This is a genomic window from Pseudomonas sp. TWI929 (genome assembly GCF_039673335.1).
Classification (GTDB): Bacteria; Pseudomonadota; Gammaproteobacteria; order Pseudomonadales; family Pseudomonadaceae; genus Aquipseudomonas.
The window spans coordinates 1-57494 of sequence record NZ_JBDJLK010000004.1 but is presented as its reverse complement, the minus strand read 5'-3'; the positions used below and the strand labels follow the sequence as shown (position 1 = coordinate 57494).

At 60.6% G+C, this 57494-nt stretch carries 47 protein-coding genes and 3 pseudogenes (1 of these 50 running past the window's edge); 15 read left to right on the top strand and 35 right to left on the bottom strand.

Going from position 1 to position 57494, the window contains the following annotated elements; all coding sequences use genetic code 11:
• Positions 1-207 carry the 3' portion of a cold-shock protein gene (locus tag ABE456_RS03370; protein WP_003250656.1) on the top strand. It extends 6 nt beyond the left edge of the window, so the window shows 207 of its 213 coding nt (coding positions 7-213); the start codon falls outside the window, past its left edge; the stop codon is at positions 205-207.
• A 268-nt stretch (positions 208-475) separates the two neighbouring features.
• Here ABE456_RS03370 and ABE456_RS03365 read toward each other — a convergent pair whose 3' ends face one another.
• Complete coding sequence (locus ABE456_RS03365) at positions 476-796, bottom strand: I78 family peptidase inhibitor (RefSeq protein WP_346642699.1); 321 nt, start codon at positions 794-796, stop codon at positions 476-478.
• Positions 797-1055: 259 nt separating this feature from the next.
• On the opposite strand from ABE456_RS03365, the gene ABE456_RS03360 reads away from it, so the two are divergent.
• Positions 1056-1268, top strand: a complete 213-nt coding sequence (locus ABE456_RS03360; RefSeq protein WP_346642698.1) for a hypothetical protein — start codon at positions 1056-1058, stop codon at positions 1266-1268.
• On the opposite strand, the gene ABE456_RS03355 is transcribed toward ABE456_RS03360, so the two are convergent.
• From ABE456_RS03355 to ABE456_RS03325, 7 genes are all read right to left on the bottom strand, one after another.
• A complete protein-coding gene (locus tag ABE456_RS03355) occupies positions 1240-2208 on the bottom strand; it encodes a nucleoside hydrolase (protein WP_346642697.1) in 969 nt (322 codons plus the stop codon). The two genes, ABE456_RS03360 and ABE456_RS03355, sit on opposite strands and share 29 nt — an antisense overlap.
• A gap of 199 nt (positions 2209-2407) precedes the next feature.
• Positions 2408-2806: a D-ribose pyranase gene (gene rbsD / locus ABE456_RS03350; RefSeq protein ID WP_346642696.1), complete on the bottom strand. Its 399-nt coding sequence runs from the start codon at positions 2804-2806 to the stop codon at positions 2408-2410.
• On the bottom strand, positions 2803-3711 hold the full coding sequence (gene rbsK / locus ABE456_RS03345) for a ribokinase (RefSeq protein WP_346642695.1): 909 nt from the start codon (positions 3709-3711) through the stop codon (positions 2803-2805). Before rbsK ends, rbsD begins: the two co-directional genes overlap by 4 nt.
• A gap of 15 nt (positions 3712-3726) precedes the next feature.
• On the bottom strand, positions 3727-4749 hold the full coding sequence (locus tag ABE456_RS03340) for a LacI family DNA-binding transcriptional regulator (RefSeq protein ID WP_346642694.1): 1023 nt from the start codon (positions 4747-4749) through the stop codon (positions 3727-3729).
• A gap of 4 nt (positions 4750-4753) precedes the next feature.
• Positions 4754-5749, bottom strand: a complete 996-nt coding sequence (locus ABE456_RS03335) for an ABC transporter permease (RefSeq protein ID WP_346642693.1) — start codon at positions 5747-5749, stop codon at positions 4754-4756.
• Positions 5746-7299, bottom strand: coding sequence for a sugar ABC transporter ATP-binding protein (locus tag ABE456_RS03330; protein ID WP_346642692.1), 1554 nt, complete (start codon positions 7297-7299; stop codon positions 5746-5748). The genes ABE456_RS03335 and ABE456_RS03330 overlap by 4 nt, the downstream gene beginning before the upstream one ends.
• A 21-nt stretch (positions 7300-7320) precedes the next feature.
• Positions 7321-8277, bottom strand: coding sequence for a sugar ABC transporter substrate-binding protein (locus ABE456_RS03325; protein WP_346642691.1), 957 nt, complete (start codon positions 8275-8277; stop codon positions 7321-7323).
• Between the two features lie 400 nt (positions 8278-8677).
• Here ABE456_RS03325 and ABE456_RS03320 point away from each other — a divergent pair, with 400 nt between their 5' ends.
• Positions 8678-9766 carry an asparaginase gene (locus ABE456_RS03320; protein ID WP_346642690.1) on the top strand — a complete coding sequence of 363 codons (1089 nt, stop codon included), beginning with the start codon at positions 8678-8680 and terminating at the stop codon, positions 9764-9766.
• A gap of 123 nt (positions 9767-9889) precedes the next feature.
• On the opposite strand, the gene ABE456_RS03315 is transcribed toward ABE456_RS03320, so the two are convergent.
• Together ABE456_RS03315 and ABE456_RS03310 are read right to left on the bottom strand one after the other, a co-directional pair.
• Positions 9890-10660, bottom strand: a complete 771-nt coding sequence (locus ABE456_RS03315; protein WP_346642689.1) for an SDR family oxidoreductase — start codon at positions 10658-10660, stop codon at positions 9890-9892.
• Positions 10661-10737: 77 nt separating this feature from the next.
• Complete coding sequence (locus ABE456_RS03310) at positions 10738-11574, bottom strand: transporter substrate-binding domain-containing protein (protein WP_346642688.1); 837 nt, start codon at positions 11572-11574, stop codon at positions 10738-10740.
• Between the two features lie 338 nt (positions 11575-11912).
• Between ABE456_RS03310 and ABE456_RS03305 the strand changes: the two genes are divergently transcribed.
• Both ABE456_RS03305 and gabP read left to right on the top strand, forming a co-directional pair.
• Complete coding sequence (locus ABE456_RS03305; protein ID WP_346642687.1) at positions 11913-12419, top strand: heme-degrading domain-containing protein; 507 nt, start codon at positions 11913-11915, stop codon at positions 12417-12419.
• 115 nt (positions 12420-12534) lie between these two features.
• Positions 12535-13932 carry a GABA permease gene (gene gabP / locus ABE456_RS03300; protein WP_346642686.1) on the top strand — a complete coding sequence of 466 codons (1398 nt, stop codon included), beginning with the start codon at positions 12535-12537 and terminating at the stop codon, positions 13930-13932.
• A 125-nt stretch (positions 13933-14057) separates the two neighbouring features.
• Here gabP and ABE456_RS03295 read toward each other — a convergent pair whose 3' ends face one another.
• Genes ABE456_RS03295 through ABE456_RS03285 form a run of 3 tightly spaced genes read right to left on the bottom strand, consistent with a single transcriptional unit; the run spans position 14058 to position 19681 of the window.
• Positions 14058-17204, bottom strand: a complete 3147-nt coding sequence (locus tag ABE456_RS03295; RefSeq protein WP_346642685.1) for a CusA/CzcA family heavy metal efflux RND transporter — start codon at positions 17202-17204, stop codon at positions 14058-14060.
• A gap of 16 nt (positions 17205-17220) precedes the next feature.
• Positions 17221-18435 (bottom strand): efflux RND transporter periplasmic adaptor subunit, encoded by a 1215-nt coding sequence (locus tag ABE456_RS03290; protein WP_346642684.1) that lies wholly within the window; start codon positions 18433-18435, stop codon positions 17221-17223.
• On the bottom strand, positions 18428-19681 hold the full coding sequence (locus ABE456_RS03285) for a TolC family protein (RefSeq protein WP_346642683.1): 1254 nt from the start codon (positions 19679-19681) through the stop codon (positions 18428-18430). Before ABE456_RS03285 ends, ABE456_RS03290 begins: the two co-directional genes overlap by 8 nt.
• A 234-nt stretch (positions 19682-19915) precedes the next feature.
• Between ABE456_RS03285 and aroQ the strand changes: the two genes are divergently transcribed.
• Entirely contained in the window at positions 19916-20365 is a 450-nt protein-coding gene (gene aroQ / locus ABE456_RS03280; RefSeq protein ID WP_346642682.1) for a type II 3-dehydroquinate dehydratase, read from the top strand.
• Positions 20362-21210 (top strand): shikimate dehydrogenase, encoded by an 849-nt coding sequence (locus ABE456_RS03275; protein ID WP_346642681.1) that lies wholly within the window; start codon positions 20362-20364, stop codon positions 21208-21210. The genes aroQ and ABE456_RS03275 overlap by 4 nt, the downstream gene beginning before the upstream one ends.
• Before the next feature lie 117 nt (positions 21211-21327).
• On the opposite strand, the gene ABE456_RS03270 is transcribed toward ABE456_RS03275, so the two are convergent.
• The 3 genes from ABE456_RS03270 to ABE456_RS03260 are packed head-to-tail and all read right to left on the bottom strand — an operon-like array spanning position 21328 to position 22405.
• The gene (locus ABE456_RS03270; RefSeq protein ID WP_346642680.1) at positions 21328-21864 is read right to left on the bottom strand and encodes a thioredoxin family protein; all 537 of its coding nucleotides are present in this window, start codon (positions 21862-21864) and stop codon (positions 21328-21330) included.
• The gene (locus ABE456_RS03265) at positions 21854-22129 is read right to left on the bottom strand and encodes a DUF2790 domain-containing protein (RefSeq protein ID WP_346642679.1); all 276 of its coding nucleotides are present in this window, start codon (positions 22127-22129) and stop codon (positions 21854-21856) included. The genes ABE456_RS03270 and ABE456_RS03265 overlap by 11 nt, the downstream gene beginning before the upstream one ends.
• A gap of 60 nt (positions 22130-22189) precedes the next feature.
• Positions 22190-22405, bottom strand: coding sequence for a hypothetical protein (locus ABE456_RS03260; protein WP_346642678.1), 216 nt, complete (start codon positions 22403-22405; stop codon positions 22190-22192).
• A gap of 66 nt (positions 22406-22471) precedes the next feature.
• Between ABE456_RS03260 and ABE456_RS03255 the strand changes: the two genes are divergently transcribed.
• Positions 22472-23197 carry a tellurite resistance TerB family protein gene (locus ABE456_RS03255; RefSeq protein WP_346642677.1) on the top strand — a complete coding sequence of 242 codons (726 nt, stop codon included), beginning with the start codon at positions 22472-22474 and terminating at the stop codon, positions 23195-23197.
• Between the two features lie 298 nt (positions 23198-23495).
• Here ABE456_RS03255 and ABE456_RS03250 read toward each other — a convergent pair whose 3' ends face one another.
• Both ABE456_RS03250 and ABE456_RS03245 read right to left on the bottom strand, forming a co-directional pair.
• Positions 23496-23822, bottom strand: coding sequence for a multidrug efflux SMR transporter (locus tag ABE456_RS03250; protein ID WP_346642676.1), 327 nt, complete (start codon positions 23820-23822; stop codon positions 23496-23498).
• 77 nt (positions 23823-23899) lie between these two features.
• Complete coding sequence (locus tag ABE456_RS03245; protein ID WP_346642675.1) at positions 23900-24901, bottom strand: SLAC1 anion channel family protein; 1002 nt, start codon at positions 24899-24901, stop codon at positions 23900-23902.
• A 115-nt stretch (positions 24902-25016) separates the two neighbouring features.
• Between ABE456_RS03245 and ABE456_RS03240 the strand changes: the two genes are divergently transcribed.
• Both ABE456_RS03240 and ABE456_RS03235 read left to right on the top strand, forming a co-directional pair.
• Complete coding sequence (locus ABE456_RS03240) at positions 25017-25976, top strand: DJ-1/PfpI family protein (protein ID WP_346642674.1); 960 nt, start codon at positions 25017-25019, stop codon at positions 25974-25976.
• Between the two features lie 449 nt (positions 25977-26425).
• Positions 26426-27082, top strand: a pseudogene (locus ABE456_RS03235) (transposase); the annotation flags it as partial.
• 570 nt (positions 27083-27652) lie between these two features.
• Here ABE456_RS03235 and ABE456_RS03230 read toward each other — a convergent pair.
• The 6 genes and pseudogenes from ABE456_RS03230 to ABE456_RS03205 all read right to left on the bottom strand — a co-directional run bounded on the left by ABE456_RS03230 (position 27653) and on the right by ABE456_RS03205 (position 33896).
• A complete protein-coding gene (locus ABE456_RS03230) occupies positions 27653-28258 on the bottom strand; it encodes a TetR family transcriptional regulator (RefSeq protein WP_346642673.1) in 606 nt (201 codons plus the stop codon).
• A gap of 155 nt (positions 28259-28413) precedes the next feature.
• Positions 28414-29622, bottom strand: coding sequence for an MFS transporter (locus ABE456_RS03225; protein WP_346642672.1), 1209 nt, complete (start codon positions 29620-29622; stop codon positions 28414-28416).
• 498 nt (positions 29623-30120) lie between these two features.
• Positions 30121-30525 (bottom strand): annotated as a pseudogene (locus ABE456_RS03220) (tyrosine-type recombinase/integrase); the annotation flags it as partial.
• A gap of 98 nt (positions 30526-30623) precedes the next feature.
• The gene (locus ABE456_RS03215) at positions 30624-31745 is read right to left on the bottom strand and encodes a P1 family peptidase (RefSeq protein ID WP_346642790.1); all 1122 of its coding nucleotides are present in this window, start codon (positions 31743-31745) and stop codon (positions 30624-30626) included.
• An 85-nt stretch (positions 31746-31830) separates the two neighbouring features.
• Positions 31831-32940, bottom strand: coding sequence for a polyamine ABC transporter substrate-binding protein (locus tag ABE456_RS03210; protein WP_346642671.1), 1110 nt, complete (start codon positions 32938-32940; stop codon positions 31831-31833).
• Positions 32941-33080: 140 nt separating this feature from the next.
• The gene (locus tag ABE456_RS03205) at positions 33081-33896 is read right to left on the bottom strand and encodes a carbon-nitrogen hydrolase family protein (protein ID WP_346642670.1); all 816 of its coding nucleotides are present in this window, start codon (positions 33894-33896) and stop codon (positions 33081-33083) included.
• A 134-nt stretch (positions 33897-34030) separates the two neighbouring features.
• Here ABE456_RS03205 and ABE456_RS03200 point away from each other — a divergent pair, with 134 nt between their 5' ends.
• A complete protein-coding gene (locus tag ABE456_RS03200) occupies positions 34031-34816 on the top strand; it encodes a LuxR C-terminal-related transcriptional regulator (protein ID WP_346642669.1) in 786 nt (261 codons plus the stop codon).
• A gap of 191 nt (positions 34817-35007) precedes the next feature.
• On the opposite strand, the gene ABE456_RS03195 is transcribed toward ABE456_RS03200, so the two are convergent.
• The 4 genes and pseudogenes from ABE456_RS03195 to ABE456_RS03180 all read right to left on the bottom strand — a co-directional run bounded on the left by ABE456_RS03195 (position 35008) and on the right by ABE456_RS03180 (position 37902).
• Positions 35008-35445 carry an NUDIX domain-containing protein gene (locus ABE456_RS03195; RefSeq protein WP_346642668.1) on the bottom strand — a complete coding sequence of 146 codons (438 nt, stop codon included), beginning with the start codon at positions 35443-35445 and terminating at the stop codon, positions 35008-35010.
• A gap of 88 nt (positions 35446-35533) precedes the next feature.
• Complete coding sequence (locus ABE456_RS03190) at positions 35534-37006, bottom strand: HAMP domain-containing sensor histidine kinase (RefSeq protein WP_346642667.1); 1473 nt, start codon at positions 37004-37006, stop codon at positions 35534-35536.
• Positions 37007-37232: 226 nt separating this feature from the next.
• Positions 37233-37538 (bottom strand): annotated as a pseudogene (locus tag ABE456_RS03185) (GNAT family N-acetyltransferase); the annotation flags it as partial.
• 46 nt (positions 37539-37584) lie between these two features.
• Positions 37585-37902 (bottom strand): hypothetical protein, encoded by a 318-nt coding sequence (locus ABE456_RS03180; RefSeq protein WP_346642666.1) that lies wholly within the window; start codon positions 37900-37902, stop codon positions 37585-37587.
• Positions 37903-38171: 269 nt separating this feature from the next.
• Between ABE456_RS03180 and ABE456_RS03175 the strand changes: the two genes are divergently transcribed.
• The gene (locus tag ABE456_RS03175) at positions 38172-38636 is read left to right on the top strand and encodes a hemerythrin domain-containing protein (protein ID WP_346642665.1); all 465 of its coding nucleotides are present in this window, start codon (positions 38172-38174) and stop codon (positions 38634-38636) included.
• 234 nt (positions 38637-38870) lie between these two features.
• On the opposite strand, the gene mnxG is transcribed toward ABE456_RS03175, so the two are convergent.
• The gene (mnxG, locus tag ABE456_RS03170; protein ID WP_346642664.1) at positions 38871-44693 is read right to left on the bottom strand and encodes a manganese-oxidizing multicopper oxidase MnxG; all 5823 of its coding nucleotides are present in this window, start codon (positions 44691-44693) and stop codon (positions 38871-38873) included.
• A 672-nt stretch (positions 44694-45365) separates the two neighbouring features.
• On the opposite strand from mnxG, the gene ABE456_RS03165 reads away from it, so the two are divergent.
• The 3 genes from ABE456_RS03165 (at position 45366) to ABE456_RS03155 (ending at position 50323) form a co-directional block, all read left to right on the top strand.
• Positions 45366-46757: a hypothetical protein gene (locus ABE456_RS03165; RefSeq protein WP_346642663.1), complete on the top strand. Its 1392-nt coding sequence runs from the start codon at positions 45366-45368 to the stop codon at positions 46755-46757.
• Positions 46758-46792: 35 nt separating this feature from the next.
• Positions 46793-49084 (top strand): Ig-like domain-containing protein, encoded by a 2292-nt coding sequence (locus ABE456_RS03160; protein ID WP_346642662.1) that lies wholly within the window; start codon positions 46793-46795, stop codon positions 49082-49084.
• Positions 49085-49573: 489 nt separating this feature from the next.
• Positions 49574-50323, top strand: coding sequence for an alpha/beta hydrolase (locus ABE456_RS03155; RefSeq protein WP_346642661.1), 750 nt, complete (start codon positions 49574-49576; stop codon positions 50321-50323).
• 115 nt (positions 50324-50438) lie between these two features.
• On the opposite strand, the gene ABE456_RS03150 is transcribed toward ABE456_RS03155, so the two are convergent.
• The 6 genes from ABE456_RS03150 to ABE456_RS03125 form a co-directional block, all read right to left on the bottom strand.
• Positions 50439-51059, bottom strand: a complete 621-nt coding sequence (locus tag ABE456_RS03150; protein WP_346642660.1) for a tyrosine-type recombinase/integrase — start codon at positions 51057-51059, stop codon at positions 50439-50441.
• A 260-nt stretch (positions 51060-51319) separates the two neighbouring features.
• Positions 51320-51850, bottom strand: a complete 531-nt coding sequence (locus tag ABE456_RS03145; RefSeq protein ID WP_346642659.1) for a hypothetical protein — start codon at positions 51848-51850, stop codon at positions 51320-51322.
• 254 nt (positions 51851-52104) lie between these two features.
• Positions 52105-52773, bottom strand: a complete 669-nt coding sequence (locus ABE456_RS03140; RefSeq protein WP_346642658.1) for a DUF3313 domain-containing protein — start codon at positions 52771-52773, stop codon at positions 52105-52107.
• A gap of 44 nt (positions 52774-52817) precedes the next feature.
• Positions 52818-54116: an OmpP1/FadL family transporter gene (locus tag ABE456_RS03135; RefSeq protein ID WP_346642657.1), complete on the bottom strand. Its 1299-nt coding sequence runs from the start codon at positions 54114-54116 to the stop codon at positions 52818-52820.
• Between the two features lie 180 nt (positions 54117-54296).
• Positions 54297-55763: a DUF1254 domain-containing protein gene (locus ABE456_RS03130; protein WP_346642656.1), complete on the bottom strand. Its 1467-nt coding sequence runs from the start codon at positions 55761-55763 to the stop codon at positions 54297-54299.
• A 40-nt stretch (positions 55764-55803) separates the two neighbouring features.
• A complete protein-coding gene (locus ABE456_RS03125; protein WP_346642655.1) occupies positions 55804-57291 on the bottom strand; it encodes a DUF1254 domain-containing protein in 1488 nt (495 codons plus the stop codon).
• Between the last annotated feature and the right edge of the window lie 203 nt (positions 57292-57494).

Sequence of the window (57494 nt, the reverse complement as noted above, 5' to 3'; positions counted from 1 at the left end):
AATCGCCAACAAGGCACCGTCAAATGGTTCAATGATGAGAAAGGCTACGGCTTCATCACCCCAGCAGGCGGCGGCGACGACCTGTTCGTACACTTCAAGGCCATCGAATCCGACGGCTTCAAGAGCCTGAAAGAAGGCCAGACTGTTTCCTTCGTCGCCGAGCGCGGCCAGAAGGGCATGCAGGCTGCACAGGTTCGTCCGGAGTAATTCGGATAGCTGTAAAAAAACCCGCCCTTGTGGCGGGTTTTTTTATGGGAGCGGCCTTGCCGGGGCGCCGGACCGGTCGGAAAGGGCCGCAAAGCGGCCCCGGCAGTTTCTGCTACGAAGCTGAAAGCCTGGGGCCGCTTCGCGCCCCATCGCGACACAAGGCCGCTCCCACAGGTACGGCGCAGGCCTGAGGGTTAACGCTCCCCCTGCGGGAACGGGTTTACCGAGGCGTCGAACCGCCGCGAAGGGGCCGCCACAGGAGCATGCATCAACCGCAGTTAACGCGGTTCACCACACCTTGCTCATCCACATTCAGGTTCAGGCGCTCGGAGCGGTACTCCAAGGTAACCACGTCGTGCGGCTTGAGAATGCGCGCCATCTGCGAGCCACTGGCCTTGCGCGCCTGCTCCAGCAGTTCGGCGCTGGCTGGCTTGCCAATGGCGAAGTCGGCGCCGCTGGCTTCGCAGCGGCCGTCGTTGCCGGCCGACGCCTCAGGCGCCTTACCACCACCAGAGTTACCGCCAGTGCTGCAACCAGCCAGGACAGCCGCCACAGCCAAGGTTGCCAGGAAAGCACGGGTACGGAACATGAATCCTCCTAAATCGGTTTGGGAACTGCCTGATCCGACAGTTCCGCCAAGAGTTTGTTGCAAAACCGAGCAAGTCTGCCTGAACTGAGCGCTGTGGGCGAAAGCCAATCGTGACCGAATTTTACCGTTCTACCGACGAGGCACTTGGTTTGCGCCGCAAAGTCATGATTTACTTTGGGAAGTGAAGGCACAGTGCCTTCTTCGAACACCAGGGTCAGGTGTTCGCCCCTCCGCCACAGGCCCCAAGCGAGAGCCTTTCATGAGCAGCCACAGCATCGATGCCGATATCAAGGTCAAATGGGCCGAAGGCCAGAGCGCGTACAGCCCTGGCACACCGGAGGAGCTGCTGTTGATTGGCATCGACCTGCTGGTGCGCGATCGCGGCCCCGAGGCAGCCCGCAGTTTCATCGAGCAAGTGCTGGAGCGCTACGCGCCGCACGCCGCTATTCCAATCGCGCCAACCGGGCGCTGAGCAGGTCGAACAGCCCCTGGGCATCGCCCTGCTCCACCCACAGCACATTGGCCGGCTGCTTGAGCACGCCGTACCAGTCGGCGATGGTCTGACCGAAGGTCGGGCCTTCGCGGCTGTCGATGCTCATGTGGATGCGCCGGCCGCTGAACAGCTCGGGCTTTAACAGGTAGGCGATGACGCTGGCGTCGTGCACCGGGCCGCCGGGCATGCCGTAGAAGTCCATGTCGTGCCTGATGTACACGTTGAGGATGTCCACCACGCGCTTGCTGGCCTGGTTGTTCACCGCTGCCAGCTGTTTCAGGCGGGCATCGCTGGTCAACAGCTTGTGGGTGACGTCCAGCGGCAGGTAGGTCAGTTGCACGCCACTGGCCAGCACCACTTCGGCGGCATGCGGGTCGGCGTAGAGGTTGAATTCCGCCACCGGGGTGATGTTACCGCCGTTGAAATGGGCGCCGCCCATGATTACCACTTGCTTGATGCCTTTGGCGATGTCCGGGCGCTGGATCAGCGCCAGCGCCAGGTTGGTCTGCGGGCCGAGCATGGCCACGGTAATGCTATGCGGTTTGGCAGCGCCGAGGGTGTCGACCAGGTATTGCACGGCATTGCCCTGGGCCAGCGGGGCTTTTGGTTCGTGCACCTGCACGCCGGTAAGGCCTTCTTCGCCATGCACGTCAGCGGCGTAGATCGGCCTGCGCACCAGCGGGCGAGCGGCACCGGCGTACACGGGGATGTCTTCACGGCCGGCCCATTCGCGGGCCAGGCGGGCATTGCGCGAGGTTTTCTCCAGGCGCACGTTGCCGGCCACGGTGGTGATGGCGCGGATGTTCAACTGCTCGGGCGAGGCCATGGCCAGGAACAGCGCAACCACGTCGTCGGCGCCGGGGTCGGTGTCGATGATCAGGTCGATGGGGGCGGCCTGGAGGGTGGTGGCTGTGGCCATGAAGGCGGCTCCTTGTAGCAGGGGTTGAGCATGGGCGGCACTCCTGTTGCCTGGGTGAAAAATCCTGAAGTGCCGCGCCCCGTCCTGTGGGAGCGGGTTTACCCGCGAAGAAGGCGACGCGATGGATGGCACCGGCTTCGCCGGTGTTCGCGGGTGAACCCGCTCCCACAGGGGGCTCCACCGCCTTCAGAACAGTGAGTTAGAAGGTCACGCCAGAAATCAGGGCGATGTTGCTGTAAGGCTGGCACTCACCAGTACGCACTACCGCACGCGCACTGCGTGACAGCACTTTGAATTCCTCATGGCTCAGCCATTCGCGTTTGCCCAGCTTGCCCTTCAAGCGCTCGATCTCGACCAGCGCCGGCGGCACCACCTTCTGCATTTCCTCAGCCAATACATGCCGCTCCACCTGCAGCTCGCTCAGCACCACCCGCAATACACTGGCGAAATCCGGCAGGCCAGGGGTAATTGCCAGATCAATCAGCTCGACCCCCGGCGGCACCGGCAGCCCGGCATCGCCAATCACCAGGATGTCGCCATGCCCCATGCCGGCAATGGTCCGCGACAAGGCAACGTTCAGTAGCTGGGTTTTCTTCATGGCGTAAGCTCCGCCAGGTAGGGAATCGACGGCTGCGCACCCGCGCGGGTAACCGACAGTGCCGCAGCGCGCTGGCCAAAGGCGATGGCTTCGCCCTCCTCCAACCCACGCACCAGGCCAGCAGCAAAACCACCAATGAAGGTATCGCCGGCAGCTGTAGTGTCCAGCGGCTGCACAACGGGCGCCGGATAATGCTGATGGCCTTGGGCGGTAACCAGCATGGCCCCTTGCGCACCCAGGGTGATGATCACTTTACCCGCCCCCAGCTGCAGCAAACGCTCGCCAGCACGGCGGGCGCTGTCCTGATCGGTTACGGTCACCCCGGTCAGGGCTTCAGCCTCGCTCTCGTTGGGCGTGAGGTAGTCGATGTGCGCGAACCAGCCCGCCGGCAAGGGGCCGATGGCGGGCGCCGGGTTCAGGATCACCTGCTTGCCCAGCTCATGCCCCCTGGCCAAAGTCCAGGCTACGGTCTCCGCGGGTACTTCCAATTGGCAGATGATTACCTCGGCCGCCTGCAACAGCGCATCGAAGCGCTGAACTGACTGCGGCGTCAGCAGGCCATTGCCACCGGGAATGATGACAATGCAATTCTGGCTGGCGGCATCCACGGTAATCAGGGCGATCCCGCTGGATACCCCCGAGCAGGTGCTAACCCCTTGGCAGTCGATACCCTCGACATACAAGGCCCGGTGCAGCTGCCGACCGTAATCATCGTCGCCCACATTGCCGATCATCGCCACGCTGCCACCCAGCCTGGCCACCGCCACGGCCTGGTTGGCACCCTTGCCGCCCGGCACGGTGAAAAAGCTTTCGCCGGGGAGTGTTTCGCCAGCCCGGGGCAAGCGCTGGGCGCGGGCCACCAGGTCCATGTTGAGGCTACCGACCACCACGACCTTGGCATTCATGACGTTTCCTTAGCGTTAGCGGTAATCGTTGAACAGGTCCGGGCGTGGCCCGGTGGATTCACGCAGGACAATACGCGGGGCAACAATGCGTTGCTCCGCCGCGCCTTGCCGTGGCGTACCGATACGCGTCAGCAACAGCGAAGCGGCGCTTTCGCCCAACTCGCGGATCGACTGGCCCACCGTGGTCAGCGGCGGGTACACGTAGCGGCTGAGCTCGATGTCGTCGAAACCGATCACCGACAGCTCGGCGGGTACGTTGATGTTGCGTTCGGCCGCAGCGCGCAGCACGCCGAAACCAATCATGTCGTTGCCGGCAAAAATCGCCGTGGGCCGCTTGCCCTCCAGCACCTGCGCCGCCGCCGCATGGCCACCCGGGCTGGTGAAGTCGCAGTGCAGCACACGGTTGCCCAGCACCGGCGCACCCACCTCGGCCATGGCACGGCGGAAGCCGCTCAGGCGCAGCTGGGTAACCCCGGTTTCAGCGGGGCCGCCGATATAGGCGATGTCGCGGTGGCCAAGCTCCAGCAGGTGCTGGGTGGCCAGGTACGCGCCTTGCTCATGGTCGATGCGCACCAGGTCGGCATCCACGCCTTCCAGCTCGCGGTCGACAATCACCATCGGCGTGCGCACGCTGGCCAGGCTTTGCAGCAGGTCGCTGTCCTGGCCCACCGAGGCCACCACCAGGCCGTCGATGCGCTTTTCCAGCAGCACGCGCAGGTAGCTGCGCTGCTTTTGCGGGTTGTCGTCGGAGTTGCACAAGATCACGCAGTAGCCGTTGCGCTCGCAGGCGTCTTCAATGCCGCGCGCCAGCTCGGCGAAGTACGGGTTGACGCTGTTGGGCACCAGTAGGCCGATGGTGGCCGTGCTGCGCGCCTTCAGCGAGCGCGCCACTGCACTGGGCACATAGTCCAGCTCAAGGATGGCGGCTTCGACTTTCAGCCGCACCTGCTCGCTGACTGGCCGGGTTTTATTCAGCACATGGGACACGGTGGTGTAGGAAATGCCCGCCAGTGCGGCGACGTCTTTGATGGTTGCCATGTCTTCAGTTCCGCCGGCCTGCACGCCGGCTACGGTAAGTGTCGAGCACCACGGCGATGACGATCACCGCCCCGGTGATGATGCGTTTGGTGGGTTCGCTGGCACCGATTTGCGCCAGCCCCGCGGCCAGTACGGAAATGATCAGTACGCCAAAGAAGGTGCTGATGACCGAGCCGCGCCCGCCCATCAGGCTGGTGCCGCCGATCACCACGGCAGCGATCACCTGCAGCTCCAGGCCGGAGCCGGCATTGGGGTCGGCCGCCTCCAGCCGCGAAATCTGGAACAGCGCGGCCAGGCCAGCGAGCAGGCCCATCAGGGCGAACACCAGCACTTTGTACGGGCGCGGGTCGATACCGGCCAGGCGCACGGCCTCTTCGTTGGTGCCGATGCCGATCAGGTAGCGGCCAAACACCGTGCGAGTAAGCACCAGCTGGGCCAGCACGATCACCAGCAAGGCGATGATGAACGCTGGCGAGATACCAAAGGCGACCGGGTTGGAGAACCAGGCATAGGCATCGCCGATATAGGCGGTGCGCGAGTCGGTGAACTGGTAGGCCAAGCCACGGGCCATTTCCAGCACGCCGAGCGAAACGATGAACGACGGAATGCGCCAGGCCACGGTGACCCCGCCGGTAATACTACCGGCCAGTGCTGCCACGGCCATGCCCAGCAGCGCCGAAGGCAGCACACCCCAGCCCCAGCCGAGAATCGCCACGCTCACCGTGGAGGCGGCCAGGGCCAGCACCGAGCCCACCGACAGGTCGATGCCGCCGATGATCAGCACGAAGGTCATGCCCACCGCCAGCACCATCAGGTCGGGGATCTGGTTGGCCAGGGTGCTGAAGGTGTTGTAAGACCAGAAGTGGCTGCTGAGGAACGAGAACAGCACAATCATCGCCAGCAAGGCGCCGGCCAGGCCCAGGTAAGTACCCAGGCCAAAATAGCTGCCACTGCGGCGCACCGGGGCGGCGCCTTGGCTGTCGAACGGGGTGGTTTTCATGCATCCATCCTGGGGGCTGCATCATGCAGCAGTGCGTCACGTTTCTGATAACCGGCAAAGGCGGCGGCCAGCAGCTGGTCCTGGCTCCAATGATCGCGTTCGAAGGTGTCGATCAGGCGCCCGGCAGACAGCACGGCGATGCGGTCGCAAATCAACATCAGCTCGCGCAGGTCGCTGGACACCACCACCAAGGCCTTGCCCTGGCGCGCCAGCTCGGCCAGCAGGCCATAGATGTCGAACTTGGCGCCAACGTCGATGCCACGGGTGGGCTCGTCGAACAGCAGCACCTGGCAGTCGCGTTCCAGCCAGCGGCCAATCACCACTTTCTGCTGGTTGCCGCCAGACAACTCACCCACCACCTGCTGCGGGCCGGCACTGCGGATGCGCATGGCCTGGATCTGCCGCTCGGCCAAGGCCCTTTCGGCTTCGCCATCGAGCACACCAGCCCGCGACACGGCGCCGAGGTTGCCCAGGGCGATATTGGCGCTGATCGATTGGGTCAGTAGCAGGCCTTCGCCCTTGCGGTCTTCGGTAATCAGCGCGATACCGGCCCGCACTGCGGCCTTGGGCGAATCGATAGTGACTGGCTGCGGCGGCTGGCCAAGCGCGATGCTGCCGCTGTCAGCGCGGTCGGCACCGTAGATCAGGCGCAACAGCTCGGTTCGGCCGGCGCCGATCAGGCCGGAGATACCAAAGATCTCCCCTGCCCTGACCTCGAACGACACCTCGCGCACCTTGTCACCGCGGCTGAGCTTGTCGACCTTGAGCAGTGGCCCGCCGATCTGCCGACGGCCCAGGTCGATATGTTCGCCAAGCTCGCGGCCAACCATCAGGTTGACCAGCTCCGTGCTGCTGTAGCGCTGGATCGGCTCGTCGCACACCAGCTTGCCGTCGCGCAGCACGACGATGCGCTGGGCCACGCGCTGCAACTCTTCCAGCCGGTGCGAGATATAGACAATGGCCACACCGCGCTGGCGCAGGCGCTCGATCTGGGTGAACAGCAACTCCACCTCACGCGCGGTGAGCATGGCGGTGGGCTCGTCGAAAATCAGCACATGGCAGTCGCCGATCAGGTTGCGGGCGATTTCGACCATCTGCTGATGGCCGATGCCCAGCTCGCCGACCGGGGTGTCCGGGTCGATGGCGTCGAGGCCGACCTGGGCCATGGCGGCGGTTGCCAGCTGGCGCAAGCGCTTGTGGCTGATCCAGCCGAAGCGGCTGGGCAGGTTGTCGAGGAACAGGTTTTCCGCCACGGTCAGCGTCGGCAGCAGGTTCAGCTCCTGCATCACCATGCGCACACCGAGGCGCTCGGCCTCGCTGCGGCTGCCGGGCGCGTAGGCCTGGCCGCGGTAGCTCATGTGCCCGGTGGTGGGGGTTTCCAGGCCGCTGATCAGCTTGGACAAGGTGCTTTTGCCCGCGCCGTTCTCGCCGGTCAGGGCCAGCACTTCGCCGGCCCGCAGGTTCAGGCTGACCTCGCCCAGCACCGGCTGGGCGTAGGTCTTGCCCAAGCCGCTGGCGGCTAGCACCACTTCATTGGCCGATGCAGGCATGGCCGTATCTCCTGCCAGCAATCAGGGTTTGGTGATGAGTTGCACCGGGGTCTGGATGACGTTGTCGGCATCCACGTCAGGCTTTTCGCCTTTGACCATTTTCAGCGCGGCCTGGATGCCGTACACCGCCTGTTGGCTGGCCGCCTGGTCGAGGGTGGCAAGCACGCGGCCATCGGCGAGCATCGGCTTGATGGCGTTGATGTTGTCGTAACCCACCACTTGTACCTGGCCGGTCTTGCCGGCGGCGCGCACGGCCGAAACGGCGCCCAGGGCCATGCTGTCGTTGCCGGCCAGCAGCGCCTTCAGCTCGGGGTACTCGTTGAGCATGGAGGCGGCGACGGCGTTGCCTTTGTCAATTTCCCAATTGCCGCTTTGCACCGAGACGATCTTCATCTGCGCAGCGCCCATGGCGTCCTTGAAGCCAGCGGTACGCTGCTGGGCGTTGGTGGTGGTCGGCACGCCTTCGATGATGCCGACCTGGTCGCCGGCCTTGAGCTTCTGGTTGGCCAGGTAGTCGCCGACCAGGCGTGCGCCCTTGCGGTTGTCGGGGCCGACGAAGGGTACGCTGATGCCTTTGCTCTTGAGCAGCTCCGGGTCCAGGCGGTTGTCGATGTTGATCACCACCACGCCCTGGTCCATGGCCTTTTTAACCGCCGATACCAGTGCCTTGGAGTCAGCCGGGGCAATCACCAGGGCCTTGGCGCCGGCATTGACCATCTGCTCGACAATGCGGATCTGCTCGCCGGTATCGGTCTCGTTCTTGATGCCGTTGGCGACCAGGTCGAACTCGTTGGCGTGGGCTTTTTGGTAGTCCTTGGCGCCGTCTTCCATGGTGCGGAAGAACTCGTTGGCCAGCGACTTCATGACCAGGGCAACCTTGGGCTTGTCTTCGGCGTGGGCGGCAGACAACGGCAGGGCAAGGGACAGGGAGGAAACGACAGCGAGGGCCAGCAGACGACCGGGGAACGGCAGTTTCATGGACGATGACTCCGAATCTTGTTTTTTTATCGGATCGCAAACGTTTGCGGTACCTAACTATGGAAACAGGACAGGGGTTTGTCAAATCCGCTTGGGTCGAAGGCCAATTCTCTGCTGGTACCGATTATCCAGAATTTTTCCGAAAAGCCGAACACCTTTTCCTACGTTTGTTCGGAATTACGAATGGAATACTCCCCTTGTAGGCGCGGCCTTGCGTCGCGATGGGCTGCGCAGCAGCCCCGGCAATCTCTGCTAGAGCCTGAATTTTGGGGCCGCTGCGCAGCCCATCGCGACGCAAGGCCGCTCCCACAGAAGCAGTACGCGCATGCTGGTATGAAAGATGCCTTAAAGCCTGCGCGACTCAATAACCATCTCACTAGGAAGAGAGAGAACAATAACGATGAATGCCGCACTGAAAACCTTCGCCCCCAGCGCACTCGCCCTGCTGCTGATCCTGCCCACCAGCGCCTCGGCCAAAGAAGCCGAAACCCAGCAGAAGCTAGCCAATGTGGTCATCCTCGCCACGGGCGGCACCATTGCCGGCGCTGGCGCCAGCGCCGCCAACAGCGCCACCTACCAGGCCGCCAAACTGGGCGTCGACAAGCTGATCGCCGGCGTGCCGGAACTGGCCGACCTGGCCAACGTGCGCGGCGAACAGGTGATGCAGATTGCCTCTGAAAGCATCAGCAACGACGACCTGCTGAAGCTGGGCAAACGCGTCGCCGAGTTGGCCGAGAGCAAGGACGTTGACGGTATCGTCATCACCCACGGCACCGACACCCTGGAAGAAACCGCCTACTTCCTCAACCTGGTAGAGAAGACCGACAAGCCGATCGTGGTGGTCGGTTCGATGCGCCCAGGCACCGCCATGTCGGCCGACGGCATGCTCAACCTGTACAACGCCGTGGCCGTGGCCAGCGACAAGCAGTCGCGTGGCAAAGGCGTGCTGGTGACCATGAACGACGAGATCCAGTCTGGCCGCGATGTGAGCAAGTCGGTCAACATCAAGACCGAAGCCTTCAAGAGCGCCTGGGGCCCGATGGGCATGGTGGTGGAAGGCAAGTCGTACTGGTTCCGCTTGCCGGCCAAGCGCCACACGGTCAATTCCGAGTTCGACATCAAGCAGATCAGCAGCTTGCCACAGGTGGACATCGCCTATGGCTATGGCAACGTCACCGACACAGCCTACAAGGCACTCGCGCAAAATGGCGCCAAGGCGCTGATCCACGCCGGTACCGGCAACGGTTCGGTGTCGTCGCGGGTGGTACCGGCGCTGCAAGAACTGCGCAAGAACGGTGTGCAGATCATTCGCTCGTCGCACGTCAACCAGGGTGGTTTCGTGCTGCGCAACGCCGAACAGCCGGATGACAAGAACGACTGGGTCGTGGCCCATGACCTGAACCCGCAGAAGGCGCGGATCCTGGCGATGGTAGCGATGACCAAGACCCAGGACAGCAAGGAGCTGCAGCGGATCTTCTGGGAGTACTGATTATTGGTGCAGCAGGCCGGTGCTTCCTTGGCACCGGCCGTTCGGAAGCACTAAAGGGTTGATGTTGCGTAAGGCCGACAATATCGCATCACCCCGGGCACTCGATTGCCAGCTGCGTCAGCGCTAGCGGATGTAGCTACCGCCATTGACGTCCAGCGTCGCGCCATTGAGCGATGCCTGCGAAGGCCGCAGGGTGAACGCCACCAGTTCGGCGATTTCCGCGGGGCTGGCCATGCGCCCAACCGGGATATCAGCTACCGCAGCAGCCTCACCATGTTGCGCCACAAACTGTTCGGCCATGTCGGTGCGCACCCAACCCGGAGCAATCGCCACCGCTACCACGCCATCAGCTGCCACGCTGCGAGCCAACGACTTGGTCAGGTTGATCAGAGCGGCCTTGCTACTGCCGTAAGGCAGGGCGTCGGCCGCATAGCCGCGTTGAGCCGCTCGGCTGGCCATATTGATGATGCGCCCACCTCCATGTGCCCGAAAATGCGCGACGGCATCACGGCACAGGTCAGCGGCAGCGAAGAAGTTCACCTGGAACTCACGTCGCCACGCCGAACGCCACTGAGGCGCAGGTGCCTCCAGCGGAATCTCGGTGCGAATACCGGCATTGTTGATCAGGCCATGAATCCGCCCACCGGCCAGCTCCAAGGCTGCATGCCAGAGCTTTTCCGGCCCGGTTTCCTCGCTGAGGTCACCTTGGACGATCCAGCCATTACCACCCACGCGCTGCAGCAACTGGGCGGCACCCTGCGCATCGCGGCTGTAGTGGATCAGCACCTTGGCCCCTTCGACAACCAACTGCTCGACGATCGCGGCACCAATCCCACCCGACCCTCCAGTTACCAGCACGACCTGCCCAGCCAGGGGGCGCGTGGAGTCACTCATATCTGCTCACCTTCCGTTGTAGAGAATGGAAAACGCCGTGCGCCAATGGCAGCGCACGGCAAGTGAAATGCGGGCTGCTATTGCTGGCCTACGTTAGCTGCGAGCGATGCCTTGTCGACGAGTTTCTGGATGTCACCCGTCTCGCGTCGCTGCGAAATGTAGATGTTCAGCACTTGTAGATCCGCTGGGGAAATGTCACGGCGAATACCGAAGGACACACCCTGCTTGGCCAAGGCCGGCTTAGGCAGGATTTCGCGAGCCCAGCCGGGGTTGGCAAGGGCAAACAGGTGGTTGGTGTCGCTGGCATCGACCAATACATCGGCACGCTTGGACATGACCGCGAGACGCGCTTCATCCATGCCTGGCAAGCGCATGATCTTGCCGTTGCGCACCACGGAAGTGATTGCTTTGTCCTGTGCAGTCCCCGACATCACCGCGAAGGTAGTGTCTGGCTTGTCCAGGGCCGCGATATCGTCCTTCGCATCAACCAGCTTGGGGTTGTCCTTGTTCACCAGCAGCGAAACCTGATAGTCGGTCGCAGGTACCGTGAAGGAAACCGCCAAGGCGCGCTCCGGCGTCTGGTTCAGGGCCATGGCCAAGTCCCATTTGTTGCTCTGCAGGCCGGCCACCAGGTTATCCCAGTTGGTATCGACAAAAGCCACTTTGACCTTCAGCACCTTCTCGCCGAAATCACGGCACAGGTCCACGAAGTAGCCACTGTAATCCCCTGTCTTGGCATCGCGCATCACATAGGGGGCTGCCACCGCAGCGCCGCAGCGCAGAACGCCGGCCTTCTGCACGTCTTGCCATATCGAACTTTCAGCTGCCTGGGCCGCCGACTGGGCCAGCAAGGCAGCGCAAAGACCTGCGCCCAGTACAAGCGCTTTGAGGGAAGACGAGATTGGAAGAGACATTTTGGACCTCACTGAAAATCGTTGTTTTTTTGGCAGGAAGGTACGGCGTGTATCTGCATGCTATTTTGTGTTCATGACTGCACTCAACATAAAAATTATGATGCGCACTGTCAACAACCGTTAGCGACATTCAGCAACGGGTCAGGACGACGTGGCTTGTTCAGTTCTGGCAGGAGAGCAATGTGCGCTGAAGGCGGCGGGAGGGAGGTCGACATTGCGAAAGCAATAGCGAATCTTAGCGTGAGAAAAAATGTATTTAACTCACCAAACGTTTCCACTCAAGCTGTAAGGATCAGTGACGCTCAGGCCGCAAAAAGGCCAGCGAAAAGGAGATCGACATGAATCTGAATGACGAACTAGCACTTTTGATTCGCCAGGAAGAAATCCTTCAATTTCCGCGTTTTGATGAAGAGGTAGCGTGGCAACTCGGCGCGCTTCTCTACAACTGGGCTGCGGCGAATTCCTGGCCACTGGTAATCGACGTGAGGCGTTTCGACCGCCCTCTTTTCTTCGCAGCCCGCCCCGGCATCACGCCTGATAACCATGACTGGGTAAGACGCAAGAACAATACTGTCCAGCGCTTTCTCCGCAGCTCCTACCGAATCAAGCATCAACTGGCCTTGGAAAACCTGCACATCAGCCAACGCTACTACCTCTCCCCAGCGGACTACGCGAGTGTTGGCGGTGGTTTTCCAATAATCGTGCAAGGTGCCGGGGTGATCGGCTCCATTACCGTTTCAGGCCTTCCAGATCGCCAGGACCATCAGCTCATCATCGATGCGCTGTGCGAAATGCTCGGCAAGGACCGGGGCGCGCTGGCGCTGCCTGCAGAGGAGCCGCGCTAGCCACAGGTATTTCCCTTTTTGTCACCTCGGCCTTTGCGTCAACTTGCTGCGACGGCGCGCAGGCTTAGTCCGTTTACGGATCAGAACGCTCCAATAACAATTAATGAGTCTATCCATGTCCAACACTTCACTTGCACCTGGCTTGAAGCAACGCCACGTCACCATGCTGTCGATTGCCGGGGTAATTGGTGCCGGCCTGTTCGTATTCTCCGGTCATGCAATTGCCAAGGCAGGCCCTGCTGTACTTCTGGCTTACATCTTCACTGGGGCACTGGTTGTACTGGTGATGCGGATGCTGGGTGAAATGGCGGTGGCCTCGCCGGATACGGGCTCGTTTTCCACCTACGCTGACCGGGCAATCGGCCCCTGGGCCGGCTTCAGCATCGGCTGGCTCTACTGGTGGTTCTGGGTACTGGCAATTCCACTGGAGGCGATCGCCGCGGCGAACATCATAAACGCCTGGATACCGGCTCTGGACACCTGGGTGATTGCCTCGGCACTCATCCTGGTCCTGACCTGTTCCAATTTCTTCAGTGTCGCCCGTTACGGTGAGTTCGAATTCTGGTTCGGGCTGTTGAAAATCATCGCCATCATCGGCTTCATCACCCTGTGCGGCGCTGCGCTCATGGGGCTGCTGCCTGAGCGCGAAGTCAGCGGCATGGCGCAACTGATGTCGCTGCATGGCGGCTTCGCGCCTAACGGTTTGGGCGCGATCATCGGGGCGATGCTTACCACGATGTTCAGCTTCATCGGCGCTGAAGTGGTCACCATCGCTGCCGCCGAGTCGAAGAACCCAGCGCGGCAGATCACTCGTGCGACCAACTCAGTGGTGTGGCGCATCTGCGTTTTCTACCTGCTGTCCATCGTGATGATCCTGTCGATTGTCCCTTGGAACGACCCTCGCCTGCCGGAAGTGGGATCCTTCCAGCGGGCGCTGGAGATCATGCATATTCCCAATGCCAAGCTGATTATCGACGTCGTGGTTTTGCTGGCCGTGGCCAGCTGCATGAATTCCCAGGTCTATACCGGTTCGCGGATGCTCTACTCGTTGGCACAGCGCGGCGATGCTCCAGACTTCCTGAAGCGCGTCAACCAGGCCAAAGTGCCATTTGCCGCCGTGGCCTGCACCACTGTCCTCGGCGTGGTGGCGACTTTCATCAACTATTTCGCACCTGAGAACGTGTTCAAGTTCCTGCTTTCGACTTCAGGTGCAGTGGCATTGCTGGTCTATCTCGTGATTGCCGTTTCTCAGTTGTGCCTGCGCAAGAAGATGCTGGCTGCCGGCAAGCCCCTGGACTTTCGCATGTGGCTGTTCCCGTGGCTGACCTGGCTGGTGATCCTGTTCATCAGTGGCGCGTTGATCAGCATGTTCTTCATACCTGCTTATCGCCCTGAAATTACCGCAACTGGACTGCTGGCGATCTTGATCATCTGCCTGGGGCTGATGAACTCGCGTAAAGCTTCGCACCCTGCGGCTCCACACCCAAAGGCACGGGCAGCATTGCCTGAATGACCGCCAACAAACAGGAGGTCGCGATGATCTGGAGCGGCCTTGCGTCGCGATAGGGCCGCGTAGCGGCCCCGGCACTTTGTGCATCAATGCCGAAATCCTGGGGCCGCAACGCGGCCCCGGCAAGATCAGCCCTCCTGCACCTCTTCGCGCCGATACGCCCACTGATACAGTGCCGGCAACACCAGCAAGGTCAGCGCAGTAGAAGAAAGGATGCCGCCAATCACCACCGTCGCCAGCGGCCGCTGCACTTCAGCGCCGGTCCCGGTGGCCAAGGCCATCGGAATGAACCCCAGCGAGGCTACCAACGCGGTCATCAGCACCGGCCGCAAGCGCGTCAACGCGCCCTCCTCGACCGCCGCCCGCAGCGTGCGCCCTTCCTCACGCAGGCCACGGATAAAGGCAATCATCACCAAGCCATTGAGCACCGCCACCCCCGACAGGGCAATGAAACCCACACCCGCAGAAATGGACAGCGGAATATCCCGCAACCACAGCGCCAGCACCCCACCGGTGAGGGCAAACGGAATGCCGGTGAACACCAGCAGGCCATCCTTGAGGTTGTTGAACATCATCAGCAATAGCGCCATGACCAGCAGCAAGGCCACCGGCACCACCACCTGCAGGCGCTCGGCCGCCGACTGCAGCTGCTCGAACTGGCCACCCCAGCGGGTCCAGTAACCCGGCGGTATCTGCACCTGGCCAATCAAGGCCTGTTCGGCCTCCTCCACGAACGACCCCAAGTCGCGCCCACGCACGTTGGCACTCACCACCACCACCCGCTTGCCATCCTCACGGCTGACCTGGTTGGGCCCCAGTTGCAAATTCAGCGTGGCCACCTGCGACAGCGGGATGAAGCCGATTTGCGCAGCACCCGCAGCGGCACTGGCCGGTACCGGAATCAGCAGGCTGGCCAGCCCGTCGACATCGGTGCGCAGGGTTTCGGACAGGCGCACCACCATGTCGAAGCGGCGGTCGCCTTCATACAACGTGCCTGCGGTGCGACCACCCACGGCAATGGCGATGGCATCCTGCACATCACCCACGTTCAGGCCATGGCGGGCGGCCTTGTCGCGGTCGATGTCGATGGTCAGCACCGGCAGGCCGGTGGTCTGTTCAACCTTCACCTCGGACGCACCCGGCACGCCCTGCAAGCTGCTGGCGATCTGCGCGGCGGTGCGGTTGAGCACGTCCATGTCATCACCGAACAGCTTCACCGCCACATCGCTGCGCACCCCGGAAATCAACTCGTTGAAGCGCAACTGGATCGGCTGTGACAACTCGTAGTTGCTGCCCGGTACGCTGGCCGCAGCACGCTGTACCTCGGCGATCAGTTCATCCCGCGGCTTGCCCGGGTCCACCCATTGCTCTCGCGGGCGCAACATCACGTAGGCGTCGGAAATGTTCGGCGGCATCGGGTCGGAGGCGATTTCGGCGGTGCCGGTGCGGGCGAACACCCGCTCCACTTCCGGCACCTGGGCGATGATTGCCTGCTCCAGGCGCTGCTGCATGTCCACCGACTGCGACAGGCTGGTACCCGGCACGCGCAGGGCTTGCAGGGCGAAGTCGCCCTCGCTGAGGCTGGGGATGAACTCGCTGCCCATGCGGCTGGCCATCACCCCGGACAACAGCACCAGGGTGGCGGCGGCGGCAAACGCCAGCTTGCGCCGGCCCAGCACCCAGGCCAGCACCGGCGCATAGCGCTGGCGCGCGGTGCGCATCACCAGGCCTTCCTCTTCCTTGACCTTGCCGGTAACGAACAGGGCAATGGCCGCCGGCACGAAGGTGACCGAGAGGATCATCGCGCCGAGCAGGGCCATGACCACGGTGAAGGCCATGGGGTGGAACATCTTGCCCTCGACCCCGGTCAGGGCAAAGATCGGCAGGTACACCACCATGATGATCAATTGCCCGTAGATCAGCGGCCGACGCGCCTCGCGGGCGGCGGCGAACACTTCATGGAAGCGCTCGGCGCGGGTCAGCATGCGGCCGTGGCGTTGCTGGGCATGGGCCAGGCGGCGGATGGCGTTTTCCACGATCACCACCGCACCGTCGACGATGATGCCGAAGTCCAGCGCGCCCAGGCTCATCAGGTTGGCACTGACCTTGTTGCTGAACATGCCGGTGAAGGTGAACAGCATCGACAGCGGGATGACCATGGCAGTGATCAGCGCAGCGCGGATATTGCCCAGGAACAGGAACAGCACGGCAATCACCAGGATCGCACCTTCGACCAGGTTTTTCTTCACCGTGGCAATGGCTTTTTCCACCAGGTTGGTGCGGTCGTATACCGTCACCGCGACCACGCCCTTGGGCAGGTTGCGGTTGATCTCGACCAGCTTGGCGGCAACTGCCTGCGACACCGTGCGGCTGTTCTCGCCAATCAGCATGAACACCGTGCCCAGCACCACTTCGCGGCCGTTTTCGGTGGCCGCACCGGAGCGCAGCTCTTCGCCCAGGCCCACCTGGGCGACATGGCTGACGCGGATCGGCGTGCCATCGACGCTGGAAATGACGATGTTGGCGATGTCCTCGGCCGACGCCACCTGGCCCGGGGCGCGGATCAGCAACTGCTCGCCATTGCGCTCGATGTAACCGGCGCCGACGTTGGCGTTGTTGCGTTCCAGCGCCGCGATCAGGTCATTGAGGGTGAGCTTGTAAGCCGCCAGGCGCTTGGGCTCCGGCGCAATCAGGTACTGCTTGGCATGGCCGCCGATGCTGTTCACCTCGGCCACCCCCGGTACATTGCGCAGCTGTGGCTTGATGATCCAGTCCTGAATCACCCGCAGGTCGGTCGGGGTATAGGGTGTGCCGTCTTCCTTCAGGGCACCCTCCTCGGCTTCCACGGTCCACAGGAAGATCTCGCCCAACCCGGTGGAAATCGGCCCCATGCCGGCCTCGATCCCGTCGGGCAACTGCTCACGGGCCACTTGCAGGCGCTCGTTGACCAACTGCCGGGCGAAGAACAAGTCGGTGCCATCGTCGAAAATGACCGTGACCTGCGACAGGCCCGAGCGCGACAGCGAGCGGGTCTGCTTAAGCCCAGGCAGGCCGGCCATGGCGGTCTCGATGGCAAACGTGATGCGCTGCTCGGTCTCCAGCGGCGAATAACCGGGGGCAGCGGTGTTGATCTGCACCTGGACGTTGGTGATGTCCGGTACAGCGTCGATCGGCAGTTTCTGGTAGCTGTGGATACCCACCGCGGCCATCAGGACCACGGCCAGCATCACCACCAGGCGCTGCTCGATGGCAAATTGGATCAGGCGTTCGAACATGCAGGTGTCCCCGTGATCAATGGCTGTGTTCGGCCGAGCCCTTGCCCAGCTCGGACTTGAGGACAAAGCTGCCGGCGGCCGCTACCTGGGTACCGGCGGCCAGGCCGCTGGTGATCTCCACTTGGCCGGCATCACGGCGGCCGGTTTTCACCGGGCGGGCTGCGAAGCCTTGCTCGGTGCGGGTAAACACCACGGTCTGCTCTTCCCAGGTTTGCAAGGCGCTTTCCGGCACCACCACGGCGGCATTGAAGCGTTCGACGCTGACCGCAATGTTGACGAACAGCCCAGGGCGCCAGGCGCCGTTGGGGTTGGCCAAGGTGGCGCGCACGGTGGCAGCGCGGTTCTGCTCGCCGAGCAGGCTGCCGACGTAGTTGACCTTGCCTTCGACCTGGGCGCCCAAGTCTGGCGCGCTGACCGTGACATTACGGCCAGTCACCACCTTGTCGAGGTCGCGCGGGGCCACGGCGAAGGTGGCCCAGACCCGGCTCAGGTCAGACAGGGTGAAGGCATTGCTGGTCTCATCCACCACCTCGCCCACGGTCAGGTGCTTTTCCACCACCACCGCATCGAACGGGGCGCGCAGCTCATAACGGTTGCCGGCGCCGGCCGGGCCCACGGCAGCGACCTTCTGCCGGGCATTGGCCAGCGCGATCTCGGCCTCTTGCAGCGCCTGGCGCGCCTGCAGGTAATCCTGCTCGGCGCTGATGCGTTCCTGCCACAACTGCTGTTCGCGCTTGAAGGTCAGCCGCGCCAGCTCCAGGCGGCGCTGGGCGGCCTGTTGCTCACTGCGCAGGTCGGAAATCTGCTGGCTGGCGATCACCGCCAGCACCTGGCCGCGCTTGACCGTCTGGCCCAGCTCGGCTTGCACCGCCTCGACCACACCAGGCACACGCGGTACGACGTGGGCGGTGCGGTCTTCGTCAAAGCGTATTTCACCCGGGAAGCTGATGGCCGTGCCCAGCTCACGAGGGCCGGCAGCCGTCAACTGCACACCGGCGGCTTCGATCTGGGCAATGGACAGGTGCAACTGGCCCCCTTGTTCAGCGTGCCCTTCCTCTGCATGGCCTTCAGCGGCATGCTCCTCTGCATGGCCGTGGCTGTCGTCGCCATGGTCGTCGTGCCGGGCTTCAGCCTTGGATGCCTGGCCGAGGTTGCCGGTCCAGGCCAGGCCGCCAAGGCCGAGCGCAGCAATGGCGGCGACCAGAAGGGCTATTTTGCGTGGGTTAGTCATTGTTGCTCCTGCTGTTCGGTTTGGTGCTCAGGCCATCCAGGCCGCCATAGATCCGTTCGACCTGCGCCCGTGCGTCGGTCGCCGATGCCAGGGCTTCGAGGTACAGCCCGCGGGCCTCGATCAGCGTGCGCTGGGCGTCGAGTACATCGAGGAAGGCGAACTTGCCCATTTCGAAACCGCGGGTGGCGGTGTCCACGGCCTGCTGCGCGGAAGGCAGGATGGTGCGGTCGTAGGCGTCCACTTCCTGCATTGCCGTATCCCATTGGCTGACAGCGCTACGGGTTTCGCTGCGCAGGCGCAGTTCCACGGCGTTGCGCAGGTCCCGCGCCTGGTCGGCGCGGCGTGCGGCCGCCAGCACGTTGCCCTGGTTGCGGTCGAACAGCGGCAACGGCATGGACAGGCCCACCACATTCACCCGCTCGCGGTCCTCACGGCTGTACTGGCTGCCGAGGCTGACGGTGAGGTTGGGAATACGCAGGGCCTTTTCCGCCCCCAAGGCCGCGTCGCCGCGCTCGACCTGGGCAGCGGCCAGGCGCCATTCGACCGTCTGCTCGACCTGGTCGAGCAAGGCATCGGCGCTGGGCGCGGCGCCAGGGGACAGGCTGGTAGCCTGCAACTGGTCAAAGCTTGCCAGCGGGCTGCCAGTCAAACGGGCCAGGGCCTGGTAGGCCACGCTGCGCTGGGTTTGTGCGCGGCGCACTTCGGCCTGGGCCTGGGCCATTTGCACCTGGGCACGGGTGGCTTCCACCGGCGATGACTGGCCGGCAGTGACCCGACCCTGCACCACCCGCAGCCCCCGCTCGGTCAACGCCTGCGACTGCTGCGCCAGTTCCAGCGCGGTTTGTGCGCGCAAGGCGGCATGGAAGGCTTGCACCACATCGGCACGCAGGCCATTGCGCTGGCGCTCCAGGTCCAGCTGGGCAATGGCCTGGCCGGCACCGGCCACGGCGATGCGTGCGCCGCGCTTGCCGCCCAGCTCCAGCGGCTGGCTGAGGGTGACGGTGGTGGTGCTGGTGTCGCGACGGGTGTCCTCGACCTCCCAGGCCAACTCCGGGTTAGGGATCAACCCGGCCTGGCGCCGCTCGCCATCGGCGATGCCGATTTCCCGGCCGGCAGCAGCCAGCTCCGGGTTCTGGGCAAAGGCGGCGGCCAGCGCCTGGGGCAGGCTCAGGCTCTGGCTGGCCTGGGCGCTGCTGGCAGCGGCCAGCAACAGGCAGAGCAAGGCGATCTTGCGGGAGATGGGCACGAAACAGGTCCTCGTCGGCGAGCGTTGGCGAGGGACTGTAGAAAGCCGTGCTTATCGGGGCGGTGGCGGGAAAATTACAATTTTGTAATGAACACGCCGCTTCCACAGGAAACCTACAAAGTTCAAGGTTCGATAATCGCCCACTTTCCCAGTACGGCGATCTAGTCCAATTGACGAAACTAACCAGTCAGTACAAAACTAGGAGCATTCAACAACAACAAAGCGATGCCCGTCATGAAGCCCCTTATTCTTGTGCTCAACGGCCCCAACCTGAACATGCTGGGCACCCGCGAGCCTGCCCAATATGGCCACGAAACCCTTGCTGACGTAGGCCAGGGCTGTGCCGATACTGCCCACGCCCACGGCCTGGAAATCGAGTTCCGGCAAACCAACCACGAAGGCGAACTGATCGACTGGATCCACGCCGCCCGTGGCCGCTGCGCCGGTATCGTGATCAACCCCGGTGCCTGGACCCACACCTCGGTGGCCATCCGCGACGCCCTGGTAGCCAGCGAACTGCCGGTCATCGAAGTGCACCTGTCCAACGTGCACAAGCGCGAGCCGTTCCGTCATCTGTCGTTCGTATCGTCCATTGCTGTAGGTGTGATCTGCGGCCTGGGCAGCCATGGCTACCGCATGGCTATCAGCCACTTCGCCGCAATGTTTCAGGAGCACAAGGCATGAGCCAGCAAGCCATCCTCGCCGGCCTGATCGGCCGCGGCATCCAGCTGTCGCGCACGCCTGCCCTGCACGAACACGAAGGTGACGCCCAGGCCCTGCGCTACCTGTACCGGCTGATCGACGCCGACCAGCTGCAACTGGACGACAGCGCCCTGCCCGGCCTGCTCGACGCCGCGCAGCACACCGGTTTTACCGGGCTCAACATTACCTACCCGTTCAAGCAGGCGATCCTGCCGCTGCTCGACGAACTGTCGGACGAAGCCCGCGGCATCGGCGCGGTCAACACAGTGGTGCTGAAAGACGGCAAGCGGGTCGGCCACAACACCGACTGCCTGGGCTTTGCCGAAGGCTTGCGCCGCGGCCTGCCCGACGTGGCACGGCGCCAGGTGGTGCAGATGGGTGCCGGTGGTGCAGGCTCCGCCGTGGCCCATGCCCTGCTGGGTGAAGGGGTCGAGCGGCTGGTGCTGTTCGAAGTGGACGCGGCCCGTGCGCAGGCACTGGTAGACAACCTGAATGCCCATTTCGGCGCTGGTCGCGCCGTGGTCGGCACCGACCTGGCCACGGCATTGGCCGAGGCAGACGGGCTGGTCAACACCACCCCGGTGGGCATGGCCAAGCTGCCGGGCACACCGCTGCCGGTGGAACTGCTGCATGCGCGCCTGTGGGTGGCGGAAATCATCTACTTCCCGCTGGAAACCGAACTGCTGCGCGCTGCCCGGGCACTGGGCTGCCGCACGCTGGATGGCAGCAACATGGCGGTGTTCCAGGCGGTGAAGGCGTTCGAGCTGTTCAGCGGGCGCCAGGCGGATGCAGAGCGGATGCAGGCGCACTTCGCCAGTTTCACCTGACAGATCGGTGCAGGCTACTTCGCGGGCTTGCCCGCTCCCACAGGTATCGCGCAATCAGTGAATACTGCGCAGTACCTGTGGGAGCGGGCGAGCCCGCGAAGAGGCCGGCACAGGCAGTCACCCTTTCTCATCCAGCAACGCCTGTATCACCTGCTCCTGCCCACCATAATCCCCCTCGCCAAAGTGCACATGGCGCACCTGCCCCTTGCGGTCGACAAAGTAATGCGCCGGCCAGAACTGGTTGCCCCAGGCATTCCACACCTTGTGGTCGTTATCCACCGCCACCGGGTAAGCGATCCCCAGCTTGGCTACCTTGTCCCGCAAGGTGCCGACGTCATGCTCGTAGTCATACTCCGGCGTGTGCACCCCCACCACCACCAGCCCCTGATCGGCATAACGCCGCGCCCAGTCGTTCACATGCGGCAGGCTACGTTGGCAGTTGATGCAGTCCCAGGTCCAGAAGTCCACCAACACCACTTTGCCCTTGAGCCCCGGGGCATCCAGTGGCGACGAATTCAGCCACTGGCTGGCGCCCGACAGCGACGGCATGGCGCCGTAGCTGTCGCGAGCCATCAAGTGCCCGGCCAGGCCCAAACCGCTCAGGGCCAGGGCAATGCCACCCACTTTCAACAGCAAGCGCCGATCAATTCTCATGGCAACCGCCGGTCGCGTAGCTGCGGTACTGCACGCTCTGCTGCTGGCCTTTGGAATCGATATAGTCCATGCGGGTGTTTACCAGGCCGCAAGCGTTGCTCTGGTCATCCTGCACCGACAGCACTTTCTTCACGTCCAGATGGTCGCCGTAGTGGTACTGCATGGCCCCGGCATCGTGCATCGGGGCAGTGGCGGCCTGGGCGGCGATGGCACCGAAGCTGAGCACGGCGAACAGGCTGGCGCTGGCGAAAGTCTTGAAGTTCATGGCATCTCTCCTGTGTAACGCTTGGCTGTGGGGAGTGTTGTTCCCCGGTCGAGAGCCATTTCACGCCTGCCAGGTATCCCGTATGTGTCGCCCGACACGGTGATGTGCTTCCTCCTGTATCTGCAGCAACGCTGGCGGCGCCTGGCTGCTCACATAAAAATCATTAAAAAACATATAGTTATAAGCAAAATCGGCACCCAGGGAAGGCGCCGACTTTGTACAAACGGATACATTGGGATGAGGCCTTTGCCCCATAGCCGTCAGCCAAACGGTCATGGCGGTTCGCCTTGAGGAGGCTATCGTTGCTTGTCTGGGCAACGACTACCGATCAAAGGTAAAGCCATGAACACCAGTGACTTACTCGAACAGCTACTTCGGGCCGGCCAGCGTTCGCAAGCGCAACAAGGTAGCAGCGGCATGCCCTCGCAAGACGGCCTGGGCGGTTTGGGCGGTTTGCTGGGCGGCCTGCTTGGCGGCGGTAGTACAACGGGTGGCGACAATGGCCTTGGTGGATTACTGGGCGGCCTGTTGGGTGCGGGTGGTGGCAACAGCGCTGGCAGCTCAACCCAGGGGCGCCCCGCAGGTGGCATCAATTACGCGGCCCTGGCGTCGTTGGGCATGATGGCGTTCCAGGCCTATCAAAGCTGGCAGCGCAGCCAGGCAGCAGCCCCGCAACAAGCGGTGCGTACTGTCGATCAATTGTCCGGCCCCGAGGCCGAGGATCACAGCCATGCCATCTTGCGTGCGCTGATTGCCGCAGCCAAGGCTGACGGTCGCATCGACAAGCAAGAAGAACAGTTGATCTACGCTGAAATCAAACGTCAGACCAGCGACCCGCAACTGCAGCAATGGCTGGATGATGAAGTCAGCAAGCCACTCGATGCTGCCGAGGTGGCGCGGTCGGCCCAGGACCCGGCCATGGCCGCGGAAATGTACCTGGCCAGCGTGATGCTGGTGGATGACCAGCAGGACGCAGAGCGGGCCTACCTTGACGAACTGGCCAGTGCACTGCAAATCGACCCGACATTGCAGGTGCACCTGGAACAACAGGCCAAGGGCGCCGTTTGACGGGCTGAGCAAGCACGGCTCCCACAAGGTACAGCGCAGGTCTGAAGGCTTGTGATAATCCTGTGTGTGTGGCTTGCCGGCGATGAGGCCGGCACTGACAACAGAGCTTTGGATCAGTGTCCGCCTCGGGTCGATAGCAGCCATTTGTGAGTGACCGCTATCGCCCCATAGCTGCCCGTTGCGACAGACAGAAATCGACACAACGCTTTCTGTTTAAAATATGAACCGCTGCTGACATTTCAAAACAACCGTCGACTATTTTCCTTTCTCATAAAATATGAAAGTTGATCCGACCTGATTAGGCGCCCCAGCGTAGCCCGGCGACACTCACCAGGATCAAGCCAATCCAGAAGAACCGCCAGAACGAAACCCCGTCACCCAACCAATACATGCCAACGAGGGCCGTGCCTGCGGCGCCGATGCCGGTCCACACCGCATAGGCGGTGCCAACGGGCAGGACCCGCAGGGCCATCGTCAGTAAAGACAAGCTGCCGGCCAACACCACCAAGGTGCCGGCGAGCAACCAGGGCCGCTCCATGCCATTGGCGGATTTGAGTCCGATCGCAAAGGCGATCTCCAGGAACCCGGCAACGATCAGCAGTAACCAGGAGGCGGTGTTAGTCATGGGGCGAGACCTTTCAGGGCAAAAAAAAAGGCGAACCACCGAAGGCTCGCCAAGGGGAGGTAAACGGAGATGAAACGTCAGTTGGCCAACAGTTTGCCGCGCACCAGGCTGGACAGTGTTTTCACAGTCAGCACGCTCAGTGCCACGGTGAGGAACAGCAGGATCAGCACAGCGATGGCCATCAGCACAGTGTTGTCCTGGGCATGTGCGTATTTCAGCGCCGCATTGCTCAGGGCCGCGATGGGAAAGCTGATTGCCCACCACGAAGGGGCAAAAGGCACATCGCGACGGAACACCTTGAAGCTCAGCACCACGAACAGGAACAGGCCGAAGTAGAACAACACGCTGGCAAACCGGTCGATCTCGCCAAACACATTGGTGTACGCCAGGAAACCGACTTCAAAGGGTGCAATCAGGACCATCAGCGAAGGCACCATGCCTTTGGCCAGGGGGGCCTGATGGACCAGGCGCGAGAAGATCCGGGTGTAGAAAACCAGTGCCAGCACCGCACCCACGGCCAGTGCAAACAGATTGAACTCGGCAGCCCAGGCAATCGGCATGTGCGCACCGGTAACCGCGATATCAAGGGTGGCAACGCCCGGGATCAACCAGGCGGGCACTGCATTCAAGGGGTCCTGCGCGCCCGACAACAGGCGCGAAACCACCAGGCCGGCGAGCAGTACGGTCAGTACGCTGCCCAATATCCACAGTGCTTCGCCAAGCAGCGGGCTGTGGGGCGCCGCCACGGCGGAAAGCAGCAACAACGCGATGGTGACTGTGCCGAAAAAGTTGCTGACAACCGGGTTATTGAATTCGCCCCGCACCGCTTCAGGATGTTTGACCCATTTGGTCAGGTAGCCCAGGGTCAGCAACACGAATACCAGGCCGGCAAACGCGCCTATCACCTCACCCAGCTGGCCGCCGATACCGAAGTACTGGCCATTCAAGCGCCAGGCCAGGCCCAGACCAGCCAGGCCCATGGCTGAGCCGAACAAATTGATGGGCAGGTTTTTGATGGAAGTCGTGCTGGTGGTTACCGATTGAGCCACAGCGACGTTGGGGGTGGATGCAGCGTTCATGGCAGTCTCCCGTTTGACTGAATTTGCTGTTGAGGTTATTTTCAGCCAAACAGGCTTTGGCCGAAACAGTCGCATTACGACGTATTCAGCCAACGATTCGACGAGGACAGACATCATGCGCATCATCACCCTCCTTGCCTTCCCCCGGGTGCAGCTGCTGGATGTGGTCGGTCCGGCTGATGTCTTTGCCGAGGCGGCCAAGCAACTGGGCAATCCACGGGCCTACCGGGTCGAAGTGATCGGCACCGAAAAAGGCATGATCAAAGGCTCAAGCGGTTTGAAGCTCGCCATCGACGAGACCTTCGAAACCTATAAAGGCAGGATCGATACCTTGCTTGTGGCCGGCAGTCCGCAGATCGACGAGATCGCGCTCAACCCTGCCTTGCAGCAGTGGCTGCGCAAACAGGCCACGACGGTGCGCCGCATTGGCTCGGTGTGCAGCGGCGCGTTCCTGTTGGCCGCCGCCGGCCTGCTCGACGGACGTCGTGTTACGACCCACTGGAACTCCAGCGCGAAACTCGCCAAAGAGCACCCGCACACCCAAGTCGACGCCGACAGCATTTTCATCAAGGACGGCAACCTCTACACCTCGGCGGGGGTCACCGCGGGCATGGACCTGGCCCTGGCACTGGTCGAAGAGGATCACGGCAGGGAACTGGCGCTTAGTGTGGCGCGAGAGATGGTAATGTTCTTCAAACGACCGGGCGGGCAATCGCAGTTCAGCGCGCAGTTGGCCGCCCAGATAGCCGAACGGAGCGTGATCAGGGATGTGCAGGATTATGTGGTGCAGCACCTGAAGGCCGACCTCAGCGTCCCCACCCTCGCCGCACGCGCCGGCATGAGCGAACGTAACTTTGCCCGGACCTTCAAGGCCGAAGCCGGCTCGACACCGGCCGAGTTCGTGGAGCTGGCGCGCATCGATGCCGCCAGGCGCTTGATCGAGGATTCAGACGTGTCCCTCAAGCGACTGGCCGACACCGTGGGTTATGCCAATACCGATGGTTTCAGAAGAGCCTTCACGCGCCGTCTCGGGGTCGGTCCGAGTGACTATCGAAAGCGGTTTTCTTCAATGTGATGTAAAAGGGGGCCGCTAAGATCCAGAGGCACTGATGGAACAGCCAAAGTGACGATGTGATAGTCATCGACAGGTGCGTTCAATGATGCCTTGGTTCCACGGATCTCAACTGTATCGGGCCAGCATTTCAATGTCCGCGTCTGGCCGAATTCTTCCGTATCTGACCGGCAGCTATGGGTCGAAAGTGGCTGTTCGCGAGTGACGGCTTTCGACCCATGGAGACGCCTGAATGTTGGGGCCGCTTCGCGGCCCATCGCCGGCAAGCGCGGCTCCCACAGTTTTGGTGCAGGCCTGGAAGCTTGATGTTCCTGTGGGAGCTGGCTTGCCGGCGATGAGGCCTGCACTGACAACACAAAGGCTTGGATCAAAGTCAGCTATGGGTCCAGGCTGTGTGAAAACCCCTACGACTGCCTAACCTTCTGATCGTCGAGATCGTGGCGGGGACGATCATGAAGCGATTCATCGAAGGTGAGGCTCGGACGCAAGTCACGCTGCTGCCGGATTGCCTGGACGATTACATCACCGAAGAAAACCCAGTTCGGGTAGTCGACGTTTTTGTCGATGAACTCGACCTTGGGGCACTCGGGTTCGAGGGTGTCGATCCTGCGGCAACTGGCCGTCCGGCCTACCATCCAGCAGTGCTGTTAAAAATCTACATCTATGGCTATCTCAACCGGATTCAGTCCAGCCGCCGGCTTGAGCGTGAGGCAGAGCGTAATGTCGAGTTGATGTGGCTAATTGGCCGATTGGCGCCTGACTTCAAGACGATTGCCGACTTTCGCAGAGACAACGGTAAAGCCATTCGCAGCGTCTGCCGACAGTTCGTAGTGCTTTGCCGCAACCTCAATCTCTTCTCCCAATCGATCATCGCCATCGACGGCAGCAAATTCAAAGCCGTGAATAACCGCGACCGCAATTTCACTCAGGGCAAGGTGAAGGCGCGCATGCAGCAGATCGAGCAGAGCATCGACCGCTATCTAGCGGCAATGGATTCAGCCGATCGGGCAGCGCCGGAAGTGGCCGAGGTCAAGACTGAGCGATTGAAAGACAAAGTCGAAAAGCTGAAACAGCAGATGCAAAAACTCAAGGACATTGAGACGCAGCTTCTAAAACCCTGCCGAGGGTAAGCACCGAGATGAGCCTTCACGTGCTCGCCTACAACCTCAAACGGATGATGAGCATCTTTGGCATCGCAGGACTACTTGAGGCGATCAGGGCGTAAACCCCGTCGCTTGCTGGCCCGCAAACAGCTATATGGGCCGCTGACGCGGCCCATATAGCACTACAAATGTCGTTTTCGCTGGGTAAGGCTATTCACGCTCTCGCCTGCTAATTCCATAGGCAATCCTCGCGACTTTCAGTTTTCAACGTGTTTACTGCGTTTTCACACAGCCTAGACCCAAAGCGGCCATTGCCGAGCGGCAGCAGTAGGTCCAACCAGTTCCGTTTTACAGCCTGAGTATTGGCTGTCACCTTTGGACGCTCACCAAAGCCCGACAATACAACTTCCGGATAACGGTGTTGGCTTTGGGGCGGAAGGGCTAGGCGCGAATACCTGCGGTGGGCTGACCTCCTACAGGTTTGAGCACGTGCTAGCTAGACGAACCGCTGCGAGATGATTACGGCTGATGATGGGCACAAAATCGCGATGGCAACGCGCTGAATGTCGAGTGCGATCACGCGTCCGTAGAGTCTGTAGGCCGTTTTAGCACCCCGCGCAACAGCAGGTCGAACGCCTGGCTTGCCTGCGCCAGCCGCGTGTCGCCGTTCTCGGCCTCCGCGATCCATACCGTCGCTTCCGCCAAACTGCCGTATATCAATGCGGCCAGCGCTTGAGCCTGCGCCTGGACAAGCACACCCTGCAGCACCAGGTTCTCGATCAACTGGCGCATCGACTCTATGCAATGTCGCTGGGCCTCAGGCGAGCCGCCGCCCAACACCGCTCTGGCGTCGCGCAGCACGATGCGCTGAATCTCGGGCTCCAGCGCCATCTCCAGATAGGCGCGGCAGCGTTGGCGAAAACCGTCCCAGGCGTTCTCGGCGGTGTCGGTGATAGCACGCAGGCGCTCGTCCATTTCGGCGTCGAGCTGCTCGACGACAGCCGCCAGCAACCCCTTCTTGTCACCAAAGTGGTGGTACAGCGCCCCCCGAGTCAAACCCGCCCGGGCGGTCAAATCGTCCATCGAAGTGTGCGCATACCCTAGCTCGCTGAACATCTGGCGGGCGGTGACCAGCAACAGGGCCCGGGTTTCTTGCATTGCGGCGCGGGTGCGACGAACCATCAAGCTATTCCTTGTCTTCAACAGCATGGGGTGGGCAAAACGTGTTCATGCCTCGCGCGCATTGTCTTGGGCGCGAGGCGCACTGACAAGCCTGTCGCCTCGTCGCGCGCCGAGCGAACCTCAGTTAGCATGGCCCGTCGCCAGCCTGAAGCCGATCAAAACGAATACGACGCCTGTTGGGCCCGGGCGCGCATGCGCTGGTAGCCCCAGAGCGCGACCAGCAACACTGCGGCCCCAGCGGCCAAGGCCACATTGAATCCGGCCTTGGCGCCCCATGCATCAACCACCTGCCCAGATGCCGCTGCGCCGCCGGCCACGCCAACGTTGAGGCCGGCGAGCAACCAGGTCATGCCTTCGGTCAGCTTGCTTTCGGGCACGATGCGCTCTACTAGAGACATCGCAACGATCATGGTCGGGGCAAAGAACAGGCCAGCGATCAGCACGGCGCCGGCCAGCCCGACAATGTTCCCCGCCAGCAGCAGCGGCAAGGTCGTCGCCGCGGTCGCCAGCCCGCCCAGCAGGAGCAGCTTATGTAGCGGGGTATCGAGTTTCAGCGCACCGAACACCAGCCCGGCGACGCAGGAACCGATCGCATAGCAGGACAGCACCACACTTGCCGCGGCCGGCATGCCCATCTGCTCGGCGAATGCCAAGCTGACGATGTCGACGGTACCGACGATCACACCCATGGCGACCATCAGCAAGGTCAGCAGGCGCACGTCGGCCACTCGAAACACCGAATTGCTGCCTTGCCCGGTGACGGCTTCGGCCTCTACCGGCGGCTCGGTGCCGACCTGTACCACCAAGGCGAACACGCCGATGGCCAGGAGCACGGCGGCAGCCAATGGCCCGGCCTGCGGCAGTACCGCCATGCTCAGACCCACCGAAATCGGCGGACCGGCAATGAAGGTAACTTCGTCGAGAACGGTTTCCAGCGAGTAGGCGGTCTGCAGTTGCGCCTTGCCGCGGTAGATCGCGGTCCAGCGTGCGCGCACCATCGCTGACATGCTGGGCATGAAGCCGGCAAGCGCGGCCCCGATGAATAGCGTCCACTCCGCCAGCCGCCAATAGCTGCAAGCCAGCAGCATGAGGATGCCCAGCACGCTGAGCCCGGCGGCGGCTGGCAATACCCGACGCTGGCCATGGCCGTCGACCAGGCGCGAGATCTGCGGCGACATCAGCGCATAGGTCAGCACGAAGGTGGCTGCCACGGCACCGGCCAGGCCGTAACTGCCGGTTACTTGCGACAGCATGGTGATGATCCCGATACCGGTCATGGGCAACGGTAGCCGGGCCAACAGGCCAGCCAGGGCAAAGCCCTTGGCCCCCTTGGCCTGAAACAACTCGCGGTAGGTACTGAACATGCTCGACTCTCCTTATCGAAAGGCCCTTGCGCAGTCCTGCGCTAGGGCACAATTACATACACTGCGTATGATTAGAACCTTATTATCATACGCATTGAATGTAAACCTTCATGATCGGGCCAGATCCCCTTGTGCAGCTCCCCCTGCGCCCTGGCGCGACCAATCGTCAGAAGGGTCAGCATGGTTTCATCATGCTGGCCCAGTGGCCCTCGACGGCTGACCCTGGATGAACCGCGACGCAATCCGTGCCGAGGTCAAACGCAGCTGAAAACGGCTCTCTACATTCCAATCGGCCAGCTCGGTTTCAGAAAAATCCATGTCCGTCGGGTGGGCGGTGAGAGCCCAGAGCGCTCTGTAAAGGGGCTCAATCTGCAAGTAGTGATTGGTTCATAGTTCCGTAGGTACATCCATGACTGCTCATGGCCGAATGCTGCCTTTCTCCACTGGCAGCCATGGGTCGGTTAGCGACGGTCATACCTCGACCGTCGCTATACGCTTTCAGACCTCCGTCTGCTCCGCCATTTGCAATGCGTCATCAACCTCAATACCTAGGTATCGCACCGTGCTTTCAAGCGTCGTATGACCGAGCAGGAGCTGAACTGCTCTCAAGTTCTTCGTCCTGCGATAGATCAGCGATGCCTTCGTACGTCTCATTGTGTGGGTGCCGTACATGGCTGGTTCAAAGCCAATAGCTTTTATCCACGCTTTGACGGTTCGGGCGTACTGCCGGGTGAAGAGATGCGCTGAGGCGTGTAGCCGGTTAGGAAAAAGTCAATCCTCGCAGTGCAGATGGGCTTGATCTATCCAGGCCTGTAGGGCCAGCCGAGTTTGCTCGGTAATCTCAAACTGCACGGGGCGCTGAGTTTTCTGCTGCATCACTATCGCTCGCGATAACTCGTGCCCACTGCACGGCAAGTTGATCGGAGCATCCGGGTCGATTCAATGTGCTTGAGGCGACATGAATGCGAAACAAGCACACCACCTCAATACCGCTAAATCAGTTAGGCATGCGCCGCTCCCGGCCAACCGGCCTGATGCAAGGCTTTGAGCAACGTCTCACAATCCAGTCCCGGCACGGCATGGCCGTTGCTTTCTGTGGTGTCAGCGGCTAACAAGGCGTTGATGATGGCTTCTTCCACCGCCTCGGTGGCGGCTAGGAACAACTCGCTGATGTGGTCGTTGTTGACCATGCTCAGGTTGTCGGTGGTCGGTGCGCGCTTACTCTCATAAGCGGCCGGCGGCACCTGATTACCGGTGGCAAAGGCGATAAAGATGTCACCGCTGTGGTCTTCATTACCGCCACCGGTGCGGGCGAGGCCGAGGCTGGCACGTTGCGCCAGGCGCGTACATTGGTGCGGCAGCAACGGCGCGTCGGTGGCCAGGCAAACGACTATAGAACCCATGCCCGGGTGCGGCAGCGAAGCCTTGAGAAACGGCGAGTCGGCCTGTTCCATGAAGCGTCCGACCGGGTAGCCGTCGACGCGCAGTTCGTTACGGATGCCGTGGTTCGCCTGGACGATGGCACCAACCGTCCAGCCACCCTGAGTGCAGCTCAGACGTCGTGAAGCGGTACCGATGCCACCCTTGAACTCGTGGCAGATCATGCCGCTTCCGCCGCCGATCGCGCCTTCGATCACGGGCCCACTCACCGCATTACTGGCGGCATCGGCCACATGTTCGGGTTTCACATGGAAACCGTTGATGTCGTTGAGAAGGCCGTCATAGGTCTCCAGCACCACCGGCATGTTCCAGTAGAGACGGCCGTCATCCGGCTGTTGTTCACGGTCCAGCACAATCAGTGCATCGCGCACCACGCCCAAACTGTGGGTGTTAGTAAACGCGATGGGGCTGGTCAAAAGACCTGCCTCGCGAATCCACTCCAGACCCGTGGCGTCGCCGTTGCCGTTCAACACGTGGACGCCGGCAAAGCACGGTTGCTGACTGGTGGAGCCGGCACGGGGTTCGATGACCGTTACCCCGGTCAGGATGTCACGGCCGTTGCTCGTGCACCCTCGCACATTGCTGTGGCCAACCCGTACACCCGGCACATCGGTGATGGCATTGAGGGGGCCGGGTTGCAGTTGGCCAAACTGAATGTTCAGGTCGCGAGCGCGTGGCTTCATCGTGTCTTTCATGTTCACTTTCTCTTGTTTTGATTGGCTTGGTGACGGGGGGCAGGTGAACCATCGGCAGAACCGAGCCTGCTGATCAATTGCCGGTCTTTACCGTGTTCCACGCGCGGGTCCGAATGCGCTCCATCTTCAGCGGCAGTGGTTCCAGCGGAAATAGCGTGGCCAGCACTTCCTTGGAGGGATACACACCTGGGTTGTCGCGGATCTTCCTCTCGATAAGCGCGGTGGCATCCTTGTTGGCGTTCGGATAACTCAGGTAGTTGGATGACTGAGCGATGACATCAGGGCGCAACATATAGTTGATAAAGGCCAGTGCTTGCTCCGGGTTCGGCGCATCGTTGAGTTGCACTAGGCTCTCCACCCACACCGGCGCACCTTCGCGTGGAATGCTGTAGACCAGGTTGCGATGGTTGCCAGCCAGCTCGGAGGCTTTTTGCGCGTCGGAGACACCACCTGCCCAGCCCAGCACGACGCAGACGTTGCCATTGGCGAGATCAGTGATGAATCTGGACGAATCGAAGTAGACGATATGGGGACGCAGTTTCAGCAGCAGTTCCTGAGCTTTCTTGTAATCGTCCGGGTTCCGGCTGTTGTATGGCAGCCCAAGGTAGTGCAACGCGATGGGAATAACCTCGCCAGGAGCGTCCAACATGGCCACGCCACATTGACTGAGTTTGGCCAGGTTTTCTTCTTTGAAAATCAAATCCCAGGAATTGACTGGCGCCTCGGGGCCGAGTATCGATTTAACTTTGTCCGCGTCATAGCCGATACCAGTGGTCCCCCATAAATAAGGGGCCGCATAGCTATTTCCAGGATCGTTGCTCTGCAACTTGGCGAGGATGTCGGGATCAAGATGGGACCAGTTGGGTAACGCTGAGCGATCCAGTTTTTTCAGCACACCGGCCTTGATCAGGTTCGGTAGCAGGTCAGCACTGGCGACCACTACATCATAGCCGCTGCGACCAGCCATCAGCTTGCTTTGCATGACGTCGCTGTTGTCGAACACATCGTAGGCAGCGCTGACGCCAGCTTCTTTCTGGAAGTCTTTTACCGTGTTCGGGGCAATGTAGTCATACCAGTTGTAGATATGAACACTGGGCTTTTCAGCTTCACCGGCCTGGGCGCAGGCCAGGCCGAAACTGAACAGGGCAACCAGCACGAATTGCATGTAACGAATGGCTTTCATGGAGATGCTCCAGAGCGTTAGCGCCGCGTCTAGGGATACCAGCACTGCGCCTGCTAGTTGTGAGTTATTGTTGTGGCAGCGCCGACACCGGCGTGAAGACGAAACAAGCGCAATGCTGTGCTTACACCGCCAGGCCTGATTCAGGGGATCAGGAGTTCACGTCGACCATCACTTTGCTCAACCTGGTCGCCGCTCAGGAGCAGGCGGCGGTCACTGAGGTAGTCATAGTCGTGCCGTGCGGTACTGATCAGGTCGAAATCCAGCTCCACCACATGCCGGCACTCTTCGCGCCCCGCTTCATATAGCGTGCGACCGAATGGATCGATAGCGGCACTCCCACCAGCAAAAACGAGGCCTTCGTCGCCGTCGCCGACTCGATTGACCATCACCGCGAATGCCTGGTTTTCCTGAGCGCGAGCCAAGATCGCGGTACGGTGAACAGGGCCGTATGGATCCATGTTGCCGTTAGTGACCAGGATCAGTTCGGCGCCGAGCTGGCCGAGTGCCCTAGCACTTTCCGGAAACTCAATGTCGTAGCAAATCAGCATGCCGACACGGATGCCCCTCCAGAGCGCAGTGGCATAGCGGTCTCCTGGTTGGAACAGCCCGCGTTCCGACGGCCAAAGGTGAGTCTTGCGATACCTCAGGGCGATACCTTGTGGGGTTACCAGCAGGGATGTGTTGTAGAAGGTGCCGGAGTCGTTCTCAGCCAGGCCGACCACCACTGAGACGTTCCGTTCGCGTACGGCGCGCTGCACAGCCTGTACACTGGGTCCGTCAAGGGGCTCGGCGATTTGGGTGAGCTGTTGCGCGCTGGCAAACCCCATCAGCTGCGTCTCTGGAAAAATCAGCAGGTCGGTATCCACTGCGCAAGTAGCGATGGCGTGCAGGGTACGCTCCAGGTTATAAGCAGTATCGCCATCGCGACCGGTAAGTTGCACAAGCTCAATCTTCATCGGTGATCCTTTCACGTGTAGGTGGACTCGCAATCGCCAAACTGAACAGCACCCGCCAGGGCTGAAATGGAGTATGGAGAGCCATAAAACGGAAAGTAATCACTTCGATGGGGTAACCCCTTATGGGTAGAAACGTGAGCATTACATTGCAGGACATGGCCTGGCACCAGGCAATTGGCAGGCTGGTTGAAGCACTTGACCGTCCTAATTTCTGGCTGGCCTTGGTGCGTCTGCTGGATGGATACATTCCAGTGGACAGTTGGGTTGTACTGATTTTCAGCAATGGCCGTCCGCAGGTGCTCGCAGAATGCCCAGGCAAGGAAGGCGGTCCAGACCCGCTCTTTCAGGATTATCTCAAAGGGCTGTATCTGCTCGACCCCTTCTACCTGGCCAACCGGGAAGCACCGCAGAACGGTTTGTACTGGCTAGCCGACGTGGCGCCGGAGTGCTTCGAACAAACCGACTACTACCAACGCTACTTCCGCCTCAATGTCGTTGCCGATGAAGTGCATATCAACGTCCAACTCGACGCGGAGCGCACCCTCAGCCTGTCGCTTGGAAGTGAGGGTCGTTTCAGTGCAGAGCAGATCGCCCTGCTCACACTCGTCCAGCCCTGGGTTGCCGCCCTGATGCGTCAGCGCATGGCATTCGAGCGGGAGGCGCTGGAGCAGAACACCTCGACGCCACCAAGCTGGCAGAGCTGGCTGGACTCCACTGACCAGCATTTGGACACACGGCTCTCCGCCCGCGAACTGGAAGTCGGTCGACTAATGCTCAGTGGCTGCTCGAACAAGGAGATCGCGCGCAAACTGGCGATTTCCGCCGAGACTGTAAAGGTCCACCGCAAGCATATGTACAGTAAACTCGGCATTAAATCTCAGTCCGAGCTGTTCTCACTGTTTTTGAGCGCGCAGACCTGAAGTCGAAGTTTCATGATGGCGTCGGCCCTCAGGACAATCGGCTTTGTCGCAGCCCGCTTCACTTCAGGCAAATGCCTACCCGTCTCTCAAAGTCGGGCGTTACTGCGCAAAGACTCAACGACAGCTCTGGGTCGAAAGCTGCCGGTCGTGGATGGCTTCTTTCGACCTATTACGGCCCTTCAACTACCGTCTCAGCAGCACTCGTCAATCTGGATCCCGGAGCCTTTGAGTCTTTCGCATAAGAATTTCAGTGCTCGCTGGAATACCGGGTGGCAGTCGGCGTAAGGAAGGTCATTAAGCGAGGCCCAGAAAAATTCGAACAAGTGGCCATGGTCATCCAGTGCTTGATGAGCCCAGCGTTCAGGCAGATCTTGCCTTGGGCGGCAAAGGTGAAACGACCATATCTGATCCAGGTGATCAGCTTTCCAGCACCCCAGATCTATCTCAACCATAGCGTCATTGATACCAGACTCTTCGGCCAGCTCGCGCAAGGCAGCCTCGCCAGGGGTTTCTCCATGCTCAATAGTGCCTTTCACCAGTTGCACCCCTGCCAAGGGGTGTTGAAACAGGAGAAGCCTGGTCGGCAGCATAGACGAGAGCACTACAGGGCAGGCCTTGTCGGGGAGCATTGCAATTTCCATATGCGGCGTGAAAGGCTGCCCTTAATGCCATAGGGCCAAGCGCGCTGGCAACTACATTGCAAACCACGGGCAGAGCCTAGGCACTGTCTGCCATCCGAAAGCACAGGTTGACCGTTGTACCCTTATGTTTGCCAGTGGCCAGGCTAGCGTGGCCGCCAAAGCGCTGCATGATCAATTTCACCAACATCAAACCGATTCCAAAGCCTCCCTGCTTGATCGCGCAACGGGGCCGGAACAACGCCTTCTGTTGCGCAGCAGTCAATCCTTTGCCGGTGTCCTGCACGATTATGTTCAACCGTTTGGGCGAGCGCTGATTGATTGTTATGTACAAAACTCCCCCGTCTGGCATCGCCTCTATCGCGTTGGATACCAGGCTTTCCAATATTTGAACGAGCAACGGGTGATGGCCTGTGACCGGCAGCGTGCTGATGGCTGAAAATTCTACGTGCACATTAGCGTTGCTTAATGGCAGTTCAAAATTTCGCAAGGCTTCAAGTACTGCATCTACCGGGTCGACCTTGCCGATTTCACCCTTCAGCGAGGTGGAGGCAACATGCAGCTCCTTGATCCACTCTGACATGCAATCGACTTGGTTGATGATGTCCCCGATGTTCTTGCAGGCGGCTTGAGTGCCGATCTCCAGGGCCAACTCGGCACTGGAGCGGACCGCGGCGAGCGGGTTGCGTAAGTTGTGAGCTACGACGCTAGTCACTTCGTTAAGCAAAGCGGCCATTTCGTGGTCGATATTTTTTTGAGTCCTGGAAGGAAACAGGTTGCCAAGCCTACCGGTAAAGGAGAGCAGGCCAAGGTAGATCAACGCGGCAGCAATCGAGCAGGCCAACCATACCAGCAGGTAACCCGATCGAGTATGGGCCAGCCAACCAGGGGGCTCTGTATAGAATTCCACGACTGCGGGTACCTCCCCCGCTTTGTTGACGAGCGGGATGTAATGCTCGATAAACAGGTTGCTTGGCTTTCGCATGAACTGCTGTTCTTTGCGATTTTCTTTTACCTGGCGATAGCTTGCAACGACACCACCCTTGCCAGACTCAGTGCTCTCCAGTTCGTCGTTGTCTGGGAATTGCTGGCCGATCAGTTTTGAATTGCTGGACCAAATGATGACTTTGTCGGGGGCATAGACATTGATCAATAACGTGTCCGACTGCCTGGCAATACTGCTCAGGCTCTCAAAAAACAGATTGCGCGATTTCTGACGATTGATCCGGTTTTTTGGAGACAAGCCCCTGTCCGCACGCGAGTCAAGGATGTCGCTTGTTTGATACCCCGGCAGCCCCGTGCTACCCGTATCCACTGCGCCCAAGGCCTGGATGAACTTGGCCGTGAGTGTTGTACTTTGTTCGGTGCTGATACTGACCATCACGCTGGTGGCAATCAGCCCAACCAGGGCGGCGACTGAAATGATACGGGGCCCAATGGGTAGCGAGGGTCTTAGCGCGGATTTGAGTTTCGCCCAAAGCGAGGCGCATTTTTCCCGACGGGTATGTTCGAAAGCCGAGGTTGGCGGGTTGCTCTCGTGAGTCTGCTGCATGCGCTTCACCTCGAGATTGTGAGAGAACACTCTGCACTGCAATTTCGATCATGAAACAAGCACGCACCATGCCAGGCTCGATAGCCTCTGGCACCGGGGTTCAGGCTCAGGCGCGCCGAAGGCGTAACCCAGAAATACCCTTATTTGGGGGATTTTTGGGCTACAGCCACCCAAACGAGGGCTTTCGGGGGTTCAGGCGGGGAAGTGGGTTAACCAATGCCGGGCAAGCATAAAGCGCATTGGCTGCCAAGGTATCATCGGCAAACAAGGGGCCAATCTTGCAGCCTTCCCGGCAGCGCCTTGCTACGCCATAGCCACTGAGCCTGCCGTCACGCTGGCAACCTACGGCGAGTGCATCGGCCTGGGCTATCCACCCGCTCAGGAAGGTTTCGCGTGGAGCGGGGAAGCAGGTGCGGTCGTAAGCGACAACCTCATCGAACGGGAAAGTGGCCAACGGAACAATGTCCTGGTCGTCCAGCTGCAACGTCGTTGGGCGTTTGCTGACACTGGCACGAAAACGCAGGTTGCGATACCTGGCACCAGGGTGGCCATGCCACCCCGATGCAGATCAGGAGCAGTTAGCGGTCTTTGTCCCACTGCGGGTTATCGCGTTGCGATTGCTGACCGCCCATGCGGTCTTTATCAGTCAGGTTCTGCTTGTCGGTTTCGCTCTGCTCAGGGCGGCCACCTTTGCTCCCACTATCGCGAGAGCGGTCCCAGTCCTTGTTCATTTTGTCCTCAGGCTTCTGCCCTGGCTGATTCCCACCTTGTTGTTGCTTGTTCGGCATACCACTACCCGCACCTTGGCCGCCTTGTTGGCCGGATCCAGCAGTATTGTTGCCCATGCCGGTGTTGGCATTGCCTTGGTTGCCGCCCTTGTCTTGATTATTAGCCATGATCGCTTACCTCAAGTCAGACACAGAAAGGCCTGTGTGTTCGTACGACTGCGGTTGCCCTGAAGTGGATGTATGTATTTGCGACTTTTCGGATAAGCGATACGAAATGCAGTTACCTGATACTGAGCTGCGCTAAATACCGATGTGCCGTTGGTTCAGGTCATGATGGGCAGGGCCTGGTCGCTTATCAGCAGCGTTGAACCTTGCCGCTTGTGCCCCACTCCACCTATGACAACCGTGACTTTCTCAAGCCCATGAATAGGTGTCCCATGAACGCAATCGAATTGTTGGTCCAGGACCATCATCTGGTCAGAAAGCTGTTGGAGGAGCTGTCCTCGACTACAGAGCGCGCAGTGAAGAAGCGTGCCGAACTGCTTGCGCGAATCAAGCAGGAGGTAAGCATCCACACGGCACTGGAGGAAGAAATCCTTTATCCGGCGATCAAGCAGGCCGGCAATAAGGAAGTAGCGAAGATGTACTACGAAGCCAAGGAAGAGCACCGCACGGTCGATTCGCTGGTGATACCCGACCTGCTGCATACCGAAACCGGCACCGTGGAATTCGCCGGGCGGGTCAAAGTGATGAAGGAGCTGCTGGAACATCACATCGAGGAAGAGGAAAGCGAACTGTTCCCCACCGCCAGAAAACTGTTGGGCAAACAAAAGCTGGAGGAAATGGGCCATGCCATGGAGGCGCAGAAAAAACTGCTCAAGGGCGAGCAACGCGCTGCCTGACCCCAGCCTGCGCGCAAGCGGTGCGATAGCCCTGTGGGAGCGGGCGCGCGCGAAGAATCCAACGCGGTGCATGGCACCGGCTACGCCGGTGTTCACGCTTGCTCGTTCAATGGGCGGGAGTACGCAAGCGTTCAAACGCATAGTCCGCAACGCGCCTGCGTGTTCCTATCCTCCTTCCGCCGCTCGCTGGTGCCCAAAAGGCTGATGCCCCCACGGCCAAGCCATTCAAGCCAGTTATTGCGCGGCGGTTGGCGCAGGCTCATCGCTGACCCGCAGCAGCCCCCATATACCGCCCAGATTGCCGAAGGCCGCGTAGTCCCGATACAGGTAGTCGCCAGGTACCGCGTTGGCCCCCCCTGCACTCGGGAACATGAAGCTGAAATGCGCTGCCGGGAGTACGCTTTCCTGTGCGCCGATGTACATGGCCATGGGGTTGTAGCCAAAGCGCACCGAACCGATACCCGCGTCTTTCATTGGGAAGCCCCAGAGGTCCACTCTTTGCGCCTGAAACGGGTTGAACGCCCAGACATGTCCATCGAGCTGGAAGGTCGCGCCACGGCTCCCACCCGAAGGCATCAGCACATGGGTGCGGAACGGCTGCCCCGGCTTGACTCGCAGTATCGGTGTTACCGGGTCGCCGCCAACCAGGGTATTGCTGTAGGCCATGTGGGCGTTCGGGACGGCGCCCAGGCCGTTGCCACCCGCCTGGCCGAACGGTGCATCAGGCGCACGGGCAAACCGGTACCACAGGGGCTCGCTCTTGTAGTTGATGGCCATGTCCGAGTTGTCTTTCGGGTCGTTGGGAATGCCCGGCCCTTCGGACGACATGTTCTCCACTGGCAAGCCGTTGGCCCAACGCATGTTCAGGGATTTCTGCCAGACCATGATGAAGTCGCGATAAAGGCTGGCCCCCGGCGCCTGCACCGTAGCCGACGCTCTGGAAGCCACATCCTCCTGCCAGGTGGCACCCGCCGGCGTCACCGACATGGCCGCCACCAGGCCTTTTTGCGGTTGCTTGATCGGGTCGGCCGGCATCAGGTTGAGGCCACCGAACTCGATGGGGGTCGCCTCGATCGTGTCGACGTTGCGCCCCAGTTGCGACCCCACCGGCTGACCGGCGCGCTCCAGGTGCCCGGCGTAGTACTGGTAGGTCCGGCTTGGCCAGGCACCCGTGTTGCCTACCCGTGGCGCCACCGTCTGCACCGGGTTGCTGCCGACGTTGAAGCCATCCGACTTGCTCACGTCGTAGGTCAGCAGTTGGGCGTGCAGGCCAACATGGCTAGAGGGCCGCATCAGGTTGTTGTTGAATGTGGTAGAGCCTTGCGCACCGGAGCGGTCACGCTTGACCGTGCCTTGCATTACCGCGTAGTTCGGCAGGTCCGGCATCACCAAGGGCAGGCGGTTTTCCAGGGTGATATTGATGCAATCGCCGGCGGCGGCGCGCAGTACCAGCGGCTCTACGGGCACCCCGGGCTTGAGCTTGCCAGTAACCGGGTCCAGATCGGCCTTGCGCACATACAGGATGGCCGTTGGGTCGTGCAAAGGGCCGGCCTGCCCGCCAATGGTGAAAGTCTCGCCATCTTCAGGGTCGAAGATCGTCACCAGCGGTACATTCACCGGCCTTGGGTTGTATACCAGGGTGCCACCGAGTGTGTTGAGCGGGCCGCCGACATGCTGGCCGGCACCTGCCGGGTCGCCGATGGCCAGGCCCAACGGGTTGGCGAGGATATCGTTGGCCAGCGCTGCAACCACTTCATAGTTACGCTGCACCGTTGTCCGATTGCCGACGCCACTTGGATTAGGGCTGACACGCGGACACACACCATTGAAATTGACGGTGTTGCGCGCGGCCACCGGCCTGGGGTTGTTCGGCAGCGGGAACAGGTCACTGCGGCTCAGCGAGTAGTTGCGCATGATGCCCCACAGGCCGCTCCAGTAGCCCTCCAGGGAAGCATCCATGGAATACAGGTAATCACCGGTATCGCTGGCCGCACTGGACATCATCGCTACAGGTGCCATGAAGCCTAGCTGCTCGGAGATCGCCACCATTTGCGACGCCTTCCAACCGGTGTTGGAGCTATTGCCGAAGCCGCTGCCCGAATGCAGCCATTTCACGCCGTGCAACGTCAGGTTGTGCTCCTCTTCGTGGCCACCGGCATTCACCCGCAGGCGCACGTTGTCGCCAGTATAGGTGCGTAACATCGGCGTGAACGGATCGCCCGGCATGTCCCCCCGGTTGATATGTTTGGGCAGTACCGTTACCCCGCCGGTGGGGCCGGTCGCCGCAGTGATCGCGCTGGGGGCCAGGTTGAGTGCCGGGATCGCCCGGTCGGTACGGCTTTGCAGGGCATAGGCCAGGTCACCGGCCAAACCATCGGCCTGCATGCCGCGCTTGCCGTCTGGCGCCACCTTGGTTGGGTCGTAGATGCGCAGGCCGAGGGGCTCATGGCGGTAGTTGACGACGAAGATGCCAGGGTCCGAAGCCGAGATCGCTTGCGGGCATGGCCGCGATGGGCAGGTCAGCAGTTGGCCACTGGCAACTTCCACGACGGACTCCAGCAGGTTGGCGGCTGCCTTGCGCGCAGGCGGGTTGATGGCGTAGCGGAAGCTGTCCGCTGTGGCGGGGAAAGCTTGCGCATCGGGTATGCCATTGGGGCCTGCGCCAACGTAGACTCCGGCCTCATAGGCGTGCTGGAAGTCGCTGAACTCGAGGAAGAACTCGCGGTAACTGTCGTTCTTGTTGTCTCCATTGAGATCACCGGTTTCTATTACGGCTTGCCAGGAAGTCGGGCCACCGTCCTGGCGCCCGCCACCGTTGTACAAGGCTTCGCCAGTTTCGGCGTGGTACCACTTGGAACCGGCAGGCTCGGCCAGCACGGTGGCGTACATGCCAACTTGCTGGTGGGTCGAAGGGCCAAGGTGGTCATGGGTAAAGATATTGCCCAGGCCGCGATCGATGTTGTGCACGTTCACCACGGGGTCGGCGAACCACCGTTGCAGCGTGGTGCGCGCACCCAGCCAGTCCGCGCGATTGAATCGCCCGAAGTAAGGGTGCTGCTTGGCCACGGGACAGTCCCCGGTGCCTTCGCGTGGGTCGCTGTCCTTGCAATCGTTGAACCGGCGAATTGCGTGGATGCGCTCGACCACGGTGGACGGTGAGAGCACGCCGTCCTCGTAGTTCCAGCCATTGGCCGAGCCATCGGCGGCAGTCAGGTCCCACTTGGGCAAGTGGATGTGCTGGCCGATGACGTCGGTTGGCGTGCGCACCTGGTAATCGTCGAGTTCGTAGACTGACGGCACCAGGTTGGTGTGCTGGTACATGGTGCAGTCGAAGGTGTTCATACGCATCACCAACGGCTCAGGTGGGCGCTGCTTGTTGATCACCGGCCACGCATCCTCCCACAGGGTGAGGATTCGGGTTTGCGGGAAGTGGTAGCCGATCTTGTTGAACACGGCGTCGAACTGGATATTGGCGCCTTTGTAAACGCGCGGGTGATCGGCACTGAACGGCGAGGCGCCGCTGAACGACTGGGCGTCGAGACGCTCGCCACTGTTGAAATTGCCGGCTCCGGCACTGCGCGTCAGGCGTTTTTGCTGGTCGTCCATGCACGGTTCGAAAAACGGCGCACCCGCCACGGGAGGCCCTCCGTTGGTCAGGAAGTCACGCGGCAGCAGCTGCCCATTGGGCAGCACGGCGAAGCTGGCATGTGATGGCTTGGCGTGGAAGGCCATGGCCGACTGTTCGACCTCGGTGCCCTCCTCGGGGAAATACACCGGCTTGGCGCGTTCCAGGCCCTTGCTCATGTCCAGCAGGCTGGTGGTCACCTGCGCCTCACCGCCAGCCGACCAGCCATCCAGGCCATGACGTGGCAGGCCGCCATCCCAACCACCGGCCTGGGCCGGGTCCAGAGCCGCCCACAGTGCCTTGCCGCTGCCCTTCAAAGCCGTGGCCGTTTGTGCATCGAGCATGTCCAGAGGTGGCGTCGGCGGCCGCTGGCCGACGGTGCTTTCTACGCCGCCGATCCAGAACGGGTAACCTGGGTTTTTCAGGCTGCCATCGGCGTTGCGGTTGGTTTCACTGCGATCGACCAGTGCCAGCGAGCCGACGGCTCTCTGCGTAGCCGGCGTTTCGCTGTCGTCACCCGGTTCCTGGCCTTCAGCCAGCGCTTCACCACTCATTTTGGGAATCACTACCACCTTGCCCGGCATCGGCGGCAAGGCCTTGCCCGGCAAGGGCACGACCGCAGGAATGGGCGTGCCAGCGACGATCTCGCCATCGGGCAAAGCGCGGGCGCCAGAGGCCGGCAAACCACTGCGCAGGGCAAAGGGCTGCGCGTGAAAGTCGTTGCTGCCCGCCTCGGTTACTGCCAGGCGCGTGCCCTGTTCGAACACATCATGGATGCGCCACATGGCCCACATGCCTTGGGCGAAATGCGGGTAGAAATGGCAGTGATAGATCGCATCACCGACCACCCGATTGCGGTTGCCAGACCCACCATTGGCGATTTCGTAGGTGTAACCGGAGCCCGGGCCGACGCCCTGGGCATCCATGTAGTCGGAGTTGTCATCGTTGGGGTTGAACAACCACTGGTGACCATGCAGATGGAAAACGTGTTGCTCGTAACCCACGCTGATATTGCGGAACTTCACCGCATCGCCCAGGTAGCTGTGGGCGACGTTGGAGGGCTCGGCCGGGTACAGCGCCATGCTGGCCTTGATACCGACGCTGTCGGCGGGAGGTACCTGGCCCGGCGCCAGCAGTTCGAGGCCAATGTTGGCCGGCACGTCCACCTGCATCGCGATATCGCCGGTGGTGTGTGCACTGAGGAAGAATTCCTCATAGGCGCAAGATAGGCAATCATGCATGGGCCCGACACCCACCCGGTTGGCGATGACCTCGGCGCCCATGCCACCAGAACCATAATTGACCATGAAGGCGTCGCGAGTCGGGTCGAGCATCTGGCCGAACACCGGGTCGCCCCAAAACCCTGGAAACGCCTGGACAACAGCGGACTGGTCATGGAACACCGCAGCAAAATCGCGGAATGGCTCCAGGCGATTGGGGAGGCTGGGGTTACGCTTGCCCTGGCTTTCAAGTGGATAGGTTGCCGGTGGGAAACTGCCATCGGCATTGGGCCCCATGATCACTGCGTCTGTATTGCTGGCAATGATCTCGCTGCCGTCGACCATGCTCAGGATCGGTTTACCTGCCTTGCCTTCCGAGATCCAGGGTTCAAGCACCGGGTAACGAGCCTGATAGTCGATGATTGGCTGGCCGGCCGGTGTTCGCCCGCGCGTGGCCAAGCGCATCTCTTCTTCGCTGACTGTGTTTTGATAGGCTTGCCCGCCTTTGGGCAGCACCACAACCTGGGCGAACAGGCCGTTGCCGACGTTGCCGGAAGAGCCCTCGCTACCGAAGGTGGCGCCATGACTGGTCGCCGCGAAAGTGCCTTCGCGTTCGGCGTAAAGGGTGTAAGTACGGCTTTGCCCGGGCGCCAGCAAGGTGTTGTCGTTGCGTCCACTGTTGGCGGAAATATCATTGATCGATCCAAGTGCCTGCAAGCCGTTGACCTGGAAACCCACATGGCGGTCGGCGACTTGCGCGTCGACGTGCAACTCGCCGTTGGCGGCATTCTCGTGGTCGCTGCCCTGGCCATTGGGGTTGGCCTGGAACGCCAGCAGGTTCTGCAGGTTGACCGTCAAACAGTCTCCGGCAGCCACCCGCAGTACCAATGGGCGCGGCCGCTTGTCCGGGCGCAAGGTGACTTGACCGGGTGTGGCGCTACCGCCTTGGGTGATCAACAGCCCATTTGTGTCGACCACATCCCCGCGCAGGGCATACATCATGCCGTTGGGGTTATGCGCACCGAGCCGGTTGAACATCAACGGCTGGTCCATGGCCACCACATTGGCCACCAGGGTGCGCTGGCACTGCACCGCCGCCTCGGCCAGTTCACCACCCGCGAACCATACGCCTGCGAGCAAAGCCAACCCTTGCGGCCTCCTCAACCAGCAACGTATGCGATTCAGATCGATTTGAGCGTGTGCGCGGATCATTTGGGCGGGCCTCCGAGTCAGCACAAACAGGGCTGGCCTCGGAACTCGCAAATATCGCGCCAAAAATAAAAAAGTACCAATTCAACCAGTTGCGAAGTTGCCACCCACAATGGGGAAAAAGATACTCATCCCCTGCCCGCTCCCGCCCCCGAACTTGTTTCAAATTATGTATGAAAAACCGGCATGCACGCGCGCGCGAATAGTTGTCACAGAAGTGTCATCAGTTACAAAAAATCGGAATGGTATCGCCTACCGTATCACCGGCGAAACAGACGAAGGCCTTGACGGCCGCATTCCGCGCCCGAGATAACGTCCCCCACCACTGGGTGTAATCCCCCATTAGTAGCCGTTTCGACAAGAATGAGCTTCGATCCGCCCCCCTTCCGGACCCGCTTTCAAACAATAAAAACGCAGGATCGAACTGCACTATTGCAGCATGAAATACTGGCAATCCTCAGTAATCGTCGAACTACCTGCGCCGCTCTAACGCGGCGGAAATCATTACCAAACCAGTGACCACCCAAACTCATTTCGACGCAAGTAATTTGCTGGCGATATCGCTTCTACAACTTTGCCGAGCATTAAACAGGCACGATCGTTGCTGATGCCGATTCAGACCTTTTCTGACCGAGCTGCACCACCCAGCGTGCGTCATTTACAGAGGACTGAATCATGCACAACAGATTGACCCTACTGGCACGTTCGATCCTGCTTGCGTCGTTGAGTGGCGGCTCGGCGCAGGCAGGCCTCTACGCCGTAGACCCGGGTATCCCAGGAGAGCGCCCATACCCTCTCGATAGCGGGAACAAGACGGGTTACGCCGCGTGGTATCAGGACACCCATGGCCGGGCCCTGGACCTGTGCCTGAGCAAGGCCGTCAGTTCGCGCACGGCACCCACGCCCGGGGCGCCGGCATACATGTGCGTCCTCAACCCCGCACCTGGGGAGTTTGATGACACCCAACCCATCGTCTTCCCTACCAACTATCCAGATGAAACCTTCTGGTACGCCGCCGACGGCGCCATTACCGACGCCGCCAGGGGCATCGACATGACCTACGTCGCGGCCATCGAAGCCGCGTTCAACGGCGAGGTCGCTGACGGTCACCAACTGAGCTTCGCCCGTATTCGCATTCGGGTGGATGTGCCCGTAGCCGGCGTCTACACCGTCACCCACCCCTATGGCGTCGACGTGTTCAACGTCACACCGGAAGAGTTCGCCGACACCGGTGGCACCCGGGCAATCAACATGACCCGCGATATCGGCATCGGCCCAGCCGGCGATTATTACGGCGCGCTGAAGGGAGACATCGGGCCGTTCCTGCGCAGCCTCAATGGCCCTTATACCGAGACCAACCCGGAAACCGGCCAGCAGGAGAGCTACATCGGCGACCCGAATTTGCAGGAGCAGGTGACTGGCAGCCCCTTCAATACCAACTACCTGCGTATCCAGGGCCCCAACGGCATCGATGTTCGCAGCGATACATTCTCCATTTCCGGCAAGCTCAGCGCCGTGGATCTACCGGCCCCTGCCTTGGTCAAGCGTGCCACCTACTCGCGGGGAACCACGGTCGCAGGTGTGGTCGCGCATCAGGATGTCTTCACCATGGCCCCTCCGCCTCCCGGTACGGCCAACTTCCTGGACAGCGCGGGCACTGGCGTGACCATGACCGAAGCCGATTCGACCGGAAGCTGGTATGGCCAGTCGATCGTCAACCCGTCGCTGCCGGCGACCCTGCAAGTGACTGTCGACAACCATCTGGCAATCCCGACCCTCCATCCGCCAACCACCGTGCCTGTGCAACTGACCGACCTGGTCACCATCCGCCGCGCCGAATACAGCCGCAGCTCCGGTCGACTGACCATCGAGGCCTCGACTAGCGACCGTATCACGCCGCCAAAACTGACCGCCTACGCCGGCAGGAGTGGCGCACTGATCGGTGAACTCGCCGGCGGCGCCGACCAGTCCCTGGCACCTAACGCCGGCACCGTCCCGCCGGCGACCATCCGGGTGACTTCGGCGAACGGCGGCAGCGATACAGAAGAAGTGGTCATCGTCCAGTGACCCATCCGAATTCGGATCAAGTGCCAGGAGGTAACATGAACAAGTGGCCACGCTTCATATTCAACACACTGAGCCTGTCCATCGCCATGGTGGGTGGTGCCAACGCGGCGCTGCAGGGTTTCGACCCGGGGCCCTATACCCTCGCCACCGGCCGATTCCCCATGTGGTATCAGGATTTCAACAATGTAAAGCTGGAGCTCTGCCTGTCCAAGACCGTCAGCTCCCGCGCGCCGGGCAACGCAGCTGCACCCGGCTACATGTGCACCATTCCCGCGGAGGGCGGCTTCAACCCCGCCGAGCCCATCATCTTCCCCAACAACTGGCCAGGTGAAAGCTTCTGGTTCACCGCTGACGGCAGCGTCGGCGACAGAACCTTCGGCATCGAGCAGTACGTTGCTGCACTGGAAGCGGTGGCCGGCGAAGGCGAGATTATCGATGGGGAACAGCACAACTTCGCCCGCATCCGTATCCGCGCCGCAGTTCCCACCGCAGGTATGTACACCGTGCGCCACCCGTACGGAACCAAAGTGTACGTCGTTGCTACGCCAGGGCGGCGAGCGATCAACGATACCAGCGACATCGGCATCGCCACGCTCAACTTCTCGGGGGCCTTGCAGGGAGCCATCGGGCCGTTCCTGTATAGCGCGTCTGCCCCCAATAGCCTGACCAATGAAGCCGGCACGGAAATCGCCCGCTTCTTCACCGAGACCAACCCGGAAACCGGCCTGCAGGAGAAGTTCGTCGGCGACCCGAACATCGCTGACCAGGTGCGCGGTAGCCCGGTGCTTGATGCCGAGGGCAACCCGCAGAACTACCTGGAGATCTCCGGCCCTGCGGGCACACTGCGCACCAATCTGTTCACTGTTTCCGGCAAGATCTACGACGACCGCACGCAAACACCGGTAGAAGTGGAGCGCATCACCTACCAGCGTGACAGCAACGGCTCGCAGGTCGAAATATTTGCCGACTCGTTCCGTACCAACAGCAGTACCCAGGCAGTGACGCCAGCTGCATCGACAGTGTGCTACCGCACCACCCTCACCCTTACCGGCACACCACCAGGACCGTGCCTGCCCAACGCGAATCTGCTGACGGACAACAACGGCTACTTCTACACCACCTTCGCCACACCCGCCGCGCCGCCATCGGTGGTGGTGCTGACAGCCAGCGAACTGGGTGGCGAGACCAAACCCACCTCGGTATCACGCACGCCCGTCGATGTGGTGAAAGTCAGTACGGCTCAATACGACCCGGCCAATCACCGCCTGACCATCACCGCAAGCTCCAGCGACAAGGTCCTTAACCCTGGCCTCGTCGCCCAGGGATACGGCCCTCTGCCAGCTGACGGAACGCTGGTGGTCAATGACCTGACCCAGCCACCGGAAAGCGTTACGGTCAAGTCGGCTGCCGGCGGAGCGGACAGCGAACCGGTGACCGTCGCCGGCATCGCCGATGCTGCTCCCGAAAACGAGAAGCCCCTGGCCGTGGCGGATACCGTCAGCACCAATGCAGGTGTACCAATCACCATCAACGTCTTGGCCAATGACAGCGATCCCGACAACAACACGCCGCTGACCATCGGCAGCTTCGTACCGCCGGCGGCAGGCCAGGGTACGGTGGTGCTCAATGGCAGCACCAGCCTGACCTATACACCACCGGCCACCGATGTGCCGCTGCAGGCAACCTTCAGCTACGTCGCCAGGGACAACAAAGGCCTCGACTCTGAGCCGGCAACGGTCACGGTCAACGTGAGCCCGAACCCGGTGCCTGTCGCCAACAACGACACTGCAGCCAGCCAAGGCGGAACGCTGACACTCAATGTGTTGCTCAACGACTCCGGCAGCACGCCCTTGACCGTCGTCATCCTGTCCCAACCGGCGGCTGGCCAGGGCAGTGTCACTACCGACGGCAGCGTGGTGACCTACACCGCACCGCAGAATGTCACCAGTGCCTTTGCCACCACCTTCACCTACCAGGTCCGGGATGCGTTCGGAACACTCTCGGCACCGGCCACCGTCACCGTGCAGGTCACACCCCTGGTAACACAGGAGACCTTGGCAGTGACCAGCGCCGTGGCACGGGCGCGCGCCAACGACCGCTTCACCTGGGACCTGTCCGGCACCTCCTCGGCTGTGGTCGGCAATACCATCACCGTGCAAGTGACAACCGCCAATGGGCTGGTCACGTTGGGCACCGCTACAGTCCCGATCACCGGCCGCTGGCGGTTCTCGACCACCACCACGACCGTGGTACCGAGCGCTGCCCCAACGGTCACGATCCGATCCTCGCTTGGAACCGTGCGCACAGTACCGCTGGTGGTCCAGTAGCAAGTCGCCCCGCCTCCTTGAATCGGGAGGCGGGGCTCAGCGCCTGGGTGCAGATTCGAAAGCAAGCAGTTACGTCAGCCATGGCTTTGTGTTGTCAGTGCAGGCCTCATCGGCGGCAAGCCAGCCCCCACAGGAACATCACCAGCTTTCAGGCCTGCACCAAACTGTGGGAGCCGCGCTTGCCGGCGATGGGCCGCAAAGCGGCCCCAACATTCAGGCGCCTCCATGGGTCGAAAGCCGTCACTCGTGAACAGCCACTTTCGACCCATAGCTGTCCCTCACCGCAGAAATCAAACGACCTTAAGTAGATCCGCAAACCACGCAGTCACACATCTCACTCCAGCGTGAGTGCTGCGTTCAGACTGGTTCACGGGCCAGCTCATTGCGTGTTCACCACCGTTACATGCGTCAATGCAAAAAATAGATTCTGGCGAGAGTCCACCTAGAGCGTGCAAGATCAATCATTCTTCATGCCATCGGGGTGCACTCATGCACAAGGAAACGCCCGTAGTGCTCATCAACGGCCTTATCGGCTGCCTTGATCACTGCTCCCTGCATAAAAGCCTGTGTCCTCTTCCGGTCGTCGTGCCTGACCTTCTCGGATATGGGCATCTGAGTATTGTTACGCCAAGCTGCGTGGACATCCCCTCTCAGATCGAGCACCTCCACCGAGAGATCAGCGAGTGCGCGCCAGCTGGACGAGTACACCTGGTCGGGCACTCAGTGGGTGGGGTTGTAGCAATGCTCTATGCGAGGCGTTATCTGGATGAGGTAGCCAGCATCACAAGCGTGGAGGGCAATTTTTCTCTGAAAGATGCGTTCTGGTCTTCGAGTGTGGCGAGAATGTCTGCGCTAGAAGCAGAGGCTCTGCTAGGAGGATTTCGTGCAAACCCGAGAGCTTGGATGGAGCGCGCAGGGATTGCTTTTAGCCAGCAACGCCTTGAGGTCGCTGCGACCTGGTTGGCTCATCAACCCTCAGGCACGCTGCAAGCCATGGCCCGATCAGTATTGATCGAGACCGGAGGTGATCACTACCGCGATGCATTGAAGACGGTATTTTCTTCTATCCCTGTGCATTTGTTAGCCGGCGAGCGCTCCCGAGCTGAATGGGATGTGCCTGACTGGGCGATAGCACAGTCGGCCGGCATGACGATCATGCGTGAGGTGGGCCATCTGATGATGCTTGAGCAGCCACAGGCATTTGCACAGGAGATTGCCCAGATACTCGATCAGGTCTGATTGGGTTCGTGCACCACTGCCCGGAAACTCAGTCAACTGAAATGCGGCCATCGGGCATAAACGTTCGCAATGGGTCGGATGGCGACGGTCATACCTCGACCGTCGCCATACGTTTTCAAATCTCCGTCTGCTCTGCCAGTTCCAATGCGTCATCGACATCAATACCTAGGTATCGCACCGTGCTTTCAAGCTTCGTATGGCCGAGCAGGAGCTGAACTGCTCTCAGGTTCTTTGTCCTGCGATAGATCAGCGAAGCCTTCGTACGTCTCATCCTATGGGTGCCGTACATAGCTGGATCAAGGCCAATAGCTTCTATCCACGCTTTGACGATTCGGGCGTACTGCCGGGTGGAGAGGTGCGCTGAGGCGTGTAGCCGGCTTGGAAAAAGGCAATCCTCGCTACGGAGATGGGCTTGATGTATCCAGGCGTTTAGGGCCAGCCGCGTTTGCTCTGTCATCTCAAACTGCACGGGCCGCCGGGTTTTCTGTTGCATTACGATTGCTCGCGATGAAACGTGCTCCCCATGAGCAACGTCGCGTACGCGAAGCTTGGTCAGATCGCAGGCTCGTAGCTTGCTGTCGATGGCCAGATCGAAAAGAGCTAGATCACGAATTTTCTCCGCGATTTGAAGCCTTACCCGAATGGCCCAGATATCTTTCAGTCGGAGCGGAGCTTTTTGCCCGACCAATTTTCCTTTGTTCCAAGGACGATGGCTGCTGGTCGAATTAGGATTCATGGTTTGTCCTCCGTTTGAGGGAGGACAAGCATGGTCAGCTCGACCCGGAGGCGCTAACCGACCCTTAGCTGCCAGTCGTGCCTGAGGTGATCTTTGTGGGAGCGGGTTTACCTGCTAACACGGGCGTAGACAGTGCCATCCTAGCCATACCTTCTAGGGGTCGCTTCATGATCGGCCCTACGTGAATGAGCAAGGCAAGCGCACAAATGCGCACAGCCGTTTTCTCTCAGCATGCAACCTCCGCCGCGGTCTAAGCTTAATCAGACATCTTCCGGGGCCCTGCCGCGCATAACCGGCAGCGGGCCGATGAACATCTGCTTCAGGCGTTCACGTCCGATGACACGCGCAAGCTCTGCGATGACGCAATACATGAAGATCAGGGTAATCAGCAGGATCTGAATCGCCCAAAAGCGCGGCCAGTTCATCGACGACCATAACAAGGCGTTGGCGTCGACAAACCCTGGCGCCTCCTTCCAGTAATCATACAGTCGCTCCAGGTAGTGAACGATCAGTGCGACCAAGGCATACATGGCGGTTTTCCAGGCGACATTCCAGATCAGCGGCTTGTCGGGAAAGCGGTTGATGAAGGGCAACATGTCGGCAACGAGTACTGACTTGCCTAGCACCATGGAGGCGATAAGCACTGATGCCGAAACCGGCAGCTCGACCCCTGAGCCCTTTATCATGAGGGTACGAATCAGCGCCACGATGTGAAGGATCACGAAGAAAAATAGGGTCGGGGGAAGCACCTTCAGAAATTCATGTTTGATCTTCAGCATCACGGGTTTCATTGCAGCCTCCTTTGGATAATCAAGCGCCTAGCAATGGCTACCAGACGTAGTGCAAGCGCAGCGTCCAAGTACTCACGTCCGGCGACTTCGGATGTTCCCGTACGATGTCCGAGTCGAGCACCAGCCCACCGGACTAGGGCTCAACATAAAACTATGCCTTCCAGCCAGGAGGACGTACTCCTGCCTGTGTCCTTCCCGTGCCCATGAAAGCGGAGAAGGGCACACTGCCGAATCCTGGCAGTGAGCCCAAACGGTCATTTTTTCAGTGACTGGAACGACTTGACCATGTCCCGCGCCCAACCATCCAGAACTGCTTTGGCATCCTTCGCCTGCATGACCTGGGAGGAGTTTTCAAGGTCGGTACCCGCGCCCTTGCGCACCACCTCAGCGACGACCTGGTTCGAGTTGCCGTCAATGAAGGCTGCTTCAGTTGCAACGCTGGTGTCTTGGTCGCGGATACCCGTGGCAGTGCTGATGCCGGCAGCGATCAGTGCAATCGGGATCACCTCGTACGGGCGCAGCCCCTTGGTGGACGCGCTGACTGCGGTAATGGCCGGGCGAACGATCAGCACATTCGGCCCTGGGCTGGTGGCCAAGGGCAATACTTTGGAGAATTCGTTCTTCAAAGCCTGATCGTAGTACTGGGTAATGCCCGTCAAGGTGTTCTGCGGGACCTTTTCAGTAGGTTGTGGTTTCGGATAGAACTGGCTCGGTTCTATGAAGACACTGCTATAGGCGCTGGCATTGATGCCGGGTTTGATCCAGCGCATGACCGCAGCGCCGCTGGGCGATTTCTCTTCCTTCAAGACGCTGTAGTCTTTGAGAAAACCGGAATACTGATCAGGCTCCACATACTTGCTGGCGCAGCCACCGAGCAGCAAGGATGACAGGCATACGGTTGCGGCAATCGACTTGAGTTTCATACGTTCTCCTTCTCTGATAGCAAATCCTGTACGTCGGTAATCATTCAGAACCGCCAGGTCGCACCACCGCCGACGATATGCAAGGCGCTGTTCTTGTAGGTGCCCGATAGCGTATTGCCCGAACGTGACTTGGTCTGATCGACGTCCATGTCACCCAGCCACACCAGGGTGTAGGCCAGGTGGAGGTCCAGGCCTTCCTCGACTTCATAGTTCACGCCGGTGGCCAGGCGCCAGGTTTCACCCATGGGGTTGTCCACGGTGCGGTCCTTGTCGTCGACGGCGGAGCTGTCATAACCCACCCCGACACTCCAGCGCACTTGCCGGGTGGCTTGATACATCGCGCCCATTGACGCATGCCAGGTGTCCTTGTACTTGCGATCCACCGTACGGCTGACGCCGCCGCCGTTGGCATCGACGTCAACCCCGACATCGCCGAAGTCGCTCCAGTCCTGCCAGCCCAGGCTGCCGAGCAGCTTCCACTGTTGGTTCAGGTCGTGGGCAATACTGGCCGTGACGGTTTGCGGCACGTTCAGGTCCAGTTCCAGCGAATCGACATCAAGGCGATTGAGCCCCGCGTTGATGATGGGGTTGGTGATGTTGCGAACATGCGGGCTGTCCTTGAATTCCAGCTTGACCTTGCTGGTGTAGGCGAGGCCGACAGTGGTGCTTGGGGAAAGCTGGTAAAGCAGGCCAAGATTGACGCCAGTGCCGACGTCGGTGTCCTTGTACTCCAGCTGCCCGTCCGGGCGATCGCGCAAGCCGAGCAGGTTGTTGTTGATCGCCATCTCGGTGCGGTAATAGCCCAGCATGATGCGCGGGCCAATGCCGAACGACAGGTCATCGGTGAACTTGTAAGCCAGGGTTGGCTGGAAGGACACGCCGATGATCGCCGCCTCTTGCGTGAAGTAGCGGCCGGCCCAGTCATCGTCGTAGTCCAGGGCTAGGCCGAAGTTGCCGTACATGCCAAAGCCGATCGCCGAGCGCTCGTCGATCTGATGACTGATGAACAGACTGGCACCGGGCAGGTACTGCAGCGCGTTGCCGCCTTCGTTGCCGTCGAACTGGTTGTTGGCATCCCGGGAGAATTTGATATCACCCAGGATGACCTGGGCGTTCGCGCTGATCTGTGTCCCTTTCAACTGGGTAAGGCCTGCGGGGTTGCTCATCAATACGCTGGGGTCTTTGGCCAATGCCGCAGAACCCGCGTTGGCCAGGCCGTTGCTTTCCTGGCCGGCTTCATAGATGAAAATGCCGCCGGCTGAAACTTGGGAGCTGGCCCACACCAGTGAGCAAGCCGTTAGCGGGAGTGACCACCGCCGGCCACAGCGCTGATAGACATTCATGCCGCTGCTCTCCATTGCGTGACGAGGTAATTTGCTTATGAGAAAAAGGGGCAGTACACCGACAAAGTCGATGCCCTGCCCGACGTCTAGATCATCAAGTTCTGCCCGCGATGACCTGTCAGAATGACGCAAGGCGTCAAGGAGCATTCATATCAACCGGCTGGGAGGGACCAAATCGCCTTACTGAATTTTTTTGATGACCGGAGGTTTCCAACTACCATCCAGGATCGCTTGCTCTCCCCAGTAAGCACGTATGTACAGGGAGATGTTTTCCTTAGGCGACGGCAGCCAGTTACTCTCCTTGTCTTTTCCTGGGGAACTGGGTCCAACATACAGAGTCAGCGACCCATCGGAATTTTTCTTCAAGTCTTTGTTTTTGGTGCCTAGGGAATAGCGCTTGAGTGGGTTTTCGCTGAACAGGTGATGTTGGTTATAAAGCGTGAGCGACCAGAAACCCTTAACTGGCGGTTCCTCGCCTTTGGCGAACGTGATGCTGTAGTTGTGAGCACCATTGAGCTGGGCCCCTGCGCCGTCAAAATCGGTGTAGAAGTATTGGGTTTCATTAGGGCGGTTCTCGAACATGTTCGACTTGGCCGTGGCGACTCGGTTGAAGTAGTCGTAGCCGAACTGCGCATTGTTTCGAGAACGGTTCCAGCCGTTGCCAGCCGGCGTGCCGTTATATTTCCACTGGAAGAAAGGTTGAATCAGCTGCTTTTCGCTCTCCACCGCCGTGTCCACTAGCAATTTCTTCACGGCCGGGTCCTTCTCAGCGGCATCCATCAGCGCGCGGAACTGCGCATACAGCGCCTCTTCGCCCGGTTGTGGAGGCACCGATTCAAGTACTTGCGGGAACTGATCGAAGAACTTCTCTGGTATGACCCAGCGGGTTTCACCTGAACTGGCTTTGTCGGCGTTTGGGTTGGGTATATCGGGTGTATTTTTCCAGTCGATGGTCTTCATCTTGCCGTCGAACTCGCTCAACGGATAAGCCACCACCTGGTTTAGCTTTTCCTGAATCGCGGAACGGTCCTCAGCGGTGTCATCCATGAAGATGCGCGGAATTGCGTTGTTCAAATTCGTCGGGCTGCGCACGACAGCCTCTACGCCTTCCGGCTTTTCACCTTTCCATTCTGGCCCCGCCAGCAAATAGAAACCGGGTTTGCTGCCATAGGCTTTGCCCAATTCGCCAAACTGATCAGTACGCTGATCATAGAGGGCATAAACCCAGAACCGATCACCGAAATCAGGTACTTGAATGACTACCGGTTCGTCGTTTAGCGAGAAAAAACCCAAGCCGTAAACCACATCCTGGTTCGGACAGGTCACGAACGTTTCAGACGACGTGATGTAGTCATGCAGCATACCGATCTGGCCGCGGGGAGCCACCGGCAGAATACCGCCGATTAACCCAGGGTGCGGGGCTTTGGTAATGGTATTGCTGCGGTTGAGCTGGTTGACCATCGGCCAGCCCCATAGGTATGCCTGGCGCGCGACAGCCTTGACGTAGTCCGGATGCATCAGCACCCCGCTGACGGGCTGGGTGATTCCTTGTGTCCCAGCTCGGGTGTGTTCGGCAGCTCGTGTTACAGCTGGAATAATGGCGGCCATGAGCATGGCGGCAGTCAGTGCGTTGATGACACGCTTCATATGCAACCTTCCTTAGATTTGTGGAAAAGGCTCCTCCGGATCACTTCATCTTGACTAAGTCATCCGGTTTCCAAGTCTGGTCGTAGAACGCATCACCAGTGCCATACAGTCGGACAGTGGCCAGGAAATTGCGCCCAGGGATGGTTTGGATAAAGGCATTGTCAGCCACATCCTTAGGCTTCTCTGGGCCGAACCAAATTTCAATCGAGCCATCGGCCTGCTTGGCAATGTCGTAGTAGCCATTGGTGGACGGCAGCAGTTGCTTGGTTTCCGGCATGGTGCCATCGGTTATGTTGTAGGCGGTCACTGCCCAGAACAGCCCAGCCGGCGGATTAGGTGGCAGGCGCATCTTGTAGGTATGGCCGCCCTCCAGGAAGTTGCCGTCCTTGTCACGTGCGGTGAACGGATACTTCGAGCCAGCCCCTGTACTGTGCATGACCATGGCCGGTGCTGATGAATAGGCGATCTGGAAGAAACTCGCCCGTTGATTGACGTCCAGATAGCTGTCCTGCATCCACTCGGCGGTGCCGCCAGCCCAAGTATTTTCATACTGGCGGTCTTTGTAGTAGAGGTTCCGCTTGTCGTCACGGCCTAGTTGCCGGAGTGCCATGATCATTCTCGGTGCGGTTTCCACCGCCTTCTTCAGCAACTCCTCCTGCTTGACAGTCGGTTTGAACGGCTCACCTTTGACAATACCGATCGACGCCAACACTCCACGCAACTCAGGCGTGATGGCCTCTACAGGTTCGTAGTCGACGAACTCTTTTAGCTTCGTCCAGTAGGTATTATCGGTGGGATACATCATGTTCAACGACTTGCCACTGGCATCTGGGAATTCCATGGGCTTAGCGTCTTTCTCGGTTGCCCACAGTGGATACACGCGGGTGCTTTCCGCGTTTTTCACAGCGGGCGCGGGGTCAGGTTTGCCTTCACCTTTGCCCATGATGGTGCGGAAGAACAGAAAGACGTTATAGGTCGGCGACTTGAACGTGTAATACCCGCTCGGCACATGGCCCTGGTAGTCCGGTGGCAGTAGCAGGTATAGGCCACCGCGTGCCCGATCAGGCCCCACGGCACCAACATCGGTAATGGTGCGCTGGAAGAAGTCGGTGAACATGCCGATGACATTGGCCGGTGCGTTGACTACGAGGGGACCGGTCTTTTTCAGGTCCAGATAACTCATCGAGTAGATGACGTCCGCGTTCGGTGTCGGTACCTGGGCGCGGGCATCCATGCGTTGCTTCCAGATCGGTAGCACGTTGTATCCGGAGCCGAACGCCTTTTCGGAACCGTCACGCAAACCAATAGTGTTAAGTGCGGGCAGCATGGTCATGTAGGCATGCACGGCACGTTGGTAATACAGCTCGTCGCGGAGGCTTTCGGCTTCTTTCGAATCGAGCCAGTTGCCATTGTTGATCTGCTTGACCAAGGGAGAGGCTGGAGCGGCTTCCTCCGCTTGCACATGCGGCAATAAAGACGTGAGGAGCAGTGCAGATGTCAGGGCCGCGTACTTGAAAACTGGAACCATCGCAAAAACTCCTTTTCCTGATGCGACCTGCTTCAAATGTTCGGAGCGAGTGAGGCAATGGAGCAAGCCGTTGATGTCGTATGGAGGCAACATGAACTGGCCTAATGATTTTGGACACCTTCATCGGGCGCTATGATGGCGCCCAATTGGAGGCAAAATTAGTGCGTAAATCTTACTCAAGAGAATACAAGGTCCAAGCTGCC

Coding starts and splice junctions, on each gene's coding strand:
- ABE456_RS03365 (WP_346642699.1), bottom strand. CDS start 796: ATGTTCCGTACCCGTGCTTTCCTGGCAACCTTGGCTGTGGCGGCTGTC.
- ABE456_RS03360 (WP_346642698.1), top strand. CDS start 1,056: ATGAGCAGCCACAGCATCGATGCCGATATCAAGGTCAAATGGGCCGAA.
- ABE456_RS03355 (WP_346642697.1), bottom strand. CDS start 2,208: ATGGCCACAGCCACCACCCTCCAGGCCGCCCCCATCGACCTGATCATC.
- rbsD (WP_346642696.1), bottom strand. CDS start 2,806: ATGAAGAAAACCCAGCTACTGAACGTTGCCTTGTCGCGGACCATTGCC.
- rbsK (WP_346642695.1), bottom strand. CDS start 3,711: ATGAATGCCAAGGTCGTGGTGGTCGGTAGCCTCAACATGGACCTGGTG.
- ABE456_RS03340 (WP_346642694.1), bottom strand. CDS start 4,749: ATGGCAACCATCAAAGACGTCGCCGCACTGGCGGGCATTTCCTACACC.
- ABE456_RS03335 (WP_346642693.1), bottom strand. CDS start 5,749: ATGAAAACCACCCCGTTCGACAGCCAAGGCGCCGCCCCGGTGCGCCGC.
- ABE456_RS03330 (WP_346642692.1), bottom strand. CDS start 7,299: ATGCCTGCATCGGCCAATGAAGTGGTGCTAGCCGCCAGCGGCTTGGGC.
- ABE456_RS03325 (WP_346642691.1), bottom strand. CDS start 8,277: ATGAAACTGCCGTTCCCCGGTCGTCTGCTGGCCCTCGCTGTCGTTTCC.
- ABE456_RS03320 (WP_346642690.1), top strand. CDS start 8,678: ATGAATGCCGCACTGAAAACCTTCGCCCCCAGCGCACTCGCCCTGCTG.
- ABE456_RS03315 (WP_346642689.1), bottom strand. CDS start 10,660: ATGAGTGACTCCACGCGCCCCCTGGCTGGGCAGGTCGTGCTGGTAACT.
- ABE456_RS03310 (WP_346642688.1), bottom strand. CDS start 11,574: ATGTCTCTTCCAATCTCGTCTTCCCTCAAAGCGCTTGTACTGGGCGCA.
- ABE456_RS03305 (WP_346642687.1), top strand. CDS start 11,913: ATGAATCTGAATGACGAACTAGCACTTTTGATTCGCCAGGAAGAAATC.
- gabP (WP_346642686.1), top strand. CDS start 12,535: ATGTCCAACACTTCACTTGCACCTGGCTTGAAGCAACGCCACGTCACC.
- ABE456_RS03295 (WP_346642685.1), bottom strand. CDS start 17,204: ATGTTCGAACGCCTGATCCAATTTGCCATCGAGCAGCGCCTGGTGGTG.
- ABE456_RS03290 (WP_346642684.1), bottom strand. CDS start 18,435: ATGACTAACCCACGCAAAATAGCCCTTCTGGTCGCCGCCATTGCTGCG.
- aroQ (WP_346642682.1), top strand. CDS start 19,916: ATGAAGCCCCTTATTCTTGTGCTCAACGGCCCCAACCTGAACATGCTG.
- ABE456_RS03275 (WP_346642681.1), top strand. CDS start 20,362: ATGAGCCAGCAAGCCATCCTCGCCGGCCTGATCGGCCGCGGCATCCAG.
- ABE456_RS03270 (WP_346642680.1), bottom strand. CDS start 21,864: ATGAGAATTGATCGGCGCTTGCTGTTGAAAGTGGGTGGCATTGCCCTG.
- ABE456_RS03265 (WP_346642679.1), bottom strand. CDS start 22,129: ATGAACTTCAAGACTTTCGCCAGCGCCAGCCTGTTCGCCGTGCTCAGC.
- ABE456_RS03260 (WP_346642678.1), bottom strand. CDS start 22,405: ATGACCGTTTGGCTGACGGCTATGGGGCAAAGGCCTCATCCCAATGTA.
- ABE456_RS03255 (WP_346642677.1), top strand. CDS start 22,472: ATGAACACCAGTGACTTACTCGAACAGCTACTTCGGGCCGGCCAGCGT.
- ABE456_RS03250 (WP_346642676.1), bottom strand. CDS start 23,822: ATGACTAACACCGCCTCCTGGTTACTGCTGATCGTTGCCGGGTTCCTG.
- ABE456_RS03245 (WP_346642675.1), bottom strand. CDS start 24,901: ATGAACGCTGCATCCACCCCCAACGTCGCTGTGGCTCAATCGGTAACC.
- ABE456_RS03240 (WP_346642674.1), top strand. CDS start 25,017: ATGCGCATCATCACCCTCCTTGCCTTCCCCCGGGTGCAGCTGCTGGAT.
- ABE456_RS03230 (WP_346642673.1), bottom strand. CDS start 28,258: ATGGTTCGTCGCACCCGCGCCGCAATGCAAGAAACCCGGGCCCTGTTG.
- ABE456_RS03225 (WP_346642672.1), bottom strand. CDS start 29,622: ATGTTCAGTACCTACCGCGAGTTGTTTCAGGCCAAGGGGGCCAAGGGC.
- ABE456_RS03215 (WP_346642790.1), bottom strand. CDS start 31,745: ATGAAGCCACGCGCTCGCGACCTGAACATTCAGTTTGGCCAACTGCAA.
- ABE456_RS03210 (WP_346642671.1), bottom strand. CDS start 32,940: ATGAAAGCCATTCGTTACATGCAATTCGTGCTGGTTGCCCTGTTCAGT.
- ABE456_RS03205 (WP_346642670.1), bottom strand. CDS start 33,896: ATGAAGATTGAGCTTGTGCAACTTACCGGTCGCGATGGCGATACTGCT.
- ABE456_RS03195 (WP_346642668.1), bottom strand. CDS start 35,445: ATGCTCCCCGACAAGGCCTGCCCTGTAGTGCTCTCGTCTATGCTGCCG.
- ABE456_RS03190 (WP_346642667.1), bottom strand. CDS start 37,006: ATGCAGCAGACTCACGAGAGCAACCCGCCAACCTCGGCTTTCGAACAT.
- ABE456_RS03180 (WP_346642666.1), bottom strand. CDS start 37,902: ATGGCTAATAATCAAGACAAGGGCGGCAACCAAGGCAATGCCAACACC.
- ABE456_RS03175 (WP_346642665.1), top strand. CDS start 38,172: ATGAACGCAATCGAATTGTTGGTCCAGGACCATCATCTGGTCAGAAAG.
- mnxG (WP_346642664.1), bottom strand. CDS start 44,693: ATGATCCGCGCACACGCTCAAATCGATCTGAATCGCATACGTTGCTGG.
- ABE456_RS03165 (WP_346642663.1), top strand. CDS start 45,366: ATGCACAACAGATTGACCCTACTGGCACGTTCGATCCTGCTTGCGTCG.
- ABE456_RS03160 (WP_346642662.1), top strand. CDS start 46,793: ATGAACAAGTGGCCACGCTTCATATTCAACACACTGAGCCTGTCCATC.
- ABE456_RS03155 (WP_346642661.1), top strand. CDS start 49,574: ATGCACAAGGAAACGCCCGTAGTGCTCATCAACGGCCTTATCGGCTGC.
- ABE456_RS03150 (WP_346642660.1), bottom strand. CDS start 51,059: ATGAATCCTAATTCGACCAGCAGCCATCGTCCTTGGAACAAAGGAAAA.
- ABE456_RS03145 (WP_346642659.1), bottom strand. CDS start 51,850: ATGAAACCCGTGATGCTGAAGATCAAACATGAATTTCTGAAGGTGCTT.
- ABE456_RS03140 (WP_346642658.1), bottom strand. CDS start 52,773: ATGAAACTCAAGTCGATTGCCGCAACCGTATGCCTGTCATCCTTGCTG.
- ABE456_RS03135 (WP_346642657.1), bottom strand. CDS start 54,116: ATGAATGTCTATCAGCGCTGTGGCCGGCGGTGGTCACTCCCGCTAACG.
- ABE456_RS03130 (WP_346642656.1), bottom strand. CDS start 55,763: ATGAAGCGTGTCATCAACGCACTGACTGCCGCCATGCTCATGGCCGCC.
- ABE456_RS03125 (WP_346642655.1), bottom strand. CDS start 57,291: ATGGTTCCAGTTTTCAAGTACGCGGCCCTGACATCTGCACTGCTCCTC.